Source organism: Methanofollis liminatans DSM 4140 (assembly GCF_000275865.1).
GTDB lineage: Archaea > Halobacteriota > Methanomicrobia > Methanomicrobiales > Methanofollaceae > Methanofollis > Methanofollis liminatans.
Genome location: NZ_CM001555.1, coordinates 1,567,360 through 1,623,254 on the forward strand (window position 1 = coordinate 1,567,360; position 55,895 = coordinate 1,623,254).

57 protein-coding genes and 2 tRNA genes (2 of these 59 only partly in view) are annotated in these 55,895 nt (G+C 60.8%); 40 read left to right on the forward strand and 19 right to left on the reverse strand.

Annotated features, from left to right (window positions below):
• On the reverse strand, nt 1-706 hold the 5' portion of the coding sequence (locus METLI_RS07650) for a methanogenesis marker 12 protein (protein ID WP_004039262.1). The gene continues 167 nt to the left of window position 1, outside the view; only the first 706 of its 873 coding nucleotides appear in the window; the start codon lies at nt 704-706; its stop codon lies beyond the left edge, outside the window.
• Nucleotides 707-745: 39 nt separating this feature from the next.
• Between METLI_RS07650 and METLI_RS07655 the strand changes: the two genes are divergently transcribed.
• From METLI_RS07655 to mch, 7 genes are all read left to right on the forward strand, one after another.
• Complete coding sequence (locus METLI_RS07655; protein WP_048103711.1) at nt 746-1,678, forward strand: NAD-dependent epimerase/dehydratase family protein; 933 nt, start codon at nt 746-748, stop codon at nt 1,676-1,678.
• Nucleotide 1,679: 1 nt separating this feature from the next.
• Nucleotides 1,680-2,159: a COG2426 family protein gene (locus METLI_RS07660; RefSeq protein WP_004039264.1), complete on the forward strand. Its 480-nt coding sequence runs from the start codon at nt 1,680-1,682 to the stop codon at nt 2,157-2,159.
• The gene (locus tag METLI_RS07665; protein WP_004039265.1) at nt 2,156-3,331 is read left to right on the forward strand and encodes a cofactor-independent phosphoglycerate mutase; all 1,176 of its coding nucleotides are present in this window, start codon (nt 2,156-2,158) and stop codon (nt 3,329-3,331) included. The genes METLI_RS07660 and METLI_RS07665 overlap by 4 nt, the downstream gene beginning before the upstream one ends.
• Before the next feature lie 169 nt (nt 3,332-3,500).
• Nucleotides 3,501-5,054, forward strand: coding sequence for a beta-ribofuranosylaminobenzene 5'-phosphate synthase (locus METLI_RS07670; RefSeq protein WP_004039266.1), 1,554 nt, complete (start codon nt 3,501-3,503; stop codon nt 5,052-5,054).
• 154 nt (nt 5,055-5,208) lie between these two features.
• Nucleotides 5,209-5,793: a hypothetical protein gene (locus METLI_RS07675; protein ID WP_004039267.1), complete on the forward strand. Its 585-nt coding sequence runs from the start codon at nt 5,209-5,211 to the stop codon at nt 5,791-5,793.
• A gap of 64 nt (nt 5,794-5,857) precedes the next feature.
• The gene (locus tag METLI_RS07680) at nt 5,858-6,982 is read left to right on the forward strand and encodes an ORC1-type DNA replication protein (RefSeq protein ID WP_004039268.1); all 1,125 of its coding nucleotides are present in this window, start codon (nt 5,858-5,860) and stop codon (nt 6,980-6,982) included.
• 62 nt (nt 6,983-7,044) lie between these two features.
• A complete protein-coding gene (gene mch, locus METLI_RS07685) occupies nt 7,045-7,989 on the forward strand; it encodes a methenyltetrahydromethanopterin cyclohydrolase (RefSeq protein ID WP_004039269.1) in 945 nt (314 codons plus the stop codon).
• Nucleotides 7,990-8,040: 51 nt separating this feature from the next.
• Here the strand turns inward: mch and METLI_RS07690 are convergent, their stop codons facing one another.
• Nucleotides 8,041-8,622, reverse strand: coding sequence for a nitroreductase family protein (locus tag METLI_RS07690; RefSeq protein ID WP_004039270.1), 582 nt, complete (start codon nt 8,620-8,622; stop codon nt 8,041-8,043).
• Nucleotides 8,623-8,741: 119 nt separating this feature from the next.
• On the opposite strand from METLI_RS07690, the gene METLI_RS07695 reads away from it, so the two are divergent.
• The 5 genes from METLI_RS07695 (at nt 8,742) to METLI_RS07715 (ending at nt 14,008) form a co-directional block, all read left to right on the forward strand.
• On the forward strand, nt 8,742-9,335 hold the full coding sequence (locus METLI_RS07695) for a PH domain-containing protein (RefSeq protein ID WP_004039271.1): 594 nt from the start codon (nt 8,742-8,744) through the stop codon (nt 9,333-9,335).
• Nucleotides 9,336-9,467: 132 nt separating this feature from the next.
• Nucleotides 9,468-9,541 (forward strand) — tRNA-Val (locus tag METLI_RS07700).
• A 327-nt stretch (nt 9,542-9,868) separates the two neighbouring features.
• Nucleotides 9,869-11,062, forward strand: coding sequence for a potassium channel family protein (locus METLI_RS07705; RefSeq protein WP_004039272.1), 1,194 nt, complete (start codon nt 9,869-9,871; stop codon nt 11,060-11,062).
• Between the two features lie 26 nt (nt 11,063-11,088).
• On the forward strand, nt 11,089-12,927 hold the full coding sequence (locus METLI_RS07710) for a DHH family phosphoesterase (RefSeq protein ID WP_004039273.1): 1,839 nt from the start codon (nt 11,089-11,091) through the stop codon (nt 12,925-12,927).
• Between the two features lie 85 nt (nt 12,928-13,012).
• Nucleotides 13,013-14,008 (forward strand): DUF3821 domain-containing protein, encoded by a 996-nt coding sequence (locus METLI_RS07715; protein WP_004039274.1) that lies wholly within the window; start codon nt 13,013-13,015, stop codon nt 14,006-14,008.
• A gap of 77 nt (nt 14,009-14,085) precedes the next feature.
• Here METLI_RS07715 and METLI_RS07720 read toward each other — a convergent pair whose 3' ends face one another.
• On the reverse strand, nt 14,086-14,481 hold the full coding sequence (locus METLI_RS07720) for a SpoIIAA family protein (RefSeq protein WP_004039275.1): 396 nt from the start codon (nt 14,479-14,481) through the stop codon (nt 14,086-14,088).
• 342 nt (nt 14,482-14,823) lie between these two features.
• Here METLI_RS07720 and METLI_RS07725 point away from each other — a divergent pair, with 342 nt between their 5' ends.
• The 16 genes from METLI_RS07725 (at nt 14,824) to METLI_RS07810 (ending at nt 30,857) form a co-directional block, all read left to right on the forward strand.
• Nucleotides 14,824-15,096: an ACT domain-containing protein gene (locus METLI_RS07725; RefSeq protein WP_004039276.1), complete on the forward strand. Its 273-nt coding sequence runs from the start codon at nt 14,824-14,826 to the stop codon at nt 15,094-15,096.
• A gap of 11 nt (nt 15,097-15,107) precedes the next feature.
• Nucleotides 15,108-16,472, forward strand: coding sequence for a PFL family protein (locus METLI_RS07730; RefSeq protein WP_004039277.1), 1,365 nt, complete (start codon nt 15,108-15,110; stop codon nt 16,470-16,472).
• 543 nt (nt 16,473-17,015) lie between these two features.
• A complete protein-coding gene (locus tag METLI_RS07735) occupies nt 17,016-17,267 on the forward strand; it encodes a DUF7123 family protein (protein ID WP_004039278.1) in 252 nt (83 codons plus the stop codon).
• Between the two features lie 28 nt (nt 17,268-17,295).
• Entirely contained in the window at nt 17,296-17,493 is a 198-nt protein-coding gene (locus METLI_RS07740) for a hypothetical protein (RefSeq protein ID WP_004039279.1), read from the forward strand.
• A 152-nt stretch (nt 17,494-17,645) separates the two neighbouring features.
• Nucleotides 17,646-18,128 carry a GTP-binding protein gene (locus METLI_RS07745; RefSeq protein WP_004039280.1) on the forward strand — a complete coding sequence of 161 codons (483 nt, stop codon included), beginning with the start codon at nt 17,646-17,648 and terminating at the stop codon, nt 18,126-18,128.
• 102 nt (nt 18,129-18,230) lie between these two features.
• Nucleotides 18,231-18,539: a hypothetical protein gene (locus METLI_RS07750; RefSeq protein ID WP_157203246.1), complete on the forward strand. Its 309-nt coding sequence runs from the start codon at nt 18,231-18,233 to the stop codon at nt 18,537-18,539.
• Nucleotides 18,540-18,542: 3 nt separating this feature from the next.
• The gene (ade, locus tag METLI_RS07755) at nt 18,543-20,204 is read left to right on the forward strand and encodes an adenine deaminase (protein WP_004039282.1); all 1,662 of its coding nucleotides are present in this window, start codon (nt 18,543-18,545) and stop codon (nt 20,202-20,204) included.
• Nucleotides 20,201-21,052, forward strand: a complete 852-nt coding sequence (locus METLI_RS07760; protein WP_004039283.1) for a methanogenesis marker 8 protein — start codon at nt 20,201-20,203, stop codon at nt 21,050-21,052. Before ade ends, METLI_RS07760 begins: the two co-directional genes overlap by 4 nt.
• Before the next feature lie 135 nt (nt 21,053-21,187).
• Nucleotides 21,188-22,462 (forward strand): CARDB domain-containing protein, encoded by a 1,275-nt coding sequence (locus tag METLI_RS07765; protein ID WP_004039284.1) that lies wholly within the window; start codon nt 21,188-21,190, stop codon nt 22,460-22,462.
• A gap of 10 nt (nt 22,463-22,472) precedes the next feature.
• Nucleotides 22,473-23,150 carry an ABC transporter ATP-binding protein gene (locus tag METLI_RS07770; protein WP_004039285.1) on the forward strand — a complete coding sequence of 226 codons (678 nt, stop codon included), beginning with the start codon at nt 22,473-22,475 and terminating at the stop codon, nt 23,148-23,150.
• Entirely contained in the window at nt 23,147-24,358 is a 1,212-nt protein-coding gene (locus METLI_RS07775; protein ID WP_004039286.1) for an ABC transporter permease, read from the forward strand. The genes METLI_RS07770 and METLI_RS07775 overlap by 4 nt, the downstream gene beginning before the upstream one ends.
• Before the next feature lie 77 nt (nt 24,359-24,435).
• On the forward strand, nt 24,436-25,227 hold the full coding sequence (locus METLI_RS07780; RefSeq protein ID WP_004039287.1) for an FHA domain-containing protein: 792 nt from the start codon (nt 24,436-24,438) through the stop codon (nt 25,225-25,227).
• 182 nt (nt 25,228-25,409) lie between these two features.
• Nucleotides 25,410-27,137 carry a serine/threonine-protein kinase gene (locus METLI_RS12455; protein WP_004039288.1) on the forward strand — a complete coding sequence of 576 codons (1,728 nt, stop codon included), beginning with the start codon at nt 25,410-25,412 and terminating at the stop codon, nt 27,135-27,137.
• A gap of 155 nt (nt 27,138-27,292) precedes the next feature.
• Complete coding sequence (locus tag METLI_RS07790; RefSeq protein WP_004039289.1) at nt 27,293-27,895, forward strand: hypothetical protein; 603 nt, start codon at nt 27,293-27,295, stop codon at nt 27,893-27,895.
• A gap of 1,078 nt (nt 27,896-28,973) precedes the next feature.
• A complete protein-coding gene (locus METLI_RS07800) occupies nt 28,974-29,243 on the forward strand; it encodes a DUF7123 family protein (protein WP_048104169.1) in 270 nt (89 codons plus the stop codon).
• Nucleotides 29,244-30,149: 906 nt separating this feature from the next.
• The gene (locus METLI_RS07810; RefSeq protein ID WP_052311179.1) at nt 30,150-30,857 is read left to right on the forward strand and encodes a PP2C family protein-serine/threonine phosphatase; all 708 of its coding nucleotides are present in this window, start codon (nt 30,150-30,152) and stop codon (nt 30,855-30,857) included.
• 7 nt (nt 30,858-30,864) lie between these two features.
• Here METLI_RS07810 and METLI_RS07815 read toward each other — a convergent pair whose 3' ends face one another.
• Complete coding sequence (locus tag METLI_RS07815; RefSeq protein WP_004039292.1) at nt 30,865-31,656, reverse strand: heparan-alpha-glucosaminide N-acetyltransferase; 792 nt, start codon at nt 31,654-31,656, stop codon at nt 30,865-30,867.
• Nucleotides 31,657-31,964: 308 nt separating this feature from the next.
• Between METLI_RS07815 and METLI_RS07820 the strand changes: the two genes are divergently transcribed.
• Nucleotides 31,965-33,125 (forward strand): response regulator, encoded by a 1,161-nt coding sequence (locus METLI_RS07820; RefSeq protein WP_004039293.1) that lies wholly within the window; start codon nt 31,965-31,967, stop codon nt 33,123-33,125.
• 9 nt (nt 33,126-33,134) lie between these two features.
• Here METLI_RS07820 and METLI_RS07825 read toward each other — a convergent pair whose 3' ends face one another.
• The gene (locus tag METLI_RS07825) at nt 33,135-33,689 is read right to left on the reverse strand and encodes a diacylglycerol/polyprenol kinase family protein (RefSeq protein WP_004039294.1); all 555 of its coding nucleotides are present in this window, start codon (nt 33,687-33,689) and stop codon (nt 33,135-33,137) included.
• An 86-nt stretch (nt 33,690-33,775) separates the two neighbouring features.
• On the opposite strand from METLI_RS07825, the gene METLI_RS07830 reads away from it, so the two are divergent.
• On the forward strand, nt 33,776-33,964 hold the full coding sequence (locus METLI_RS07830; RefSeq protein ID WP_048104171.1) for a hypothetical protein: 189 nt from the start codon (nt 33,776-33,778) through the stop codon (nt 33,962-33,964).
• A 3-nt stretch (nt 33,965-33,967) separates the two neighbouring features.
• Here METLI_RS07830 and METLI_RS12460 read toward each other — a convergent pair whose 3' ends face one another.
• A complete protein-coding gene (locus METLI_RS12460) occupies nt 33,968-34,720 on the reverse strand; it encodes a PEGA domain-containing protein (RefSeq protein ID WP_004039295.1) in 753 nt (250 codons plus the stop codon).
• Nucleotides 34,721-34,863: 143 nt separating this feature from the next.
• Between METLI_RS12460 and METLI_RS07840 the strand changes: the two genes are divergently transcribed.
• Nucleotides 34,864-35,247, forward strand: coding sequence for a rubredoxin (locus tag METLI_RS07840; protein WP_004039296.1), 384 nt, complete (start codon nt 34,864-34,866; stop codon nt 35,245-35,247).
• Here the strand turns inward: METLI_RS07840 and METLI_RS07845 are convergent.
• Complete coding sequence (locus tag METLI_RS07845; RefSeq protein ID WP_048103715.1) at nt 35,223-35,471, reverse strand: hypothetical protein; 249 nt, start codon at nt 35,469-35,471, stop codon at nt 35,223-35,225. The two genes, METLI_RS07840 and METLI_RS07845, sit on opposite strands and share 25 nt — an antisense overlap.
• Nucleotides 35,472-35,825: 354 nt before the next feature.
• On the opposite strand from METLI_RS07845, the gene METLI_RS13155 reads away from it, so the two are divergent.
• Nucleotides 35,826-35,978 carry a hypothetical protein gene (locus tag METLI_RS13155; protein WP_004039297.1) on the forward strand — a complete coding sequence of 51 codons (153 nt, stop codon included), beginning with the start codon at nt 35,826-35,828 and terminating at the stop codon, nt 35,976-35,978.
• 268 nt (nt 35,979-36,246) lie between these two features.
• Here the strand turns inward: METLI_RS13155 and METLI_RS12465 are convergent, their stop codons facing one another.
• Together METLI_RS12465 and METLI_RS07855 are read right to left on the reverse strand one after the other, a co-directional pair.
• Entirely contained in the window at nt 36,247-38,412 is a 2,166-nt protein-coding gene (locus METLI_RS12465; protein ID WP_004039298.1) for a PAS domain S-box protein, read from the reverse strand.
• A gap of 192 nt (nt 38,413-38,604) precedes the next feature.
• Nucleotides 38,605-38,689, reverse strand: a tRNA-Leu gene (locus METLI_RS07855).
• 182 nt (nt 38,690-38,871) lie between these two features.
• On the opposite strand from METLI_RS07855, the gene METLI_RS07860 reads away from it, so the two are divergent.
• On the forward strand, nt 38,872-39,372 hold the full coding sequence (locus METLI_RS07860) for a regulator of amino acid metabolism, contains ACT domain protein (protein ID WP_048103716.1): 501 nt from the start codon (nt 38,872-38,874) through the stop codon (nt 39,370-39,372).
• On the opposite strand, the gene METLI_RS07865 is transcribed toward METLI_RS07860, so the two are convergent.
• The 5 genes from METLI_RS07865 to METLI_RS07885 are packed head-to-tail and all read right to left on the reverse strand — an operon-like array spanning nt 39,365 to nt 42,245.
• Entirely contained in the window at nt 39,365-39,847 is a 483-nt protein-coding gene (locus METLI_RS07865; protein WP_004039300.1) for an HDIG domain-containing metalloprotein, read from the reverse strand. The genes METLI_RS07860 and METLI_RS07865 overlap by 8 nt on opposite strands.
• Nucleotides 39,840-40,358: a transcription factor gene (locus tag METLI_RS07870; protein WP_004039301.1), complete on the reverse strand. Its 519-nt coding sequence runs from the start codon at nt 40,356-40,358 to the stop codon at nt 39,840-39,842. The genes METLI_RS07865 and METLI_RS07870 overlap by 8 nt, the downstream gene beginning before the upstream one ends.
• Complete coding sequence (locus METLI_RS07875) at nt 40,358-41,431, reverse strand: ATP-grasp domain-containing protein (RefSeq protein WP_004039302.1); 1,074 nt, start codon at nt 41,429-41,431, stop codon at nt 40,358-40,360. Before METLI_RS07875 ends, METLI_RS07870 begins: the two co-directional genes overlap by 1 nt.
• A complete protein-coding gene (locus tag METLI_RS07880) occupies nt 41,428-41,955 on the reverse strand; it encodes a tRNA (cytidine(56)-2'-O)-methyltransferase (protein WP_004039303.1) in 528 nt (175 codons plus the stop codon). The genes METLI_RS07875 and METLI_RS07880 overlap by 4 nt, the downstream gene beginning before the upstream one ends.
• Nucleotides 41,952-42,245 carry a hypothetical protein gene (locus METLI_RS07885; protein WP_048103717.1) on the reverse strand — a complete coding sequence of 98 codons (294 nt, stop codon included), beginning with the start codon at nt 42,243-42,245 and terminating at the stop codon, nt 41,952-41,954. Before METLI_RS07885 ends, METLI_RS07880 begins: the two co-directional genes overlap by 4 nt.
• Nucleotides 42,246-42,306: 61 nt before the next feature.
• Between METLI_RS07885 and METLI_RS07890 the strand changes: the two genes are divergently transcribed.
• Nucleotides 42,307-42,702 (forward strand): hypothetical protein, encoded by a 396-nt coding sequence (locus tag METLI_RS07890; protein ID WP_004039305.1) that lies wholly within the window; start codon nt 42,307-42,309, stop codon nt 42,700-42,702.
• Here METLI_RS07890 and METLI_RS07895 read toward each other — a convergent pair whose 3' ends face one another.
• Genes METLI_RS07895 through METLI_RS07905 form a run of 3 tightly spaced genes read right to left on the reverse strand, consistent with a single transcriptional unit; the run spans nt 42,703 to nt 45,327 of the window.
• Nucleotides 42,703-43,413 carry a UPF0280 family protein gene (locus METLI_RS07895; RefSeq protein WP_004039306.1) on the reverse strand — a complete coding sequence of 237 codons (711 nt, stop codon included), beginning with the start codon at nt 43,411-43,413 and terminating at the stop codon, nt 42,703-42,705.
• Between the two features lie 22 nt (nt 43,414-43,435).
• Nucleotides 43,436-43,822 carry a 4Fe-4S binding protein gene (locus METLI_RS07900; protein ID WP_004039307.1) on the reverse strand — a complete coding sequence of 129 codons (387 nt, stop codon included), beginning with the start codon at nt 43,820-43,822 and terminating at the stop codon, nt 43,436-43,438.
• Entirely contained in the window at nt 43,819-45,327 is a 1,509-nt protein-coding gene (locus tag METLI_RS07905; protein WP_048103718.1) for a homocysteine biosynthesis protein, read from the reverse strand. Before METLI_RS07905 ends, METLI_RS07900 begins: the two co-directional genes overlap by 4 nt.
• Nucleotides 45,328-45,416: 89 nt before the next feature.
• Between METLI_RS07905 and METLI_RS07910 the strand changes: the two genes are divergently transcribed.
• The 5 genes from METLI_RS07910 (at nt 45,417) to METLI_RS07930 (ending at nt 51,857) form a co-directional block, all read left to right on the forward strand.
• Nucleotides 45,417-46,124 (forward strand): Nif3-like dinuclear metal center hexameric protein, encoded by a 708-nt coding sequence (locus METLI_RS07910; protein WP_004039309.1) that lies wholly within the window; start codon nt 45,417-45,419, stop codon nt 46,122-46,124.
• Complete coding sequence (locus METLI_RS07915) at nt 46,121-46,474, forward strand: SWIM zinc finger family protein (RefSeq protein ID WP_004039310.1); 354 nt, start codon at nt 46,121-46,123, stop codon at nt 46,472-46,474. Before METLI_RS07910 ends, METLI_RS07915 begins: the two co-directional genes overlap by 4 nt.
• Nucleotides 46,475-46,498: 24 nt before the next feature.
• Nucleotides 46,499-49,243 (forward strand): alanine--tRNA ligase, encoded by a 2,745-nt coding sequence (gene alaS / locus METLI_RS07920; RefSeq protein ID WP_004039311.1) that lies wholly within the window; start codon nt 46,499-46,501, stop codon nt 49,241-49,243.
• Complete coding sequence (locus tag METLI_RS07925) at nt 49,236-49,835, forward strand: ArsR/SmtB family transcription factor (RefSeq protein WP_004039312.1); 600 nt, start codon at nt 49,236-49,238, stop codon at nt 49,833-49,835. The genes alaS and METLI_RS07925 overlap by 8 nt, the downstream gene beginning before the upstream one ends.
• 228 nt (nt 49,836-50,063) lie before the next feature.
• Nucleotides 50,064-51,857, forward strand: coding sequence for a hypothetical protein (locus METLI_RS07930; protein ID WP_004039313.1), 1,794 nt, complete (start codon nt 50,064-50,066; stop codon nt 51,855-51,857).
• A gap of 48 nt (nt 51,858-51,905) precedes the next feature.
• On the opposite strand, the gene hisH is transcribed toward METLI_RS07930, so the two are convergent.
• Nucleotides 51,906-52,508, reverse strand: a complete 603-nt coding sequence (gene hisH / locus METLI_RS07935; RefSeq protein WP_004039314.1) for an imidazole glycerol phosphate synthase subunit HisH — start codon at nt 52,506-52,508, stop codon at nt 51,906-51,908.
• On the reverse strand, nt 52,486-53,895 hold the full coding sequence (locus METLI_RS07940) for a phosphoadenosine phosphosulfate reductase domain-containing protein (RefSeq protein WP_004039315.1): 1,410 nt from the start codon (nt 53,893-53,895) through the stop codon (nt 52,486-52,488). Before METLI_RS07940 ends, hisH begins: the two co-directional genes overlap by 23 nt.
• 200 nt (nt 53,896-54,095) lie before the next feature.
• Here METLI_RS07940 and METLI_RS07945 point away from each other — a divergent pair, with 200 nt between their 5' ends.
• On the forward strand, nt 54,096-55,895 hold the 5' portion of the coding sequence (locus METLI_RS07945; RefSeq protein WP_004039316.1) for an NADH-quinone oxidoreductase subunit 5 family protein. The gene runs 105 nt beyond the window's last position; only the first 1,800 of its 1,905 coding nucleotides appear in the window; the start codon lies at nt 54,096-54,098; its stop codon lies off the right edge, out of view.

Sequence of the window (55,895 nt, forward strand, 5' to 3'; positions counted from 1 at the left end):
CGACCTTCGCCCCGGGGTTCAACAGGAGCATGGCGGCGCACTCCATCGCCGCGAACAGGGCGATCGTGCGGTCCTGCTCGGCCGGCGGGAGGGTGTGGGTGACCCCGGCGTGGAGGAAGGCATCGTTCGCCGTCTGGAGGCCGGCGTCGATCCGGCGGATCGCGTCCACGTCCAGCGCCCCGTGCTGCGTGCCCGGGGCGAAGATGCAGGCGTCGAAGGCGCCCACAATTCTTCCCCCGGAGACGAGGGTCGTCACCGTGTTCGAGGAGATGTCAGAGACGACCGCGTCCGGGCCCAGGTCGTGGCAGGCCTCGTAGGCGATGCCGATCTTCTCAGGGCTGGTCTGGTGGGAGTATGCCTTGAACCTGGGATCGGTCGGCGATCCCCGGTGGATCCCCGGGATCACCACGGCGGGCAGGCCGCTCCTCGCGATCTCGTCGTAGACATGGGTGCCGCCACCGATGTGCTTGCCCGCGCCCTCCCGCGAGACGACGCCGCGGTTCGCCACCTTTCCGATACCGGTGATCGCCGCGATCCCGTCGCCCATCGAGTAGCAGACCGCAATCCCCTCGATCTCCTCGAGGGGACAGAGGCGTTCGAGGTCGCCGACAACGAACTCCCGCGCCGCCTCGCGCGAAATTTTGAAATGCCCTTCCTCAGACGAAAAGCGCATGGCCGTCGTGCCATGATCGATCCCGATGAACATACCAGTATTCCTATAGCATTGGAAGGCTATTCAATGGTAATGTTCTGCATTGTCACAGGCGGTGCCGGGTTCATCGGCTCGCATACCGTGGACGCCCTCGTCGCACGCGGCGACGAGGTGGCGGTCATCGACAACCTCAGCGCGGGAACCCCTGACAATATCGCCGCGCACCTGAAATCCGGGAAGGCGCGGCTCATTAAGGCCGACCTCCTCGACGACGGCTGGCAATCGGTCTTTGCCGGGGCCGGCCGGGTGTACCACATCGCCGCCGACCCGGACGTGCGCGGGAGCGCACAGGCGCCGGGCGCACAGGTCAAAAACAACATCGTGGCAACCCAGCGGGTGCTCGACGCCATGCGCGTTCACGGCGTGCCCGAGATCGTCTTCACCTCGACCTCCACCGTCTACGGCGAGGCGGCGACCATACCGACGCCGGAGGACTACACCCCCATGCTCCCGATCTCGGTCTACGGGGCGTCGAAACTCGCCTGCGAGGCCCTGATCTCGGCCTACGCCCACTCGTTCGGCATGACCGCCTGGATCTTCAGGTTCGCCAACATCATCGGCGAGCGCAGCGGCCACGGCGTGATCACCGACTTCATCAGGAAGTTGCATGAGAACCCGGCCGAACTCGAGATCCTGGGCGACGGGCGGCAGACGAAATCGTACCTCGACGTCAGGGCATGCGTCGCCGGTTTCGAGTACGCCGTGGCGCACTCCCGCGAGACGGTCAACACCTTCAATATCGGCTCTGAGGACTGGATCGACGTCGTCGCCATCGCCGACATCATCACGGCGGAGATGGGGCTCTCGGGCGTGAAATACCGGTTCACCGGCGGCGCGCGCGGCTGGGTCGGGGACGTCCCGCGGATGCAGCTCTCGGTCGGGCGGATGAAGGCGCTGGGCTGGACGCCGGCGATCGGCTCGGAAGAGAGCGTCAGAAAGACCGTCCGCGCCATGCTGCAGGGATGATATGGACCTGATCGCAACGATCCTCCTGGCCGTCCAGAGCGCCCTGCCGTTCTGGGAGTCGCGGTATGCGATCCCCCTCGCCATACAGGGGGGCTACCCGCCGGCGCTGGCGTTTGCCGTCGGGTTTGCGAGCAACCTCGCCGTCGTCGTCGTGCTCCTTCTCCTGCTGGAGCCGGTCTCGGGCTTCCTGAGTGCGCATTCGAAGATTTTTGAGCGGTTCTTCGACTGGCTCTTTGCCAGGACGCGCCGGCACACCGAGCGGTTCGAGCGCTGGGGGGCGCTTGCCCTCGTCCCCTTCGTCGCCGTGCCCATCCCGGTGACCGGGTCGTGGACCGCCTGCGCGGCGGCGTTCGTCTTCGGGATCCGCTTCCGCTACGCCCTCCCCGCGATCGCCGCCGGGATGATCGTTGCCATCACCATCACTACCATTACCATGCTCGGGATCACCATTATACAGGGAATACCTGGAGGATACCCATGAAATACATCGTCGTTCTCGGGGACGGGATGGCCGACGAGCCCATTGAGGAACTCGGCGGGAAAACGCCCCTTGAATATGCAGATACCCCCAATATGGACCGGGTGGCGCGGGAAGGATCCTGTGGCCTTTTGCGCACGGTAAAAGACGTCTACGAGCCTGGCAGCGACGTCGCCAACCTCTCGGTGCTCGGCTACGATCCCGGCACCTGCTATACGGGCCGGGGCCCCCTCGAAGCCGCCAGCATGGGCATCGACCTCGCCCCGACCGATTATGCGTATCGCTTCAACCTGGTCACGGTGCGCAGGGGCGTGATGGAGGACTTCAACGCCGGGCACATCACCAGCCAGGAGGGGGCCGCCCTCATTGCCTCATTGCAGGGGAAGGTGCCGGGCGTCGAGTTCCACCCGGGCATCTCGTACCGGAACCTGATGGTCGTCCACGGCGCAAAGGGGTCGGTGACCACCCCGCCCCACGATATCGTCGGGCAGGAGACGGCGCCGCACCTTCCTGACGGCCCGGACGCACCCCTGCTCTCCCGGTGCATGGAGGCGGCTACGGCGGCCTTCGCCGACCACCCGGTAAACCGGGCGCGCATCGCCGCCGGAAAACTCCCGGCTACGACGATATGGCCGTGGAGCGGAGGAAAGCGGCCGTCCATCCCCGCGTTCCATGAGCGTTGGGGGCTCTCGGGCGGGATGATCTCGGCGGTCGATCTCCTCAACGGCATCGCCCGCTACGCGGGGATGGAGGTGATCCAGGTCCCCGGCGCCACCGGTTTCCTGGACACCGACTACGCCGCAAAGGCCCGGTACGCCCTGGAGGCGATCGAGCGTCTCGACTTCGTCTACGTCCACGTCGAGGCGCCGGACGAGGCCGGGCATATGGGGAGCGTGGAGGAGAAGGTGCGGGCGATCGAGGGGGTCGACGGGATCGTCGGCACGATCCTGGACCACTTCGACGGCACGGTCGCCGTCCTCCCCGACCACCCGACCCCGATCAGGCTGAAGACCCATACCCGCGACCCGGTGCCGTTTGCGATCCGCGGCCGGGCGCGGGACGGAACCGCCGTCTATTCGGAACGGGAGGCGGCGAACGGCGCCTTCGGTCTGGTCGAGGGGCCGGATTTCCTCTCCCTCCTCTTCGGGAAGAAACCCTTCGAACAGAAGGAATAACAAAAAACTCTTTTTTGAAAAGCGGTTGCGGCATCAGCACCCTGCTTCATCACCGATCAGTGGGGGTAACTCTCATCATCTGCCGCAGTGGACCCTGTATGGTTCCAGAGAATATTATATTGGTGAGCCCCGGTAATTATTGTTCGTAACTGCCACCAGAGAGAAGACCATGGCACCATTCAGCATCGCCAGCACGATCCGGGAGATCGAAAGAGAGGTCGGCACCCTCTCGCCGATGCAGAAGATCCTGCTCGGGACAGACGGATCCGTGACCGCTATCCTGGAAAACGTGCTCGGATGCCGGGTAGAGGTCGCCACCCTCCTGCAGCGGATCGTCCCGGCAGACGAGAAGGTTGCGGCAGACCTCGACATTCCCGCAGGGGAAGAGGTCAACCACCGCATCGTGACCCTGAACAACGGCGATACCGGGGAAACGCTCATGTACGCCGTCTCGGACACGCCGCTCAGCAGGCTCGACCCGGCGTTCAGGCAGGACCTCATGCGGGCCGACATCCCGATCGGCCGGATCATGCAGATGCACCGGATCGAGGCGCGCAGAGAACTCAAGGAGGCCGGCGTCGTCGCCGCCGATACCGAACTCAGCCGGATATTCGGAATATACCGCCACGAACCCCTCCTCTCCCGGAAGTACCAGATCATCAACCGGGGAAAACCTCTCATCGCCATCAACGAGACCTTCCCGTACGGGACGTTTGCCGACGATACCCGGGTGGTCGTGGAGGCCCCGGCACGGATCCACATGACCCTGATCGATATGAACGGGAGTTCGGGGCGCGTCGACGGCGGGATCGGGATCTCTCTCGAAGAGCCGACGATCGTGCTTGAGGCGAGGCGGAGCGAGGAGATCGCGGTCCACGGCGATCAAGAGAGTGCGGAGACGGTAAAAAAGACGGCCGAGCAGGTGCTCAGGGCGATGGGCGTGAACGGCGGCGCCGATATCACCCTGCGGCACACATATCCCAGGCATGCCGGCCTCGGGAGCGGCACCCAGCTCGCCCTCGCCACCGCCCGGGCGCTTGCCGAACTCTACCGGCGGCCCGCACCCGGCGGCGCGCCCCCCTGCACAAGAGAGATTGCAGCCCTCGCCGGGCGGGGCGGCACATCAGGGATCGGGACGGCGGCCTTCGAGTCGGGCGGGTTTGTCCTTGACGGCGGGCACAGTTTCGGGGCGTCGGGAGAGAAAAACGACTTCAGGCCATCGGCGGCGTCCCGCGGGATCAGGCCGGCGCCGGTGGTGCTCAGGCACGCCTTCCCGACAGACTGGCAGATCCTCCTTGCCACCCCGAAGGTCGGCGCCGGGGTCAGCGGGCAACAGGAGAAGGACATCTTCAGGGACCACTGCCCGGTCCCCCTCGGGGAGGTGCAGGCGCTCTGCCACACGATCCTGATGCAGATGCTGCCCGGGATCGTCGATCGCGACCTCGACCTCTTCGGGTCTGCGGTGAACACGATCCAGGAGATCGGGTTCAAACGCGTCGAGCACAGCCTCCAGCCGCCCCGGACACAGGAACTGATTGCGGCGCTGAGGAGCACAGACGCCGCATGCGTGGGCCTGAGCTCCTTCGGGCCGACGGTCTATGCGATCGGCGACACCGGGATGATCGCGGCCGAGCACGCCGCAAAGGAGGCGATGGGAGGGTGTGGAGGGACGACGGTCCTCACCCGGGCGCGCAACCGCGGGGCAGAGATCAGGACGGCATAAGCGAGATTCGGGTCCGGTCGAAGACCCGGCCTGAAACACGGACCCCATTTCCCCTGAGAAACATCCCTGCAGCGTTCACCCGGATGTCCGCAATCCGGTTCCCTGAAGAGTATCCAGCGCATATTAGATATCAGACCACCATCTATCTGTGATCATGACGCCGACAAAAAAGACACTCACTCTGGGTATCACCGTCAACCTGGACAACTACGAGAATATCCGCCTTGAAATCACGGGCGAGGTCGGTTCGCCCGAGGAAGCCGACGGCCTCGCGGGCTTCCTCGACGCCACCCTTGCCCGTCTCGGGCGCGGCGACGAGGCGACGGCAGAACGTGTGGACACCTATCGAAAACGTGTGTTCTCGATGAAGGCGACGGAAAAACACCCCGAACCCGGGGTGCAGACGGTGCTGACGCCTGTTGCCGTGGAAGCGCCCCAGGAACCCGTGGCGAAGCCCGTACCGGAACCGGCCGTTGCAAAGGATCAGCCAGAGCCGGCCCGGGCAACGGCAGAACCAGAACCCACAACGACGCCCGGCCCTGCGGCGGCAATGGCAAAACCTCTCGCCCATGCACCGGAAACACCGGCGAAAAAGGCGCCTGAACCTGCTGCAGCGACACCAGACCTCTGCGAAGAGTGCAAAGCCGCCGTGACAAAGACCCAGAAGCAGATGAGCCAGCTCTTCCTGAACCGGACGCTCTGCAAGGCCTGCATGGACCGGCTGACCCACCCGCGGTGAGACAACGGCGCAGGAGACGCACGGCGTCCAATATAATATATAGGCCCGGCACGAGGGATCAATAATGAAACGGGACCTGCTCATGTGGGACGAAACGCTCTTTCGAGACCCCGAGGTGTTTGAAATCGACTACGTCCCCGAGCAGTTCGACTACCGCGAGACCCAGATGCGGGAGCTCGCCTTCCAGATCAAACCCGGCCTGCGAGGCGGCCGCCCCCTGAACACGATCTGCAGGGGGCTTCCCGGCACCGGCAAGACGACAAGCGTGCGCAAACTCTTCACCCAGATCGAGGAGGCCACCAGAAAACTCATTCCGGTGTACATCAACTGCCAGATCGACAACACCAAGTTCGCCATCTTTGCCCAGATCTATCATAAACTCTCGGGTCATCTCCCGCCGACCTCGGGCACCTCGTTCAAGCAGATCTTCGACGCCATCTGCCGGATCCTCCTGAAGGAGGAGGCAGTCCTCCTCGTCGCCCTCGACGACGCCAACTACCTCCTCTACGAAAATGAGATCAACCGGGTGCTCTACGCACTCCTCAGGGCGCACGAGTCCTATCCGGGCACCAGAATAGGGGTGATCACGATCATCTCCGATCTGAGCGTCGACCTCTCGCGTGAGGTCGACCCGAGGGTCGCCTCGGTCTTCCGGCCGACCGAGATCTATTTTCCACCCTATTCGGCAGACGAGGTCAGGCACATCCTCACCGAGCGGGTGCTCACCGGCCTCTACCCTGGCGTGCTCCCTGATACGATGCTCGACCTCGTCATCGAGCAGACCATGAAGAGCGGCGACCTGCGGGTCGGGCTTGACCTGCTGAAGAGGGCGGCTTTAAACGCCGAAAAGGATGCACGCCGGCGGATCGAGGAGGACGATGTCTGCCGCGCATACCAGATCTCGAAGTACCTCCACCTCACCTTCACCCTGCGGACCCTGAAAACCGAGGAGAAAAATCTGCTCAGGACGATCGCCACAATGAGCGTCGGCGGCAATGAGATGAACGCCGGCGAGGTCTATAAGCATGCAAAACAGGAAGCAAAACTCGGTTACACCCGTTTCCACGAGATCGTCAAGAAGCTTGACGCAATAAGGCTGATAAACCTCGATTACCGGGAGGGACGGGGCCGGACACGGGTGATCACGCTCAGGTACGAGCCGCAGCGCGTCCTCGAACTGCTGGACTGAGCGATCGATTGGCAAGTCTTATCTATTCTCTTTGCGTTGTTTATGTGAACGGTGATATTTCCATGCTGAGCGTGAACGAACAGGCCCTTGATATATTTAACGACATCTTCGAATATCCTGAAGACTACAATGCCGCCGCCCACGAACTGGACAACGGTGCGCGGATCGTCGATGCGGGCGTAAGCGTAGAAGGTGGATACCGGGCAGGACGCGTCTTCACGGACATCTGCCTCGGCGGTCTCGCCGAGATCAACTTCACCATGGGACAGATCAAGGGGATCCCGATGCCCTTCATCGAGGTCTCCACCGATTTCCCGGCGATCGCCTGCCTCGGCGCCCAGAAAGCAGGATGGACCGTCAAGGTCGGCAACTACTTTGCGATGGGATCGGGACCGGCACGCGCCCTCTCCCTCAAGCCGAAGCACACCTATGAGGTGATCGGCTACGAGGACGAGTGCGATACGGCCGTGATCTGCCTGGAGAGCGACCACCTCCCCAACGGCGAGGTCATGCAGAAGATCGCCGAGTCCTGCAAGGTTGACGTCGCCAACACCTGCGCCATCGTCGCCCCGACCTCCTCGATCGTCGGGTCCATCCAGGTCGCCGGCCGCTGTGTCGAGACCGCCGTCTACAAGCTGAACGAACTCGGGTTCGACACCAGAAAGATCATCTCCGGCTTCGGCACCGCACCGATTCCGCCGGTCCGCGGCCCCAAGCTCGCGATGGGTGTCACCAACGACGCCACCATCTACCACGGCCAGATCTCCCTGACGATGAAGGCGCCCGAGATCAAGGACTACCTCGAGAAGATTCCGTCCTGCACGTCGCAGGGCTACGGCAAGCCTTTCAACGAGATCTTCAAGGAGGCGGGCTACGACTTCTACAAGATCGACACCTCGCTCTTCTCGCCGGCAGAAGTGATCATCAACGAGCTCTCCGAGGGCGTCATCTACCGCGTCGGCGGCGTGAACCCCGAAGTGACCCTGAAGTCCTTCGGGCTTCAGTGAATACGTTTTTTTTAGAGAATTGAGAGGGGGAGGAAATGATCCTCCCCGCGATTATCTGACCCAGTCGATCTCGGGTTCGCGCCGCGGCGGTTTTTCAGGAATCTCCTTCGGGTAGCCCAGGACGATCGGCGCCACGATCATCCAGCCTTCTGGCACCTTCAGGGCCTTCATCAGGTCGGGGTTGTCGGCGACCGGGCCCGCAGCCCCGATCCAGCAGCTCCCGACCCCGAGCGCATGGGCGGCAAGCATCATGGTCCCGGCGCAGAGCGTGCAGTCATAGGTGCTGAAACGGTTTTTTTCGTCCCCGAGAACGAGGACCAGGACCGCCGCACCATAGAAGATGTTGAACTCCTTTGAAGCGAGCAGTTTTTTCTGCTCCACGGCTTCGGGAGCGGTCATATCCTTCAGGCTGAGGAGGAGGATTGGTTTGCAGTAGTCGGAGATCCTCTTCATCAGGTCGTGGTCGCGGACGACGACAAAACGCCACGGCTGGAGGCCGAGCGTTGTCGGGGCATGGATCCCCGCATGGATGATCGAGAGCACGGTCTCGTCGTCAAGGTAGCGGCCCTCATAGGCGCGGATGCTCCGCCTCCCCATGATGGCGTCCATGACTTCTTCGGTATGTGGTGGCATAGGAACGCCTTCTTGCATACCGGCATAATAAAGGTTCGTTGGGGTTCAGGGCAGGGGGCACCCGGCACATGGATTGATGAGGTTCGGCGTCGATTAACGGGTACAGAGGTTGAAGCGTCATGTCTGAAGAAATCACTATTGGAAAGGAGTTCAAACCGGCCCCCCGGTTCAGGGCCTATTACTTCCTTTCTCTGATCATCGTTATCGTTTTTCTGGTCGCCTTTGCGATCCTCCCGGCCATTTTCGCCGGCGCCCCCCTCCCGGTGATACTCGGGATCGCCCTCGTGATCTCGGCGATCGCCGTCTTTGTCGGCGCATGGATCCCGATGTACTACCAGAGCATCCTCTACCACCTGACGCCGACCGAGATGACCTGGCGGCGGGGCGTCTGGTTCAGGCAGACCGGGATCGTGCCCTACAACCGGATCACAAACGTCGATATCATCCAGGGGCCGGTGATGCGCTATTTCGGCATCTCTGACCTCCGCATCCAGACCGCCGGATACTCGGCGCAGCAGCAGGCCGAGATCAAACTGATGGGCATCGAGGAGCCCGAGCCCCTCAGGGAACTGATCATGGCGCAGGTGAGGGGACGAGCGCCGGTGGCGGCGGCGACCGGCGGTGCAGAGACGTCCGGGGAGGAAGGCGACGTGATCGCGGAACTGCGGGCGATCAGGCGCCTGCTCGAAGGGATGGCCGGGGAAAAACGCTAGCGGCACCGGGTGATCGCCGCCCCCTCCCCTCCTGCGGGGCGGTGCAATCGGAGTGTTCCAGCCCTGCCAGAGAGAGAACCGGGAGGGCAACAGAGATATATGATCCAAGGTGCAACAATAAACGGTATTTCGGGGCTTGTGGTCTAGTCGGTTATGACGTCGCCCTTACACGGCGAAGATCCCCGGTTCGAGTCCGGGCAGGCCCATGGGTTTTTTTGATAAACTGCGAATAAAACAGGGCAGATTCTAGTTTTAGAAATCAAAAGTAGCAAATCGATGAACCGAGAAGCATTCGGGACCGATTCCCGTAAGAATTCATCCGCCTCACGCGAGAGCGCGATGTGTCTGGCAACCATTTTTCGCACGTAATTCTTTCCTTTTGCCATTTTACCATCGTCTCTATCCAATTACCTCCTGTAGCCACAGATGGCCATCAGAGGTCACGCTTCACATTCAAAACGGCCGCAGCCTGCACAAAACTACCGGTTAATATACTCCCGATACCATACGTACATGAGAGACGGTACACAGAGATGATGGAAGTCGAGTATCAGCCGACCAGCCTCAAGGATGTCCTCATCGAGATGAAGGACATCTCCGAGCTGATGGTTGACCTTGCCTATTCTGCGATCCTCTTCGAGAGCCGGGAGATCGCCGGCGAAATCGAGAACCTCGAAGAGATCATGAACCGCCACACCTACCAGGCGCGCATCTCCGGGATGCTCGGTGCCAGAAGGGTCGAAGAGGCGGAATCGATGAGCGGGCTCCTGCAGATCGCCGAGTCGGCTGAACGGATCGCCAACTCGGCCACCGAGATCGCACGGATCATCAGGAGAGGGGCAAAGTTCCCGCAAAAACTGCGCGAAGCCCTTCCCGAGGCCGAAGAGGTGACCGTGCGGGTCGAGGTCGCCCCCCACGCCCTGCTCGACGGAACGACCCTCGGCGAGGTGAAACTCCAGAGCCGTTCAGGGATGCGGGTGATCGCCATCAGGCGCGGAAACGGCTGGATCTACGATCCCGACAAACGCTCCGTGATCAGAGGCGGGGACATCCTCCTTGCAAAGGGGATCGGTGCCGGCGTGGCGCCGCTCCATACGATGGCCGGAGCCACCCCCGAGCCCCACCGCGAATGGGCGCGGGCCGGGTGCGTCGACGATCTCGACCGGGCCGTCGCCCTGATGATCGAGATGAAAAACCTCTCGGAACTCGCCGTTGGTCTCGCCTACACCGCCCTCCTCTTCACCAACGAAGACCTCGCACGTGAGGTCAGAGCCCTTGAAGGGCGGATGGAGGATATGCGCTACCAGTTCGACCTCTGGGTGCTGGAAGCAGCGAAACGCATCGAGAACGTGGAGTACCTCAGGGGCCTCCTCCACCTCTCCTCATTCGCAGAGACGATCGCAGAAGCGGCGTCTGCAATCGCCGACGTTCTCCTCCGCGATATCGAGATCCCCCCGGTGTTCAGGATGATCGTTCGGGAGTCCGACGAGATCATCACCCGTTTCGAGGTGGAAGAAGGATCAGCGCTTGCGAACCGAAGCCTGAAAGAGATGTCCCTCGCTACCGTCACCGGCATGGTCGTGCTTGCGATCAGGCGCGGCGGAGAGCGCTGGACATACAGGCCGGGCAGAGACGAGCGCCTCTTCGCCGGCGACCTCATCGTCGCGAAGGGGCGGCGGGACGGCGAAGAGCAACTCGCAACCCTCTGCTCGGGTAAAAATACATAAGCATTATCATTCAAGAGAGTACGAAGATGGCGAATCAAGAAGATACGATAATCTATTCCCTCGGCCCGAACTGCGGGATCGGGGAGATCGAAGAAGGGAAAACCTATGCAGGGACCGTTCAGGGCTTTGCAAACTTCGGAACCTTCGTCCAGTTGAACGCCCGGCTCAAGGGACTGATCCACAAGAGCAACATGGTCCAGGAGCACCAGGAGCGCGAGCAGATCTTTGTAAAGGTCATCAATATCAGGAACAACGGGAACATTGACCTTGCAGAGGTCCTGCCCCGGGTGTACCGGCTCGAGACCGTCACCAGGCAGGTTCGTGTGACAAAAATGGGCGATCTCTCATCGCAGGTCGGCAGGAGCGTCACCCTCGAAGCCTCGGTCGCCCAGATCAAGCAGACGAGCGGGCCGACGATCTTCACCCTCGTCGACGAGTCCGGGAGCGGCAACGCCGCCGCCTTCATCGAGGCCGGCGTCCGGGCATATCCAGAGATCGAACTCGGAAGCACCGTGATGGTCAGCGGAGAGGTGATGCGCCGGCAGAACCAGCTCCAGATCGAGGTCAGCTCCATGGAGGCGCTCACCGGCGAGGACGCACAGAGGGTGCACGACCGGATCGAGGCAGCCCTCGACGCCCGCGCCGAACCCGCAGATATCCCCCTCCTGATCGAGAGCGACGTCCTCGAACGCCTGCGCCCCGCGATGCGGACGGTTGCAAAGATGATCAGGCGGGCCGTCTTCGAGGCGCAGCCGATCATCCTCCGCCACCATGCAGACGCCGACGGCATCTCGGCCGCCGTCGCCGTCGAGCAGGCGGTGATCGCCCTGATGCGCGAGGAAGGCGACGACCTGGACACCGCCTACTATCTCTTCAAGCGCTCCCCCTCAAAAGCGCCTTTCTATGAGATCGAGGACATCACCCGCGACCTCGACTTCGCCCTGAAGGACCACGAGCGGTTCGGGCAGAAGATGCCGCTGATCGTCCTGATGGACAACGGCTCCACCGAAGAGGACCTCCCCTCGATGAAGATGGCCAGGATCTACAGCCTCCCAATGATCGTCGTCGACCACCACCACCCTGACGCAATCGTCGACGAGTATGTGATCGCCCATGTCAACCCCTACCACGTCGGCGGGGATTTCGGGGTCACGGCCGGCATGCTCGGGACCGAGGTGGCGCGGCTGATCAACCCGAAGGTCAGCGACGCAATCAGGCACCTTCCGGCCGTCGCAGGCGTCGGCGACCGGAGCGAAGCGCCGGAACGGCAGCGCTACCTTGACCTGATCGCAGAGGATTATTCCGAGCAGGAGTGCAAGGACATTGCCCTCGCCCTGGACTACGAGCAGTTCTGGCTCAGGTTCAACGACGGCAGGGAACTGATCAAGGATATCCTCAACCTCAAGGGGAACCGCGACCTCCATAAGAACCTCATCGGTCTCCTGGTCGAATCGGCGAACGCGGCAATCGAAGAGCAGATGGCGGCGTCCATGCCCCATGTGGTCGAGGAGCGGCTCCCGAACGGGGCATATCTCTTCAGGATCGACGTGGAGATCTTCGCCCACCGCTTCACCTTCCCCCCGCCGGGCAAGACCTCGGGCGAGATCCACGACCGGCTCTGCCGGCAGCACCCGGGCGAACCGGTGGTCACCCTCGGTTTCGGTCCGGACTTTGCAGTGCTCCGCTCCCGCGGCGTGCTCATGAACATCCCGCGGATGGTCCGCGAGCTCCACGACGAGATCACCGGCGGCGGGATCAGCGGCGGCGGTCACCTGGTCGTCGGCTCGATCAAGTTCGTCGAGGGGATGCGCGAAGCCTCCCTGAACGGCCTTATCGAGAAGATCGGGCAGGCCCCGGTCGAATAAGGCGCCCGGAATCCATATCCTGCATCTCTTTTTCTCCGATTTTGCGAAAGGCATAAGTTTTCCAAACCGCATGGGTAGGATCATTATGGAGGATCATACAGGGACAGGCATATGCGTGCTCTGCTGCCTTGCACTGCTGCTCCTTGCGGCACTTGCTGCTCCGGTTTCGGCACGGGGCGCCACCATTTCCGATATCCTGCCGGGCGACACGATATTTGTCTACGAGGAGGGGCTCGATATCACCGCCCTGCAGAAGACCGCGACCGGCAACCCGGTCACGGCCCTCAGGCGTTTCACCGACGACGACGTCACAAAAGGGATCGTCAACGAGATCCCGGTGGCGGACGATACGAACCTTGACGTGCTGGACGCTTCGGTCAGGGGGTACACCGGGCTGTATTATGCCTACAGCCAGGCGGACGGCCTGACGACAAAGAGCGTCAACGTGCGTTATCCAGAAGTGAGCATCGAGGCGGTGCTCGCAAACCCGTATCATGCCGAGAGGATCGAAGGGATTACGATACCTGTCGGAACGTCGATCGCGATCAAGGTCGTCTCGCCGTTCGTGGGCACCGATTATGTCGCCGGAGCGACTCATGCCTCCGTCGACATCGTCGTCACGACGCCGGGCGGCGCCGAGATGACCGCCTTCGGCGGGGCGAACCTTGCAAACCTTCCGGTCACGGCCCAGCAGTTCTACACCGACGACCTCGCCGCCCCGATCCTCCTCGACCGTCTTGAAGAGGGCACATACAGGGTTCAGGCGCGGTGGCGTTCTCCGCAGAGTTTTGCCGACTCCGCAGAGGACTCGAATGTGATCACGTTCTCTGTGGGCGACCGGATAGGAGTGGACGTTACGGTGACGCCGGCGACGACGGAGACCACAGTGCCGCCGACGACGACACCTCCTGCACCGACGGCCACGACACCGCCGGTGACGACCGCGACCACGGCCCTGCCGACCGCCACGGAGACCACAGAACCGCCGACGACGGCGCCGACGACGCAGGCGGCCGGAACAGCGCTCCTGCCCCTGATCGGTGCGGCGGCTGCACTCTTCCTGGTGTTGCGGCGGAAATAACACCTTTTTCAGAGCAAACCTGCCGGAACCCTCCCTGCACCCTGTGTCGCCGATAAGCCAGAAATCAGTTTTCCCCTTCAGCGCGACTCAGGCCCGGACGCACACATCCCCTCCTCGATCCATCTCCATGCCTCCTGGCGGTGTTCGGGCCTGAAGAACCTGACATCGGTGCTGGAGAAGAGGAAGAACGCCGGCTGAACAGAGAGCAGACGGGTCTCCCACTCCTCCCCACCGACGATCGCCTCACGCTCGACCGAGGAAACCTTGATGTCCTGAATGAGGTCGTCGGCCATCGCTCCGAAGTCTTCCCCCTTGAAATCGACGATATCGACCAGCACGCGGACAGTGCCGTAGCGTTCGATCGCCAGGTCGATCGCCGGCATGAACACCTGCATGTAGTCCTCATCGGTCACGTCGCCGCTGATCAAAAACCCGATGACGCCTCCCGTGCTTTCCGGCAGTATCTCTATCATCTTCCCCACCCCGTGCCTGTCCTTCCAGACAGATGACTGAGGATAAGGGGATCGTACTGATAAATAGGTTGCCGGTTCCTGCCAGCGTCCACCGTCACGGACCCGGAGAGCACGACCGCGAAGACGGGGAGCACCGGCATCACCGGAATGATGGTCAGGGACGGAAGATCTCCGGATGGAGCGCCGCACAGATCCCGGCACCGAAGATGAATCCTGCAGATAAGCGTGGCGCCGACTGAAAAGGGCTTGATGCGAAAGCCCGCAACGCCCCGCTCCAACCCGCACGCCCCCGCGAGTTAATCCCCAAAGAATGCCAATGGTACGCTGAGGGTGCGACAGAGCATGAAAAAAACCATCATCACCGTCGTAGGCAAAGATGCAGTCGGGATCATTGCGAAGGTTTGCACATACCTGGCAGACAATCAGGTCAATGTTGAAGATATTTCCCAGACTATCGTGCAGGGCTATTTTAACATGATGATGATCGTCGATACCAGCGGGTCTTCCAGACCTTTTGGCGAGATGGTACGTGAACTGGAGAATCTCGGCGACGAAATCGGCGTAAAAATCAGATGCCAGCATGAAGACATTTTTACGAAAATGCACCGTATCTGAGAGGAATTCCGATGGTCACCCTATTTGAGGTAAATGAAACAAACAAGATGATCGAGCAGGAAAAACTCGATGTCCGTACGATTACTATGGGCATCAGCCTTCTTGACTGCTGCGACGCTGATCTGGATATCTTGAACCAGAACATCTATGATAAAATCACCTGTGTAGCAAAGGATCTGGTCTCCACCGGCAGGGACATTGAACGTGAATATGGCATTCCCATCGTCAACAAACGCATCTCCGTCACCCCGATCGCACTGGTGGGTGGAAGGGCCTGCACGTGCCCCGAGGACTTTGTGACGATTGCCAGGACCCTGGATAAGGCTGCCAGAGCGACGCAGGTGAATTTTCTCGGAGGTTACTCCGCCCTCGTTTCCAAAGGCATGACCAGGACCGATGAAAATCTCATCCGCTCCATTCCCCTGGCCCTCTCTTCCACGGAACGGGTATGTAGTTCCGTAAATATCGGCTCCACCAGGACCGGGATCAACATGGACGCCGTCAAATTGATGGGAGAGATTGTCAGGGAAACGGCGGAAGCGACAAAAGAGCACAACTCCCTGGGCTGTGCAAAACTGGTCGTATTCTGCAACGCTCCCGACGACAATCCATTCATGGCCGGTGCCTTTCACGGCGTGACCGAAGCAGATGCCGTGATCAACGTGGGCGTCAGCGGTCCGGGAGTTGTGAAGCATGCCCTTGAGGGGGTCAGGGGCGCGAACTTTGAAGTCCTCTGCGAGACCGTGAAGAAAACGGCCTTTAAGGTCACCCGGGTCGGGCAGCTGGTGGCCCAGGAAGCCTCGGAGAGGCTCGGGGTTCCTTTCGGGATCGTCGATCTCTCTCTGGCGCCGACGCCCTCGGTGGGCGACAGTGTGGCAGAAATTTTAGAGGAAATGGGCCTGGAATCTGCAGGCGCTCCGGGAACCACCGCCGCCCTTGCCCTGTTGAACGACCAGGTAAAGAAAGGGGGCGTCATGGCAAGTTCCTTCGTCGGCGGACTCAGCGGCGCCTTTATCCCGGTCAGCGAGGACCAGGGCATGATCGATGCCGTCAACCGCGGGGCCCTGACGCTTGAAAAACTTGAGGCGATGACCTGCGTATGCTCGGTCGGCCTGGATATGATCGCCATCCCCGGAAACACGTCCGCCGCCACGATCTCCGGCATCATCGCCGACGAAGCGGCGATCGGCATGGTGAACCAGAAGACAACCGCCGTCCGCCTGATCCCGGTAATAGGAAAAGACGTCGGCGATACGGTGGAGTTCGGAGGGCTGTTAGGGCATGCACCGGTTCAGCGGGTAAACACATTTGGCTGTGAAGATTTCATCAACCGTGGCGGCAGGATACCTGCACCGATTCATAGTTTCAGGAACTGAGAATCAAGGGGGTTTGGCCAGATGACGGCTGAAACCCTCATACCGAGTTTGATGTCTCTCCTGTAATCGCAGGGAGGGAGCGCGGATCCCCTGCCTTCCCCCTCCTGCCTTGCCGGGGGTTTCACCCCCGGACTCCCCATTGCGATGGGGCCCGGGAAGAGCGAACAGGACATCCGGGGGGGGTAGTGCCGTATCCCCACCTATCCTGAGCAGGGGTCCGGGGGCAGCATTCCCCCGGCGCAGGAACGCCAGAATAAGATTTAAACAGAGCTAAGGCGCGGATATCTTCCGACCGGCCCGGAAGATCTCCCGCCACCCCTTTTCCGTTATCCCCGACGGGATCGAATGCCCCGTAATGACGGAGCAAGGGTGTCCGCGTCCAAGAGATACTATTTTGGCTTCACGAACGCCCCTCAATCACCCTTTCCCCATCGAACCGACTGGGCACTGGCATACCCGAGCACTCGCACAGACAAACCGGCCGTCAAAACAAAGACTATATATAATAATCGACTATTACATCTAACACGCCGAGGATTCGAGATGGTCGATAAAAAAAGTATCCGGGATAAGTACAACGATACCCAGAGCCGGATTGTATATTATCTCAAAAACGGCATACAGCGAGGCAAACACTATTTCAAATCGAAATATATTGCCAACGATCTCGGCCTGTCGTCAAAGGAGGTCGGGACGAACCTCGCCATACTCGCTGAAATCTGCGAGGAGCTCGAGATCACCCGCTGGAGTTATTCGAACTCCACCACCTGGCTGGTCAGCCCGCGAGCAGCATAATTATTATATCACCCTTCGATTTTTAAGTATGGAAAAGATCATATCGTTCGATTCTGAGATCGAGTTCGTCGCCAGGATCAATGAGGTCAAGGACTGCCTCATGCAGCAGGGGCCGGAAGGTTCGAGCAACGAAGACCCCGGGAAGCTCTGGTTCAATATCGATGTGCCAAAGGGCCACGGCTTCAGGGCCGGCGATCGGGTACGGATCACCATCGAAAAGATCTGAAAGGTACGATCCTTTCGCTCCCTCTTTTGCGCATCAACCGATCGGTCCATCCCCCTAAAAGATAGCAACAGAAACATATTCACGATTGCTCCACCCTGATCTAAAAAATCATAGAGAAACTATGAAATAGGGCGGTATCACACTATCTGATAATGGGAGAGGGGAAACTCAAACTCTGTGTCTTCGGCACCTTCAACGCCGGCAAATCCAGTTTCGTCCAGGCGCTCGATCCCCACACGCGGCATATCGAAGCGAACTGCCCGGGCGGAACCACGACGGTCGCCCTTGATTTCGGCAGGGTGCGGATCGGAGAGCGGATGGTCTACCTCTTCGGGACCCCGGGCCAGGAACGCTACGAATTCGTCCGCCAGATCCTTGCGCGTGGGATGGACGGTGCGATCATCATCGTGGATTCAACGGCCGCCCCCGACGATATGACCAGAAAACTCCTTGCCTGGCTGAAAGACCAGGGCGTGCCGGTGGTCCTGATGCTGAACAAATGCGACCTTCCCGGCTCCTCGCCCTCCCGTTTTGCGCATGAGATCGGGGATGCCGCCGTCCACCTCATTTCAGCAAAGAACGGCGAGAACGTGCACGAAGCGCTCTCGTCATTCGTGGGCACCATTGTCGGGTGAAAACCCGGCGAAAACCAAATACTATATCTTTTCTGAGACGTCACCATTGATTTGATGGCGACCAAAGGGACTGCAGTTTTTCCCACGATTCTCTGCCTCTGTATGCTGGCCTGTACCGGCGGCTGCACGGGCATCGGTTTTGGAGAGGTGACCTATAGCGGGGGGCAACTTGAGGTCATGGTGGACAACCCCGGCGAACCCGAGGAGGCGACGCTGCAGGTGACCGTCTTCAGGACGGACAATTTCACCCAGACCGGGGTGGCGAACTTTGCAGAGGTGGTGACCTTCCAGCGGGGGTCAAACACGTTCACCTTCCCGGTTGACCTCGAACCCGGCACCTATAAGCTCTACCTCTATATCTCGAAGGGGAGTGCCAGGACCGTTTCGGTGATCAGGGACATCACGGTGTAGACGATGGAGAGAATGATAGAGGCGGCGCGGGGGCGCATCCCGGCCGACACCACATACACCGGAGGAGTCCTCTTCAACCCCTTCACCTGTTCGTGGGAGGAGACCGCATTTGCCGTCAGGGACGGGATCGTTGTCGGCCTGGGGGAATACGAAGCAGAAAAAACGGTCGACCTCGGCGGCGCCAGGGTCGTCCCCGGCCTCATCGACGCCCACGTCCATATCGAAAGCTCGCTCCTCACCCCATGCGAGTATGCGCGCTGCGTCGTTCCGCACGGGACGACGACGGTGATCGCCGATCCCCACGAGATCGCCAACGTCTCGGGAAAGGAGGGGGTCGAGTTCATCCTCGCCGAAGGGAGCAGATCAGGCATGTCCATCCTCGTCACCCTCCCCTCATGCGTCCCGGCCACGCCGCCTGACATGGGGGGTGCCGTCCTCTCTGCAGACGACCTCATCTCCTTCGCAGGGAGAAAAGGGGTCGTCGGCCTCGGCGAGATGATGAACGTCCCCGGCGTCCTGGGCGGCGACCCTGAGGTCTGGAAAAAGCTCGGCATCTTCCCGGTCAGGGACGGGCACGCCCCGCTCCTCACCGGAAAAGACCTCAACGCATACGTGCTTTCAGGGCTGCAGAGCGATCATGAATGCACCTCGTACGCCGAAGCCGCGGAGAAACTGCGCCTCGGCATGTACATCATGATGCGGGAGGGCTCGACCGAGCGGAACCTTGCGGCCCTCGCCCCCCTGCTCACGCCGTGCACGGCGTCGCGCTGCTGCCTTGCCACCGACGACCGGCACGCCGATACGCTTGCCCGCGAGGGGCATATCGACGGCTGCATCAGGAAACTGGTGGGATACGGCGTCCCGCTCGAACTCGCCCTGCGTGCGGCGACCCTGACGGCTGCAGAGCGCTTCCGTCTGGCGGACAGGGGAGCGATCGCCCCGGGAAGAAGGGCCGATTTCTGCGTGCTTGCAGAAGGCGACGAGTTCAGGGTGAAGGAGACCTATATCCTCGGCCGCCGCTACACGGACCCGGGCTACCGGGAAGCCTCCTGCCCGAAACCGCAGATCACCTGCCGTCTGCCCGGGCCCGAAGACCTCGCCCTGCACGGGACGGGGACGGCCCGGGTGATCGGGCTGGTGGAAGGCCAGATCGTCACCGAAACGATCGCCCTTCCTGTGGACGCGGCTGCGATCCCTGACCTAGAGAGGGACATCCTCAAGGTGACGGTCTGCGACCGCTACCGCGGCGAGGGGGCAGGTGTCGGACTGGTCCATGGGTTCGGCCTGAAAGAAGGAGCCCTTGCCGCAAGCGTCTCCCACGACGCCCACAACATTGTGGCGATCGGCGTCTCGGACGCGGCGATCATCGCCGCCGTCGGCGCGGTGATCAGGAACAAGGGGGCGATGGTGGCGGTATCACAGGCCGGGACGACCGTTCTTCCCCTGCCATGCGGCGGGCTGATGGCGACGGCGCCGTATGGAGAGGTCGTCGCCGCTCTCGACCGCCTTGCAGAGCAGACACGTTCGATGGGGGCGATCGAGAACCCGTTCATGTACCTCTCGTTCCTGGCCCTCACCGTGATCCCGCACCTGCGCATCACGCCCCGCGGCGTCTTTGACGGCGACGCCTTTGCCGACGTCCCCCTCTTTCAGGAGGAGCCATGAACGACGAGCATATCATCGAGGCGATAGGAAGGACGCGGGTCGTCGTGCGGGACGGGCAGGTCGTGGAGGTCGGCGACCCCCTGATCCGCGCCTGCCCCCTGGCCGAGCGCTTCGGCAGACCGGTGCGTGAGATGACGAAAGAGGCGATCCGGGAGAACATCGAGGAGCGGATCCGCTCGTTCGGGATGTGCACCCCTGACCGCCAGGTGCTCGCTGGCCCGGATTTCGTCCTTTTCGGGGCTTCTGAACTCATATCCTGCGCCATGCGCAGGGCTCTGCTCGACTGTGCCGTCATCGCCTGCGACGGTGCAGGCACGCTGGTCGCACAGAACCCCGCGCTCGTCCAGGGCATCGGCGGGAGAATGTCCGGTCTGGTGAAGACCTCACCGATCCTGGCGGTGATCAGGCGGATCGAGGAGAACGGCGGCCGCGTCCTCGACCCGGCGACGGCGGCGATCGACCAGGTGGGAGGCGCGGCCTTCGCCCGTGAACTCGGGTGCAGAAAGGCGGCGGTCACGGTCGCTGGCGCCGGCGATGCAGAGAGGATCCGCCGCCTCTTCCCGGAAACCCTGATCGTCGGCGTCCACACCACCGGGCTCTCAGCAGAGGAGGCCGAACGCCTTGTCGCCGCCGCCGATATCGTCACCGTCTGCGCATCGCGGCACCTCCGCGAAGCGGCCGGAAAGGTGGCGCTCCTCCAGGGCGGGGCCGCGATCCCGGTCTTCGCCCTGACGCCGCGGGGTAAGGACGTCATTCTCGAGAAGATCCGGGAGACCGACGTCCCGGTGTTTATCAAAGCGGAGCGGCTCCCGGTCGCCGGGAAACGCGAACCCGAACCCCTCATCTGATCTTTTTTGAGTTGAACCGGCGGGTTCAGGGAATGCCCCCCGGAGTTCCAGGGCTGATCTCAGCCGATTTGGGCAATATATCTGCTGATGCGCCCGAACATTTACCGGAACAGTATAACCCATCGGGGGTCATGCATGAAAAAGATAGTTTCGATTGTTTTGATGATGTTCTGCCTGCTCACCGGCTCAGCCGCTGCGGCAGAAACGAGCAGTTACGATGCCGCAGCCATGGTGGCGGTTACCGATGTGCAGATCAGCCCTGACGTGCTGATGAACGGCGACACCGCCACGGTCGCCGTCACGGTAAAGAACACCGGGAGCGCAAGTGTCTCCATATCCCGGGCAACATTCTTCGGCACCGGGATCTCGGTCCAGAACACCCAGACCTACGACGCCGTCGGCGACCTGGGCCCCGGGACCACGAAGACGTTCACCTTCACCATCAAGGCCGACGGTTCGGAGACCGTCTATTACCCGACGTTCTACCTGGACTTCAGGGACGCCGGAAGCCTCCGCTACCCGGTCGCCGTGAAGGTGCAGGACGAAGAGGTGCAGATATCGGTCCAGGAGATGCCCGATGTCTTCGCCGCCGACAAGAAAGAAACAGTCACGCTCCTGATAGGAAACCCGCGCGAGAACGCCGTCAGCGGCGTGACCGTCGCCCCCGCGGGCGAGGCGATCCAGAGCACCCAGTCGAGTTCCTTCATCGGCAACCTCGATCCCGACGGATCGGCGACTGTCTCATTTGACATTGCGGCATCGCACTCCACCGACCTCACCTTCACGGTCACCTACCGCAACGGCATGAACACGCACACCTCTACCATCACCGTCCCGATAGAGGTGGGGACGTCCAAAACGGCCCCGATCATGGTGGTCAACAACCTGGCCCTGAGCAGTTCAGGCAGTTCATACGAGATCAGCGGCGACCTGAGCAATGCCGGCCTCGAGGACGCCTATTCGGTGATCGTCACCGTCGGCAGCCCGGCCCAGGGGGCGGACCCGTACCCCTCCTACGTGATCGGCTCCCTGGATTCAGATGATTTCTCGAGTTTCGAGGTGACGTTCACCGGCCAGGGCCTCACATCGGTGCCGGTCATCGTCCAGTACAAGGATGAAGACGGCAACGATTACACGACGGCCTATACCATGAAAATGAACGGCGCCACCGCCGCCACCGGCGATACGAGTGCGTCAGCATCTGGTTCAGGGCGCATGAGCGCCGCACCCGGCGGCGGGGGCCCCGGCGGCATGGGGATGTTCGGCATGTCGGGCGGCGGCCTCGGGACCATACCGTTCACCCAGATCGGCATCCTCCTCGTCGTCCTGGTCGTCGGCCTTGTCGGATGGCGCAAGGGCTACCTCGGGCGCGCCCGCACGGCCCTGAAGAACCGGATGAAGAAGGAGTGAGTGGAGAGAGATGAGCAGCGTTCCGGTCATCAGCCTGAAGAACGTCGTCAAGGTGTATCCCCTGCCTGCAGGGGACGTGACGGCGCTCAGGGGGATCTCGCTCGACATCATGGAGGGGGAGTTCGTGGCGATCATGGGGCCGTCGGGGTCAGGAAAGTCCACCCTGCTCAACCAGATCGGCAGCCTGGACGTCCCGACCTCCGGCGACCTCTTCATCGCCGGGAGGAACATCAGGGAGATGAACGACGACGAACTCACCGATATGCGGCGGGACACGATCGGCTACATCTTCCAGAAGTTCAACCTCATCCCCCTCCTCACCCTCTACGAGAACGTGGAATACCCGCTGATCCTGAAATACGGGAAGCGGGACACGACCGGGAGACCGATCGAACTGCTGCGGATGGTCGGACTGGAGGGGTCGATGATCGAGCACAAACCCACCGAGATCTCGGGCGGGCAGCAGCAGCGGGTGGCGATCGCCCGAGCGCTTGCCAACGACCCGAAGATCCTCCTCTGCGACGAACCCACCGGAAACCTCGATTCAAAGACGAGCGAGCAGATCATGGATCTCCTCACCGATCTGAACCGGCAGGGGCGCACGATCATCATGGTCACCCATAACCCGGAGACGGCAGAATACGCCCACCGCACGATCGTCATCAGGGACGGGAGGATCGCCCTATGACCGGGAACGTGATCTTCGATCTCTCGGTCAGGAACGTGAGGCGGCACTTTCTCCGCTCGTTCCTCGCCGCCATCGGGATCGTCATCGGGGTCATCGCCATCACCTCCCTCGGGATCATGGGGGCGAACCTGACCCTCTCGGTCACGGCGACGCTCTCGGAGAACAGCGACATCATCAAGGTCTCGCCGGGCGGAGGGCCGGGAGGCGGCGGCGGACCCGGGTTCGGCGGCGGAGGAGGAAGTGACGAGGAGGAATATATCGACGAGAGCCAGTTCAAGGATATCAAACAGGCCGCAAGTCCGAACACCGTGATACCGGTGTATTCGGAGTCGGATACGATAACGGTCGGTGACCTGGAAGGCCGGGCGACGGTCTACGGTCTTGACCCGGACGATATCGCCACCCTGCTCACCGTGGCGAACGGCACCTTCCTGAAGAGCACGTCGACGGCGCTGGTGGGCCCCACCCTGGCCGAGCGCTACGAACTCAAGATCGGGAGCCGGATCACGATCGGCGACGAAGACAGCGACGAGGGCACGAGCACGGTCAGGGTCGCAGGGATTCTCGAAGAGCGCGGCATGACCTACGATATCTCCACCGACAACGCGATCGTCGTTTCCGATCGCTGGTTCACCGGGTTCTACGGCGGCGAGGGGGAATACAGCGAGGTCATCGTAAAACTCGACGATATCAACGATGTCGATGCGGTCGAAGAGGCGATCGACGACCAGTTGAACCGTAAAGAGGACGAGGTCACGATCTCGGACGCATCGCGGATGATGGACTCGATCACCTCGTCGATCTCGACGATCATCTCTATGATGATGGGCATCGGGGCGATATCGCTTCTTGTCGCCTCGGTGAGCATCTTCAACGTGATGATGATGTCGGTGACCGAACGGATCAAGGAGATCGGGATCCTGCGGAGCATCGGCACCCGCCGGAGCGTGGTGCGCCGGATGTTCCTGTACGAGGCGTTCATCCTGGGGATGCTCGGGGCGGTCGTCGGCGGGATCCTGAGCATGATCATCGGGTATCTCGTCGTCCTCGTCATGATCGGGACGACGGATTACTTCTTCACGTTCGACAGTCTGATCTATATCCCGTACGGCATAGCGGTCGGGATCGTCGTCTGCGTGCTCTCCGGGGTGTACCCGGCGTGGAGTGCGGCGAACCTCGATCCGATCGAGGCGCTGGCGACCGAGTAGGGGGAGGGGGAAACGACCCCATTTTTTATTGTGGCATGGTGCAATGACTACATTGATCAGGTAGAGGGAGGATGAGCATGGAGCAGGAAGAAGGGCAGCATACCCTCGTGATGGAGAAGGACCAGGACTTTCTCGACGAACTCTCGGATTATCTCGATGTCCTCGGGAACGCCACGCGGCTGCGGATCCTGAAGTCCATCGAGCGGACGCCCAAGGACATGAGGACGATCTCGCGGGAGATCGAGACGAGTTACGAGAACACGAAAAAACATATCGACAAACTCCTCCTTGCCGGTGTGATCAGGAAAGAAGCCGGAATGAGCGCTCCAACCTCGAAAGGGATCCACCCGGTCTGGAAGTATTCGGTGATCCCGGGCGGGCTTGAGGCGATCATCCAGAACCTCGGGCTGTTCTCGAATCTTCAGGTCAGTTTCGGGGATCTCGGCCTCTCCAGACGGATCGAGGATGTTCTCGGGCAGGTATCGGAAAAACTCGGGACGGCGGCACCGGTCGTCGTGCTCCTCGGCGGCCCGGATGACGGAAAGATCTTTGCGCTTGGAGCGGAGATCATCAGCATCGGGAGGGAGGACGCGGCGGCCGTGCCATCTGATCCGGAGCGGGAGATCGTCCTCTCAGAGGAGTATGCAGCGGTCACGCGGGTCTCCCGGCCGCACTGCCGTCTCATTCATTCGTCGGGGCTGTGGCAGATCGAGGACTGCGGCAGCACCGGCGGGACGTTCGTGAACAATACCCGTCTGGCCGTCCATACAAGGACAGCGATCCGCGACGGCGATATCATCGATCTTGGAAAAGGTGTCAGGGGGGCCAGGCTTGTCTTCAGGGTTCCAAAAGAGGAGGAAAAAGCCTGAAACCATCAATTTTTCTGATCCCTGCTTCATGCACGCCTGCATGTGAACTCCACCGCGCCTGTGGGGCGTGGCTTCCCGCTCCGCCTGAACGCCCCCGCAAGATAAATAGTGAGCAGAAAAATAGTACCGACTGAAGCGGGACATGCCGGGGATGCAGGCCCACGGACAGCGGAGAACAACGTATGAAGATGCATAAAAGAGGAGCAGCAGTATGGATTCTTGTTCTCCTCACCCTCTTCTGCAGCGTTTGTGGATCTGCTGCCGGGGACGGGAGTGCGGGCGCTTCCAACGAGACAGTCCAGAGCGATCAGTATCCGCATTTCCGCCCGGACACCAGCCTGAGGGAAGATGGATCCTCCGTGATCAGGAGCGTGCTGCAGTCGCTCACCCAGAGATCGCTCTACCTGCCCGATCCTCCGGTACTCGATACGATCGATGCCAATGCCACGATCACTCCTTTCCCTGACCGGATGCCCGAGCGAATGGAGAATGAGACAGAACGGGATCGATCATTCGGCCCGATCCCGGCGCTGGAAATCACGGGGGCGTACGTGATATTTTTGCTCACCTTCGGGCTCTCGGCGCTGCTGCTCATCCTGCTCTCAAGGGCAGGGAGGCGGATATCGGCAGGCTACGTCCTTGACTGTCCGCGATCGGTCTCCATCGCTCTTGCAGGGGGTTATCTCATCCTCGGGCTCACCGCGGGATTTTTGTCCATACCTGTGCTCTCTTTGTTCAGCGCATCCGTTCTGATGGGGAACCAGATCTGGGCCACCGGCGCGGCGGCGTTTCTGCTGGTCTACCTCCTCCTCGCATCGCTTCTTCTCTCGTATGCCGTATTCAACCGGAAGTCTTTTGTGCTCGTCCAGGCCGCCCACCCGATCCCGGCCATCGCTCTCCTCGTGACGCTCTGGATCGTCACAGAGCCCCTGTCCGGCGTGAACAGCCCGGTGCTGCTCCCGGGGTTCATGATCGCTTCGGCGCTCCTGCCCGGGATCCACGGGTATTGCATGAGGAAAGGGACCGCTCCTGTCCCGAATGCCGGCGGATCTTCCTCGGCGCCGACGATGGTCAGCGGCGGCATCTCTGCGCCGGTGAGAACCGGGAACGGATTCCCTCCCGAGCTGGACGACCGGTACATGGATGCCGAACTGGTGGGCAGGGGCGGGATGGCGCTGGTGTTCAGGGCGCAACGACGCGAGGACGGCGCAACGGTGGCGGTCAAGGTGCCGACGCGCTATGACGAGATGACCGGCCACTGCTTCATGAAGGAGATGCAGATCTGGAAGGGGCTCTCGCATAAAAATATCGTCGAGGTCTACGCCTACAACATCCTCCCGGTTCCGTACGTGGAGATGGAGTACGTCGGCCCGTCTCTTGCCGATATGAATAAGCCCATCCCGCCGGATGAAGCGGTCAGGATCATCAGGGGTGTCGCGGAAGGGCTTGCCTGCGCCCATGCGGCCGGGCTGATCCACCGGGATATCAAGCCCGGCAACATCCTGATCGCCCCTGACGGGACACCCAGGATCACGGACTGGGGGCTCGGCAAGGAGGTAGCCGACCGCAAGGAAACCCGTTTCATTGCATTTTCCCTGGATTATGCCGCTCCCGAACAGATCTCGCCCGGGACCTACGGGCGCGGGGACGCACGGACCGACATCTTCCAGCTCGGGGTGGTATTCTACGAACTGCTGACCGGGAGACTGCCCTTTGCCGGGGAAGGCGTGGGAGAGGTGAGCGTCGGGATCCTCACCGCCGAACCGGTCCCGCCCTCGGGGATCATAGACACGCTCGGTGCTTTTGACGGCATCGTCCTCAGATGCCTCGAGAAAAAACCTGACCGGCGGTATCAGTCCATCCAGGATCTTCTTTTCGACCTCGATGACGTCGAGGACAGGTCATTCTGAAGTCAGGAAGACCCACTACAACCACCCGGTTCAACCATGGCCCTGAGCCGTATCACACCTTAAATGGATGTATTCTGGGAATAGATATACTGAAAGGCCGATTTTTGATCAGGGTACACGGAAAGGCTACCGGTACCACCAGAGAGGTATGAGACATGACAACGAAAACACGCATCGCGGGGATCACGGCAATGCTCTGCATCTGTGCCCTGATCGCCGTCCCGGTAAGCGCCGCTCTGACCACCGGTCAGGGTGCGGGCGCTGGCCCCATGAAGGGCCATGGAGGCAACGGTCCGGGCACCGGGCTCCTTGACGCCCTTGCAGAACAGGGTTATGACACCACGGCACTCCAGGCGCTCCTCGACACCGCAAAGAGCGCACGGGAGAATGGAGACACCGAAGCCGCACAGGCGGCAATGGAGGAGTTCAGGGAGGCAGTGAAGAACGCAGTCGAGGAGACCGGCATTCAGGTCAGACCAATGGACAGGGAAGGACACGGCGCCGGGATCCTTGACGCCCTTGCAGAACAGGGTTATGACACCACGGCACTCCAGGCGCTCCTCGACACCGCAAAGACCGCCCATGAGAGCGGTGACACCGAAGCTGCACAGGCGGCAATGGAGGAGTTCAGGGAGGCGGTGAAGACCGCAGTCGAGGAGACCGGCATTCAGGTCGGACCCATGAACGGAGAAGACCGCGGCCAGCACCGAGCAGGCATGGGGCCGGGGGAACGGCAGAACCAGATGGAATCAGCCTGAGCATCGGCATTGGATAGAGCAGCATCGTGATGGAGAAAAGGGAGGGGAAAGACACCTGACACCAAGGATCACTCTCTTCCCCACCTCCTGGACGCTGTCCAGGACCGAGATCAGGAACGCAGGATACCACAAGAGTGGGTGCTCGGCACGATCATTTACAAACGTTTGACCGGAAGACTGCCTTTTGCCGGAGAATGCGTGGGCTAAATGAGCGTTTCGATCCTCTCCGCCGAACCTGCCCCTCCGTCCAGCATTACAGAAACACTCAAACATCTTTGATGGGACTGTCCTGAGATGCCTTGAAAAAACCGGACCGGCGGTATAACATCAGGAAACAGAAATCCCGCCGTCTGGTCACGCTCCCGTTCATTTCAGTTCGTGCAGGCAACGACGGCAGTGTCCCACGCTCAAACCGATCGGTTCAACGATCATCCTGAACCGTCCCTCGCATGAAGCCCGGGTATTTTAGAAATATATATGCTCGCCGGGAGATTTTTGATCAGGGTTCCCGAAAGGGGCCCGATACGATTTAGGGAGGTCATCAGAACCGTCGCCAATGAGACAGGGATTGAAATAGAGATGAAGAACGGTGAAACGCTTCTGTCAACAACAAGGATCCGGCATGGGGGCCAGGATCGACAAGCAGACCCAGACGCATAAACCAGAACACCAGAGTAGCATCATGGTGGAACAGGGAGGACAATGTTACCCGTGTCAGGGGGGTTCCTGTCTTCCCGTCCTTTACACCTGAGTTTTGACAGCATTCCCGATCTATCGATACACCTGACGTTCAGGGTGAAAACACCTATGGAAAAAAATCAGGACTCCGACCCGTTAACATCCCGGCGATCAGAAAAAGATCCGCAAACCCGGGAAAAAGAAGAGACGTTCTCCCTCTCCCGCTATCTGATCTCAATACTCGAGAAGCGGCGGTGACAACTCACATTCCTCTCGTCCGGGGCATCAGGATGAGAGCGACCGCGAGACGACCATCATGAAGAGCGAAATGCCTGAGGCATGCAGGTGCGGACCCATGCCATGCGAGACCGCCCACACACACCGGAGGTACGGTGAGACCATGATCCAGGACGGACAATTCCGGAGGCAGTACACGACCACCCAGCAAAAAGTGCTGACCTATCTCAAAAACGGCATAAAAAAAGGCGATCGCTATTTCAAGTCCAGGTATATTGCAAAAGACCTCGGGCTGTCATCCAAGGAGGTCGGGATGAACCTTGCGATTCTTGCAGAGACCTGCGAGGAGCTCGAGATCATCCGCTGGAGTTATTCGAACTCGACCACATGGATGATCCGCCAGCAGGCGAACGCACCGGATGGTGTCGGGTAAGAGCATGTCCGATCGCCAGTGAGAGGGCTTTCCCTGGGGAAAAAGCAACCATTTCTTCAAAAAAATCGTTCCTCATCAGGCAGGACAGTGCCGGTTCAGCACCAGAGGTGCAATTTCTCTTCGATGATCTCCGACCGCACCGGGCCTGGTACATCTGCGAAAAACCATTGATGCCCGATCCCTTCCTGGTGCCGCCCACCAGAGGATAGAACAGAATGGTTCAACCCATTTCCTGTCGTGTTTAATCAATAGAGCAAAGGCATTATGGAAATATATAACCTCAGAGGTCCATTTTTTCTTCGGGTGCTGGAAACGGCATCCACACACGAATCGGAGGGATCACCTGAAGAAAACGAGAAAGTGTCCTCAGGAGAGCGCCGCACGATACTCAAAACAGGTGGGCCTGATCTGAAGGCAGGTCCCTGAACTGCTACGAGTATAAAAGCTGCCTCCTCAACAACGGGAGGAGAAGGGAAGGAAGGATACCGCCTCATTCACCCTCCTCCCCACCAGGCGTCGGGGACCTGCGGGCCTGATCGTACGCACCGCCAGAGGTCAGGTGCAAAGGACATCCTGATAATGCCGTCGCAGGCCTGTTTCAGAGGATATGCCTACCTTTCGATTTTTAATCCCTATTCCCAACGAATTTAATAGACAACCCGGAGAAAAGAGGAACACACCGTGCAAAAACTGAAAGAAGAATTCTCACGATCACGGACCGCCTTTTTCGAGGAGGTGCGCACCCTCCATGAAGCATACGTACTGTCGCAGCCGGCACCCTCCGCAGGTGAGGAGGCACCGGCCGATTCAATCCTCGCTGCACTGGCGTCGGTGCTGGGGTATACCTGCCGGTCCTGCGAAGAGACCTCTGCATCCGGCTAAAAAAAGAGGAAGAGAGGGGTGAGAGTGGTCAGGTACGATATCTGCGGCATGACGCACGCCGGCCAGAAAGGCCGGAATGAAGATGCGTACGCCGTGATAGAGATCGCCGACGCATCCCTTCTCGCCGTTGCCGACGGGGTGGGCGGGGAGGTGCACGGCGACCGGGCGGCGCAGATCGCGATCGAGAGTGTCACCGCTGCCTTCACCGGGACATACCGGCGGGGGATGGAAAGGGGAGAGATCAAGGATCTTCTGGCGTCCGCCTTTGCCGAAGCGGACCTGCGGATCAGGGAGACGGCGAAGAGCGAGGGAAGAATGGGAACGACCCTTGTCGCCGCCATCATCACAAACCGCTGCGTCGTGATCGCAAACTGCGGAGACAGCCGGGCGTTTGTCACCGGGACCGGCATGAGATTCAGGACGCGGGAACACACGTTGGTACAGATGCTGCTCGAACAGGGGTCCATCGACGCCGCGGAGGCGAGGCATCACCCCCTCAGGAACGTGATCGTCCATGCGCTCGGCATCACGATGACGGTTGACCTCTATGAAGAGGATCTCCGGCCAGGAGAGATCCTGGTCCTCTGCAGCGACGGCCTTCCAGACGAAGCGGCCCGGGAGATCCTCTCTTCAGGGGCTGAAAGGGGGAGCGAGGAGATCGCGCGGGAACTCCTGCAGGGGGGCATCGCCAGATCAGACGACGACGTGACTGTTGTCGTCTTGAAAGAATAGGTCTATTTTATGCGATCAGCGCCAGCCAGGCGAGGAGCAGGGCGACGATCACCGGCTGGTGGATGAGATAGATCAGGAGCGAGTTTCGTCCCATTGCGCAGACGATCTCAGACCCGGCCAGATTGAACGCAGGCAGAAAAAACCGTCTTTTACCGCCGGGATAGAGGAGGAACCCGGCGCCCATCCCGATCAGCGCAACCCCGAGCCAGGGGATCAGCGGCACATAGTCCACGCTGTAAAAGACAGCCGGATGGATGCCGAGGGGCACGAGCCAGTACGGTCCGGTCACCCTGTCGAGGGGGAGGGCCGCAAGCACGATCCCTGCCCCCATGAGAAGGTTCCACCTCCCGAACCTGAGGAAGAAGGGGGCGAGGATGATCGCGGTCCCGATGAGGTGGAGGATGCCGAAGACGATGAACCCGTCGCCGATGAAGAGCCAGGTGGCAATGGTGGCGAGCAGCCCGAACGCGAAGATCTTTGCGCCCCTCCGCCCATAGTCCAGCCAGAGAGAGAGGCCGGTTTCCCGGTCTTTTCGTCTGGCATAGCTGATCGGCAGGGACAGACCGGCAAGGGCGATGAAGAGGGTGGCGGTGGCAAGGGCAAATGAGCGCCAGAACCCGCCCAGCACATCGATCGCCGCGACGCCGAAGAAGGCGAGATCGAAGAGGAGATGGTAGACGACCATCATGATGATGGCGACGCCCCGCAGGAAGTCGATCTCCCGGAACCGACGGGGGGAGGTGTGGGTGGAGATTAGGCCCAGCACCCGTGCTGAAAGGGTGGGGAGGTGCTGGATCATCGGATCTCTTCCCCCTTCATGCCCCTATCCCGCCAAGCCATCGTTTGCGCACCGTTCCAGGTACTCTTTGGAGAGGGGGGGCATCAACATATCTCACCCGGACGCCATATCCAGGCCCTGCCGGAGAGAACGCTCCCTGACGCTTTCCGCGCCGCACGGCTCCCTTGGCCGGGGGGGCGGGAACAATCGGAGACGATCGCTCCGTCCGGATAAATACAGATATTAGATATCTTATCGTGGATCAATGTTATCGAAATGAATCGTTTCGAAGAGACGGGATCCAACCGGCAGACGGTGAGGAGCCGGCGATGATCCGCCTGCTTCTTGTGGACGACGATCCCTCCTTGCTCGATATCGGGAAACTATTCCTCAAAAAATCGGGAGCGTTCAGTATAGAAACGGCAGAATCTGCCGTAACGGCGCTGGAGATGCTGGCAGTGCACCCGTTCGACGCCGTCATATCGGACTACGAGATGCCGGTGACGGACGGCATCGCATTTCTCAGGGAGGTCAGGCGGCGATACCGGGACCTTCCGTTCATTCTCTTCACCGGCCGAGGGCGTGAAGAAGTGGTGATCGAGGCGCTGAACAGCGGTGCGGATTTTTATGTCCAGAAAGGAGGGGACCCGGTTTCGCAGTTCGCCGACCTGACGCACAAGATCATGCAGGCCACAGAAAAGAAAAAAACAACGGACGCACTTGAAAGAGCGGAAGAACGTTACCGCCTCATCATGGAAGGCATCTTCGACGGCATCACCACCGCGAGCCCGGACGGCATCATCACGTACGCCTCGCCATCAATGACGCGGATCACCGGTTACCCCACCGAAGAGATCGTCGGACACTCCTTTCTGGAGTTTGTCTCGGCAGGGGACAGGGAACGGCTGATGAGCCATTTCGTCCGCACACTGGCAGGAGAAACTGCAGAGGGGCTTCAGATCGCTCTTTGCCAAAAGAGCGGAGATATCGCCCACGTTGAAATGAACGGAGGCCCTTTGATCCGCAAAGGGAACGTAGTCGGCGCCCAGAGCGCCATGCGCGATATCACCAGCCAGAAAAAAGCAGAAATGTCCCTGAAGGAAGAAAAAAAGCGGCTCGAATGCATTATCAATGGGGCGGGGCTTGCGATCTGGAACTGGAACCTGGAGACGGGGGAAGTCTATTACAACGATTATTATCTGGAGATGCTCGGTTACGCGCCCGGAGACGCTCCGTCAGGGGATCTGGAATGGATTATGCTCGTCCACCCCGACGACCGGACAGAGATGGCGAGGGGCATGAGCGAACACCTCGAGGGAAAGACCCCCTATTATTCCTGCGAGTTCAGGCTCAGGGGAAAAGACAACTCCTGGATACGGGTGCACAGCGCGGGAAGAGTGGTGGCGGAGGACAGTGCCGGCCGACCGCTGCGCGTGAGCGGCGTCCACCAGGTGATCAGGAAACCCGGCACGAACAGCACCTCATCCTGACGGCGAGGATCAGGCAACCGGAATAAGGGTGAGGGCGGCGCCGACGACCAGCGGGACGACAAGGTTGTCGTCTATCGGGGAGATCAGTTCGGCGACGGCGGCGACGGCGGAGGCGGTCAGGGCGGCGACCGGCCCGGTGAACGTCAGGAGGACCGCACACAGGACGGCAAAACCGGAGAGCGATCCTTCAAGCGTCCTGCCGTTCACAATCCGGTGCCTGCCGAAGCGGATGCCTGCAACGGTGGCGACAGCGTCGAGGATGGCAAGAGAGAGGACGGCGACGAACGCCACGTCTGGCCTGAATACGATCGAGCAGAAAAGCGCACTCGCCACAAAATAAAACGAACCTTTTCCCGGGAAGGCGCCGTCTCTCTCGAAGGCGCCGACCAGTTCGGCGATGACCGGGACATACCATCCTTTCAGGTGTGCTTCAAGACAGACGAGACCGCCGAGGAGACCGGCGGCGTAGATCATCGAGGCCATCCGGGGATCAGGGATGAGGAGGACGGCTGCAATGGCGGTGCCGAAGATGAGATGGACGGCCTGGCGCCCGTATTCATCCATGCGTGCTGATGGTATGCGATAGGATAATAGCCCTGCGGTTTTCCCTCTTCGAAGGATTAATCCATCTGCTGACGAAAATGAAGGGCATGGACAGTGAGATCTACGAGGAAGTCGTCTGCAGGCATTGCGACGGTGCCGGATGCACCTATTGCGATAAATCGGGCCGGGTGTCTGCCAGAAAGCCCGCCTGTCTCTGCAAGAGGTGCGGCGGCGTCGGCTGCATCTATTGCGGATATACCGGATGGGCAGACGTCAAAGGAAAATATGAGCAGTGATCCTCATCTCTTTCTGAGGGCGAGGAGTATCAGGGGAATAAAGGCGGCAGGGAGGGGGGAGGCCGCCGCCGGCGTGTTCGCCGGGGTGGTGGGAACCGTTGTCTCTACAGTCGTCAACGGGATCAGGTCGGCGCTGATCTCCGTCGTCCCGTTCTCATTCACCACCGCCACTCCAGACCAGGGTTCATAACCGCTTGCGTTGACGCCGACCCGATATTCGCCCGGCCCAAGCCCCTTCAGGGTCAGAGGGGCGGCGCCGATCTCTTCTCCGTTCACGGCAACCCGGGCACCGTCCACCGATGCGCCGATTGCCAGCGTTCCCCCGGTGTCAAGGGTGAGACCGGGGCTGCGAAGACTGATCCCGACCGTGCCGTACACGGCATTGCGTGCGCCGAGGTCTCCCCTCGCCGCCGGCGTGTCTGAGGCGTACAGCGTGTACACGCCAGGGTCAAGGGCGAGTCCGGCTGTCTTCCAGCGGTAGTTCCAGCGGTTGTCGTCACCGGTGGAGACGACGGTGAAGGACGATTTCGACCCGGTCGCGACCGGAGCGAGGCGGTCAAGGCTGACGCCGCCGGCGGCGAGGTTCGGCCCGGTGAGGAAGAGATATACGTCGCCGCCCCCGGTCGAGGTCCCTGAAAGTGGGATGTCTTCACCGAGTACGGCCTCGATCGTCGCTGCGGAGACTGCCGGAGTCCCGAGGAGAAAGAGGGCGACGATCGTCCATACCGTGCACCTGAACAGAGGACACCATCTCATGTCCTGAGATTATATGCCGATACCGTGATAAAGCCCCGGTTTTTTGTTCCCGGAGGGATCGCTCGGCCCTGCACACCGGGGGGTAACCGGATCCAGACAGCATTATATAGTACGCGGTACGCATCCACCTCTGGAGAACACCTATGCAGAAAGCACGGCGATACATCTGCAAGTACTGCGGGTATATCTACTCGCCCCTGCGGGGTGAGCCGCACCGCGGTATACCGGCCGGAACAGAGTTTGAAGATCTACCCGAAGATTATATCTGCCCGGTCTGCGGCGCCACAGGAAAAGGGCCCATCGGAACCTGGGGGTTCGAGTTATGGGAGCCGACCCGTTTTGTCTGCAAGATCTGCGGCTACGTGTATGACGAAAAACGGGGAGAACCTCACCGCGGCATACCGCCGGGAACAAAATTCGACGACCTTGCCGAGGATTACACCTGCCCGGTCTGCGGCCTGGACCCAAAGATCACCGAGCATTATGGAAAAGTGGGGAAGAGTCAGTTCGAACCACTGGAGTACTGACTTCTATTCAGGTTTGTGAAGACGACTCTGTCGATGATCTCCACAAACCTCCTCGATTCGGTATCACCCATTCCCACATCGCCATTTTCTTCGATTCTCAGGTCCACATCGCCATCGGCAAACTCCGCAATGACAAGGAGGCGACCGGCGACCGGTTCCCCAAAAATATTTCTCAACTCCTCGTTTTTATTCAGATCCTCGATGATCTGTGCAAGGGCGTCCATTCTGATGCCCACCCGCTTCACGCTCCCCCCCTGTCAACGCACTCACGTGGTGACCTGACGGCATATTGTAATACTGATATATAAAATAGGAGGGGACCGCAGGTACCTTTTCTCTGCCGACCATCCCTCAGGCCTCCTGCGGCCTGAATAAGAGGGGATGAGACCATATCCCGGGAAAAAGCCGAGATATTCTCAAAGCCAATCCGAAACAGACGGAATATCCCATAGGAGCCACCAGGACGAAAAAGCCGAAATTCATGCAATATTATGAGTTTTTTAACAAAAAACATTGAAAATCCGTAAAATAAATATCAGTAAGAATATATGCCACAAGATCCTACCGGAGATCGGCACATGAAAATAAAAATGATGATGTATCAGGATTCGATGGACGACTGGTACAACGGAGAGTTCAGGGAGTGTGTACGCAATGTCAATCTCTACCGCGCCGTCGCACTGAAACTGAACGCGGTTCAAAAAACCCATCTCGAAATCAGGGATCTCTGAAGGAAGGAAATCCCGCGCCGCCAGTACTCTTTTTTGCCGTTCCCCCCTGAAGAGGGCACACCTGTTTTCAACCCGATCGGCAAAGAGTTTCTGGCCCCCTCGATCGTCACGGTGGTGATCGGATCTTTTGCCGGGAGCACATACCAGGAGATCGAACGCTCGGTCCGGGTTCCACGACAGGAGAGTACAGGGAAAGGGCAAACGGCAACGGTAGGGCATGACCGCACAGGACGAACCCATTCATCGTGAACCCGGCCGAAAAAAAGATTCACCGGGTTCGGTCCGCTCTGACACACGATTCAACCGAACAAAGGTATCGCCCGGGGGGGACCAGGATCTCAAACCGCGCCCCTTTTCCTGACGTCCCGGTCTCCCGAATGCTGATCTCGGTGATCCCGAGGATCTCCCGCGCCAGAAAAAGGCCGTAGCCGGTGTTTTTTCCAACGCCCTTCAGGAAGATCCGCTCCTTCATATCCTCAGACAGACCGACGCCATCGTCCTCGACGCTCCAGATCAGTCCATCGGGAGTGAGCCTGAAAGAGGCGGTAATCGAGGTGACCGCGCCGCCGTGTCTGAGAGCGTTGTCGATGAGATTGGAGATCACCTTTCCGAGCATGGGATCGGCGTACACGGCAACGCCTTCGAGGTCTGCATGCAATGTCACATTCCCCGAGGCTATGAACTGCCATGCCTGCTCCAGAAGTTTTTGCGGTTCCTGCCACTCCGGAGCATGCACCCCGAGGTCCTGATAATCACGGGTGAAATCGATCTCAGACCTGATCTTTTTGACCTGTTCAATGGCCTTCCCGATAAAAACCGTCTTTTCTCCCTCGTCGCCGGACGTGGACGCGAGATCAAGGTAGCCATAGAGCACATGAAGCGAGTTCAGGATGTCATGGCGGGTAATCGAGGAGAGCAGATTGAGTTTTCTGTTGGCCTGCGAGAGGGCGGTTTCTGTCCTCTTGAGCTCGGTAACGTCGTTCACCATCAGGACGACTCCGGCCACCCTCCCGTCGGAGCCGGTTATCGGAGTGTATGAACCGATATCGTACTTCGGCCCTTTTACCCAGTCAGGACTTTCATCGGCGAAGTGGACGGTCTCACCGTTAAGACAGGCCTCTACCAGCGGCATGTGACGTTCGAGGATATGCGGCGGAAGAAGATCCCTGCCGTCCATTCCCACGATTTCAGAAGTTGTCAGGTTGAATGTCTCGCAAAAATTGCGGTTTGCAAGCAGGTACCTGCCATCGCGATCGACACAGGCGATCCACGCCGGGTTGTTGTCGATGATCGCCCTGAGCAACTGACGACCTTTTATCAACTCCTCCTCGGCCTTCTTTTTTTCCGTGATATCGCGGGCGATGATGACAAGTCCGGAGCGGCTACCGTCGTCTTTAAAAATGGGCGTCCTGATAATGTCAAAGGTACGCTCGCAGCCGTCAGGCCCGACAAATGTCTGGTCTTCCCTCAGGCCGCCGGCCGACTGCCATGCACGGGAGTCGCTTTCCCCTGACTGGACCAGGATCTTGCGGTAAAAAGAACTGTATTCCGCAATTTCGTCGTCGGTCAGGCCCTTGTAATCGAGGCCTTCGATCCGGAGGAACGTCAGACTACGTTCGTTCGTCTCAATCCAGCGGCCCTCGCCATCCTTGAAGCAGAACAGATCGGGCATTGAGTGGATCAATGTCCTGAGAAGCGCTTCATTCTCCATCTGGACGGTCAGATCAACGATCAAACCCCTGATACAGATCGTATTTCCGTCCTGCAGCACCGGGTTCACATACAGGGTGCCGGGAAAAGAAGACCCATCTTTGCGTTGAAAGATATAATTGGACTGTGAATGAGGCAGATCACGGGATATAACCGTTTCGATATCCCTGCAGGCGCGCACCCGTTCCCGAGGAAGGATCAGCTGCAGGTGGTGAACGCCCCGTTCGATATCCTCTCGAGAGTACAGGAAAGCCTCATGAGCGGCCCTGTTCATGCGCAGGATATTTCCCTTTATATCGATCTCAAAAAAAGGAAGAGGGAGGGAGTTTTCAAGGTCTTCATGACCACCGCGCCGCCGCACCGCCTGCCTGATCCTGAGAGAAAGAGTTGAAAAACACTCTTCCTGGTCTCCCTCTTTCAGGAGGTAAAACTGTGCTCCACTGTTGAACGCCTCGATGACTGCTTCTTCCCGGCTTCGCTCGGCAAAAAGTATGAAAGGTATTTCATTCCCGGCAGCCCGGATTTGTTTCAGGAATGCAATCCCATCGGTGCCCGACATCTGATAATCAGAGACGATGACGTCGAACCTCTGATCGACAAGAAGAACGTGTGCACCATCCGCTGAGTCTGCGGTCAGAACCGAGACCTCACCGCCAGCCTCAAGGAAGAATTTGACACGTCCACGGGTATCTGGATCGTCGTCAACATAAAGCACCGAAATCATAACGATGATGAGATGGTTCGATGGGAAACGATATTTATCAATCGATCTGCTCCCTTTTTCCGGCGAAGATCACGATAGAGGTCGGGAGGAGCGAGCCCGCAATGCGAGTTTAAAGGGTGGAGGAAAACGCAGAAACGTGCGATGGCAGAATATCGGAGCGAAAATACACGAGAAAGAGACCCATAAAAGAAGTGCGAGGGAGGCGATTCGAACGCCCGAACACCTGCGTGACAAGGCCCTCAACCTTGCGCCTTTGACCTAGCTCGGCAACCCTCGCCTGTTACCCTATAAACAATGATATACTGGTTAAATAATCTATCGCTCGATCCGGCCCCAGGATGCCCCTCGTCCAGGATCAGAGAGGAAAAACCCCGGAATATGGGCATATTTCAGACGCCAGAGCGCACACGGATAGGACCCCAGGATTAATATGCACCACAGATGTACATTCTGGCAGATATGTGGGCAACACTCATGCGGGAGTTCTCCGATTCGCCCGCTCAGAGCAGAGTAGTTCGTTTTCTCCTTGAAAACGGTTTCGGGGTCTCGGCTGAAGGCAAAATCACCTGCAACGGCATCGAAATACCGGCCACCCATATCGCCCGCGCCATCGGCATCGACCGCAGGGTCGTGGACGCCACAGCACGGCGGATCACGTCCATGGGGGAGACGGGCGACATCTTCGCGCGCATGAGGGCCACCCCCGACCTCTCTGAGGTGGCCGGATACCTCAACCTCACGGTCATCACCATTATCCCGACCGATGCCCAGCAGAAAGGGATCGTCGGAGCGGCGGTCAGGGTGCTCTCCAGGCACGACCTTGCCATCAGGCAGATCTTCGTCACCGACCCCTACTTCGCCGAGGAGCCCAGACTGGTCATCATCCTGGACGAGGCACTGCCCACCGGCGTGCTCGAAGAGCTGCGGGCCCTCCCGCAGGTAAAACAGTTGATCATCTGAGGTGGCGGAGAGGTTCGAGGTCGAGACCGAGCCTGAACGCCCGCACCAGATATTTTCTTCCAAGGGCGACCGAGCGGTCCCACCGCTCTTCGGCGGTGATCTCCCGCGTCCCTTTCACCAGATTGTCGGCATGAGCGACAATCCGCTCCTCAAGGCGTTCCGGCATGGCGTCGACCGGCAGAAGGCCAAGAAGCGCTGATTCCTCAAGGGTCAGGCCGGCGCCGAGGTGCCGGCCGACGATGCGGACCACCCCGTCGGGACATCCCATCGCCGCCGCCAGATCGGCCCCGACCCCGGCATGGTCGAGTGCATGCGTCTCTGAACGCCCGAGATCGTGGAGCATCGCCCCTGCCTCGAGGAGAGGCCGGTCAACGACCGATGAACGCGCATACGCCCGGGTCGCCCCGGCCACGGTCAGGCAATGGGCGATCACTCCCGGATCGCAGCCTGCTTTTTTGAGAAAACGCTCATACATGCCCGGTAGATTTCCGTATCGCCTCGATCCTCCGCTTGAGTGCGCCGAGAAGCATCTCATTATCGAAGTGCTTCAGGGGCTCTCCGCACTGGGGACAGGCGAAATCGGTGGCGAACACGTCATTGAAGGTGAAGATGCCGCACTCGTCGCAGATGAAGAAATCGTTCTCCTCCTCGTATTTCTCCCTCTTCACCAGGAGTTCGAGGACGTGCTCAAGCTCCTCTTTCAGCACCGGATATACCTGGTCTGTCCTCAGCATCCAGAGATAGGTCAGCCATCCAGTGTCGGGATCTTTGATACGCCGGTATTCGGCAAGCCTCCTCTCGTAAAGCGTATATAACGTATGCCGAACAGAGTTGAGGTTGATGCCGGTTTTTTCCGCAAGTTCCTCATCGGAAAACTCCCCATCGGGCGGGAACCGTTCCATGAGGTTGATTCCCTCGTTCCCGATCAGACGGAGAAGATAGGCCCGGATCGCCGGGTCTGCCAGCATCTCGTCTTTGCCAACCATCACGAGATATATGTACGGACGCGTGTTATAATTCTATCCAGCATGGCGCAGGCGGCGGCGCGGTCCGGGCCCTGCCCGTAGACGCTGACCACGGCGCCCCCTTCTTCTATCTCGGTCCCGGGCCAGGGAATATCGGCGCAGACATCAGAGAGGCGCGAAAGATCTGCATGCACGGTGAGATCGCGGTCTGCAAAGAGTATTGCCCGTGCGCACACCTGCCCGGCCCGAGGCCTGGCGGCGGGAAGCACGCCCGTGCAGGCGTCGACGTGCAGGCCGAATATGCTCTGCCCGGTTGCCGCCTCCACAGTGTCGAGGGTGCCCTGAAACCGCGGGTTGATCTCGATCGCCCATGCATCGTCGCCGGCGACAAAGTCCACCCCGACCGAACCGACACAGCCGCTGAGGGCCACCGCACGCTCGGCGATATCGGCCATGCGTGCCGAGAGGGGGTGGTTGAAGGGGGTGATCGAGCCGGAGAAACCATATGCCCGATCACCCTCCCCGCCCCGCAGGATCTGCTCGTTGACGGCGACGGCCACCGCCCGGCGCCCGTCTGCGATGCAGGAGACGCTTGCAGGTGTGCCGGTGACGCATTCCTGCACCAGATAGGGGACGTCGGGCCACTCCTCTTCCCATGCCCGCAGGTCGCCCTCCGACGACGCCACCCGGTTCCGCCAGCCGCCGGCGCCGCGGCGCGGCTTGACCATCGCCGGGTAGGCCCCGGCCCGGCACGCCGGCACCGGGATCGCATTTTCCTCGAAGAACCGCTGGATCTCGTATTTGTCCAGGAACCTGGCCGAGACCTCAGGCGGCGTGCCGGCCCTGCGGAACGGGACGGTCATGCCCTCGGCCCCTGATGTGGCGACAAACCAGTCGATGCTGCGGCCGGCAGAGATCTCCTCGACCAGATCGGGGATCTCGTCGAGTTCGTCAAAACGGCGGTGCACGCGTGCGTCCCGGCAGAGGTCCTGGTCACAGAAATGGTCGACAGCGTAGACCTCATAGCCGGCCCTTTTTGCAGAACTGACCACATGCCTGGTCGCAAAACCCGCGACAAGCACCCGACCCTTCACAGCTCGATCACCCGCTTCCCGACCTTACAGGGCTCGACACGGATCTTCGCGTCGGGGAAGTCCTGCTCGATCTCCCTGCCCATGAACAGGCGGTCGAGAAATACGGCCAGGCTCGAGATCTCGGAGTGGGGCTGGTTTGTGACCGAAACATTGTAGTCGACCATGCCGTAGACGTCGCCGGGGACCTTCTCGGCGCCGACGATGATGAGCAGGTCTTCGGGGCGCTCCCGCACCGCGGCGACGACCTCGCCGACCTCAAGCCCGTACATCGTAAGGTGGGCGACGATCCCGCCGCGCTCTTTCCACTCCCTGATGCACTTCTTCCATTTCACATCGTTTTCAACAAAGAAGTTCCCGCCCCAGCGTTCCACGACGTCGCCGATGGATGTGACGATGCCGATGTCGTTTGCGGCCAGGTACATACCGTTCGCACCCAGTGCCCGAGCCGTGAGCCCGACATGGGTGGTGACCCGCTGATCCCGCTCAGGCCGGTGGCCGAGTCTGAGGATACATACTTTCCTCATCTGTTCTCTCCCTTCCGTGCATAGTCAGGTATTTTTATGACGCCGTTCTCGATCTCCAGGGGGGTGCCGCTGCCGTGCCTGATCTGGCACGTGAGAAGCGACTCCTCGATCGAGAGGGTGCGGAGATCGTCTCCTCTCTGTTCGATCAGAAGATATGAAGTGAGTCTCCGAACAGAAGATTCGACTGCCGCCGCATCGCCGCCCATATAGTCGATCAGGGCGGGAAGGGTCGCAGCCCTGTTCCAGGCGATCGCATGATAGACCGCCCAGTCGAATTCTTCGGTTTTCACACCCAGATCTGTGCCGGGAGCCACAATATACTTTTGTACCCGGAGAGAGCATCATGTTTCAATGACCGATTATGAGCACCTTGCGGCGATAGCGGACGATCTTCTTGAGCGGGCCGATGAAGACGATACGCGCCTCGCCCGCCTCCTTGACGGCATCGACCCGGAGGTGAAGGCAGAACTCCTCACGTCCGACCTCCTCAACGCCTATCAGGTCTATTACTACTATTTCAGGGAAGATCCCGGGGAACTCCCCGCGGAACGGCTCATGCTCACGCCCGCCTCAGAGACCCTCAGAGGGGTTCTCCTGGACGAGGTCGAACTCTTCAGCCTCGTCTTCCTCTGTGAAAAGGGCAGGGCCGAGATCGTCGTCACCGACGGGGAGCAGGAGTACAGGCGGTTCGCCGGGAAAAATGCCAGGACCGCGGCGGAAAACTACGTCCTCGAAGAACTGGCATGATCAGGGGTCGCCGCGCGTGATCAGGGAGGGGTCGACGCTCGCCCCGGCGATCGGCGGGAGGTCGCCCCACGTCATGACCGCTTCCCCGATGATCGCGAGCGCTCCCCTAACGCCGGTGCCCTCAAGGGCGGTGAAAGGCTCCTCCTCACCGGGCAGGAGGGTGTTGCAGAGGGCGGTCGCCCATGCGTCGGCGAGCGAGACGTCGCGGGAGAAGATGCAGACGGCGTCTGCAACCCCGAAGGAGATGGAGGGGCCGACCGTCGCCGACGAGGTGCAGATGCCCAGGATCTCCTCCTGCGGCCGGACGAGAAAGGCAAGTCGGTCCGAGAACGGCGAGGCCCCGGCATGGATCCCGACCCGTACCTCCCGGTCCGAGAAGAGGGCGATGTCCCCGCCGTTGTCCACGACCCCGAACGAGGCCCCGGCCTCCTGCATCGCCTCGGCTCCGGCCCACGCAATCGTCCCGGCGACGGCCGCCATCGGCCCGACGCCGGCGGAGACCGACGCCGCCCCCATCCTCCGCACCGTCCGGCTCTCAGCCGGCGGGTCGTAGGGCTCGAAGGTAACGCCGAAGTAGGGGTCTTTAAGGAGGAAGGCTTCGAGATCATGACGGGCGGCGAGCATGCCCGCCTTTGCCGCCTCGATATGGGCCTGTTCGTCGGCCAGGATCGTCGTGATCGTCTGTTTGTGCTCGAAATGCTCGCGGATCATTCCTGGCTCCGGCAAAAAAGAGTTATTTCTGGAGGGAGAGCGCCCCGTGCGGGCAGGCCTGAATGCACCTGCCGCAGAGGACGCAGCGCGGCTTGTCGAGGCTGAGTTTCCAGTCTTCGTCGAAGGAGAAGACGTCCTGCGGGCAGATCGATATACAGGCGCCGCAGTCCACGCACTCGTTCTCGTCATGGATGATCGCATCCTTCAGAACGCTGACCGTCGCCCCGAGGTCACGCATCTTCATGCAGACAATGCGCGCGCTCTCGTCAGGGACGTCGATGAGGACGTCGCCCTCGCTCGGTTCGATCCGCGCCCGTTCGACGTTGATCAGCACCCCGGTGTCCATCACCACCCGGGCGATGATCGGTTCCCTGACCTTTTTGCGCGAGAACGAGACCATCAGTTTCATGCCTTCCACCTCCCACCGAGGAGTTTACCGAGATTGAGGGCCGTAAGCATCCCGATGACCCGGTTCTGCGGGTCGACCACCGGCAGGGCGCTGATGTTGTGACGCTCCAGTTTCTGGGCGGCGATATCCACCGCCTCCTCGGGGGTCGTGCGCACGACCTTCCTGGTCATGATGTCCCGCACGCAGAGGCGGTCGCCAGGCCGCGCCACCGCCTTGGTGACGTCGTAGGTGGTCACGATCCCGACCAGGCGGTGGTCGCCGTCCAGGATCGGGAGATGGTTGGTCTCTCCCCTGAGCAATTTCAGGGCCGCCTCGGTGATCGGTTCGTCCTCGGTGATGCAGACGACCTTCGTCTCCATCACCTCCCGCACCCGCGGCACGAGTTTGGTCTCGCGCATCGGGCGCGTCCGCCTGGTGGCGTCCACCCGGCGGGTCGGGAGAGAGAGTGCGATCGATCCCATCTCCACCCAGCCCTTCAGGGCCTCGGCGACCTGCCGGGCCTTCCGGTAACTCGAAAGCGAGGACGTCCTCACCTCCTCGCCGTTGATTTCGATCCTGCCGCTCTTCAGCTCAGCGTAGGTGACGCGCCTGAGCGTCGGGCGGTCGCGGGAGGGTACGCCGTAGTCGACGACGCCGGTCGTCAGGTCCTCGTCCCGCACGGCCGTGCTCCGCACGACCGTCAGATCGGTCACCGGCAGGGGGACGCCGAGGCCGACGTACATCGTCACGCCGTAGCCCTGGAAGGTTGCGGCCCTGATATAGTCAGGGCTCATGTGCGTGAGGTCTCCGGTCGTCATCAAGGTGGCAAACCCGGTGGCAGGGGACGATTGCGTCCCTTCGCCGACGACCATCCCCTGCGCCCCGCCAAGAAAGATCGGGACGCCGCTGCCTATCACATGGTAGGTCGGATCGTTTGCAAGCGGCGATAAGGCCCCGGCGCCCGAATACGAGACGTTCCCGCAGTTCGGGAGGAGGGTGCCCATATAGGTGTGGAGGACGCGGTCGGTGGAGTTGGCCGCCGCATTGTAGCACTGGTATGCGTTTCTGGGATTCAGCATCGTAGCGGTGTTGAAGTCTTCAAGGAGGAGGTTCGTGGTGACCGTCCGCAACGGGTAGCAGTCGGTGCCTCGCGACATCGCCCGCAGTTCCACCGAACGGCCGGAAATGAGATCCTCGATCACATGCGCACCGCCATAGCGGTCGCCCTGTGTCGTCGACTGCTGGGTTGCGCCAAGATAGGCGTCGACCGCCGCAACGCCGGCATAGGCCTCGACGTCGTTGAGCCAGACCCTCTCCATCCGTATCGGCGGGTCTGCATGACCGAAGTTAAAAAAGGCGCCTGAGGAGCACATGGCGCCGAAGGTCCCGGTGGTGACGACGTCCACCTCTCTCAGCGCCGCCTCCTCGCCCAGTTCGGCGACGATGTCAGGCATCTCCTCGGCCGTGACAACGCGCGCATTGCCATCGCGTATTCTTATATTGATCTCGTCTATGGATTTCTCCATAGTGGTGTATTTATCCCGCATATTTATAGGTCTTTCTTATTACTAATAGTAATACGTGCCTTCATTAGCGGAGAGCGAGACCTGTGAATATGCACATTGCAGACCTGATCGCCCACCTCGAGGAGATCGCCCCCCCTGAACTCGCCGAAGACTATGACACCGGCAGGATCGGACGCATCATCGAAGGACGGGATGAGGTCGAGACCGTCTGTTGCGCCCTCGACGCCACACCGGCCGTTGCCGCGGCCGCCGCCAGTATGGGGGCCGGACTCCTTATCGTCCACCACACCCCCCTCTGGGAGCCGCTGACCGCGATCACCGGCCGCACCGCCGCGGTCCTCCGCCCACTCTTTGCCGGGGAGGTCAATCTCTATGTGATGCACACGAACTTCGACCGCGCCCCGGGCGGAGTGAACGACACCCTTGCCGATATCCTCGGCCTCGCCGATCCGGTGCCGATGACGATCGGGCTTGTCGGCAGGTGCACCGCAGGACTCGACGAGATGGCGGCACGGATCGGCGGCAACGTGCGGGTCTGGGGAGAGATCAACGACCCCGACCGTCTTGCCGTCGTCGGCGGGAGCGGGTTCGACCCCGCCCTGATCGCAGAGGCAGTCGCCCTCGGTGCCGACGCCTTCCTCTCGGCAGAACTGAAGCACCATGTGGCCCGGACATCCCCGCTCCCCTGCATCGAGTCGACGCACTACGCCCTCGAAGCCCCGGCGATGCGGGCGCTCGCCGAACGGTCAGGGTGGGAGTACCTCGAAGACCGGCCGGCAGTCCGCACGATCGCATGAAAGAACTGTTTGACCGGATCAGAAGTGAGGACCTTACCGCGGCCCTCAGGGAGGAGGTCGTCAGGACGTACCGCGACCGGGGGCGAAAAGCCCTGGCCGCCGTGGACGCCGGGGCGGTGAGGCGGTACCTCGATTTTTTCGTGGTCAGCGGGCGGACGGCGGAGTACGTCGTCGAGGACGATTTCTGCACCTGCAAGGACTTCACCTACCGCGGGGGGTGCTGCTGGCATATCCTCGCCGTCAGGATCGCTCTTGCATCAGACTGCTTTGAACGGCGGGAGGAGTGGTATATCGATCATCTGCAGGGAGACGGTATCACAACAAACAATATAATGAACAATTCCGAATAATAGATTATTAAGACGTGGTTTTGAATGCTCGAAGAAGAGTATCAACTTGAATATTTCAAATCCCAGGGACTGGTTCGGAAGGTCTGCAGCAAGTGCGGGGCGGCGTACTGGACACGCGACCCGTCCAGAGAGACCTGCGGGGACGCACCCTGCGAGCCGTACTCCTTTATTGCAAACCCGGTCTTCGCACCGCACTCCCTGGATGAGATGAGGGAGGCCTATCTTTCGTTTTTCGAGCGGCACGGCCACACGCGGATCGAACGCTACCCGGTCGTCGCACGCTGGCGCGACGATATCTACCTGACCATCGCCTCGATCGCCGATTTCCAGCCCTTCGTGACGAACGGCCTTGTGCCGCCGCCGGCAAACCCCCTGACCATCTCGCAGCCCTGCATCAGGCTCAACGACCTCGACTCGGTGGGACGGTCCGGCCGGCACCTGACCCTCTTCGAGATGATGGCCCATCACGCCTTCAACTCGCCGGGTGAGGATATCTACTGGAAAGACCGGACCGTCGAACTCTGCGACGAGTTCCTCAGTTCGATCGGGGCCGACCTGAAACGGGTCACCTACAAGGAGCACCCCTGGATGGGCGGCGGCAACGCCGGCCCGTCGGTCGAAGTCCTGATCGGGGGCCTCGAGGTGGCGACCCTCGTCTTCATGAGCCTGACCAGGGTGCCAAACGACCAGGAACCGGTCGAACTCGAAGGCGTGCTCTACTATCCGATGAAGATGCGGATCGTCGACACCGGTTACGGGCTGGAGAGGCTCACCTGGGCCTCAAAAGGCTCTCCGACCGTTTACGACGCCGTGTTTCCCGAGATGGTCAGCCGCCTGATGCACGCCGCGGGCCTCGAACATCTCCTGGACAACAAGGAGTTCACGAAGATCCTGGGGCTCAACGCCAGGTTCGCCGGTCTCATGGACATCAGCGGCCCCAACCTCTTCCAGCTCCGCCGGAAGGTGGCGGCGGCGATCGACGTCCCGCAGGAGAAGCTCGACAAACTGATCACTCCGATCGAGAAGATCTACGCCATCGCCGACCACACCCGCTGCCTTGCCTATATGCTCGGCGACTGCGTCGTGCCCTCCAACGTGCGGGAAGGATACCTCGCCCGCCTCGTTCTGCGCCGAACCCTGCGGATGATGGCCGACCTCGACCTCAAGGACAACCTTGCCGACCTGGTCGAGATGCAGATCCGGATCATCGGCACCGACTCCTTCGAGCAGAGCATCGCCGGCGTGCGCGAGATCATCGACCGCGAGGTGGAGAAGTACGCCGCAACCCTCGCCCGCGGGGCGCGGATCGTCCAGCGGATCGCCCGCACCTACAAGAAGAAGAGCGAGCGCATCCCCCTGCAGGAAGTCGTCACCCTGTACGACTCCCACGGCATCCCGCCCGAGATGGTGAAGGACATCGCCGCACAGGAAGGGGCGGTCGTCGAGATCCCGGACAACTTCTACTCGCAGATCGCCGACCTTCACTCCGAGAACCTCCCGGAGAAGGCGGCCGAAGACCCGCTCGCAAAGTACCGCGAGCGGATCGCCGGCCTCCCGCCCACGAAGAAGGCCTACTACGATCAGCCGGCCGAAGTGGAGTTCGAGGCGATGGTCATCGACTACTTCGACGGCTGCGCCGTCCTCGACCAGACGCTCTTCTACCCTGAGGGCGGCGGTCAGCCGGCCGACACCGGCACGCTCGTCACCACCGAGACGATGGTCAGGGTCGAGGACACGATCAAGCTCGGCGAGGTGATCCTCCACCGCGTGAAAGGGGGCACCCTGAAGCGGGGCGACCGGGTGAAGGGGATCGTCGACGAAGAGCGGCGCTGGTCCTTAATGCGCCACCACACGGCGACGCACCTGATCCTCCGCGCCGCAAAGGAGGTGCTCGGCGCCCATATCCACCAGGCCGGCGCCCAGAAGGGGAGCGAGAGCGCCCGTATCGATATCAGGCACTTCAAGCACATCACCCCTGAGGAGATGAAGCGGATCGAGATCCGGGCGAACCAGATGGTGATGGAGAACGCCCCGGTCTATGTCTCCTGGGAGAACCGCACAAAGGCCGAGCAGAAGTACGGCTTCGGGCTCTACCAGGGAGGCGTCCCGCCGGGCCGGCAGATTCGGATCGTGCAGGTCGCAGGCGATATCGAGGCCTGCGCCGGCACCCACTGCCGCTCCACCGGCGAGATAGGCCCGATTGCCCTGCTCAAAGTCGAGCATATCCAGGACGGGATCGAGCGCCTTGAGTTCTCGGCCGGGATCGCGGCGATCACCGCGATACAGCACCTCAAGGATCTCATCGCCGTATCGGCCGAGACCCTTTCGGTCCAGCAGGAGAACCTCCCCGCGAGCGTGAACCGGTTCTTCACCGAGTGGAAGGAGCAGAGGAAAGAGATCGAGCGCCTCCAGCAGAAGGTCGTCGACCTCGAAGTCCAGCAGCTGGTCGCCGAGGAGATCGGCGGCTTTGGCGTCGTGATCAGGGAGGTCGACCTCCCGCCGCAGGAACTCGTCGCCCTCGCCTCGCGGATCTCGGAGGGCGGCGATATCGCGCTGCTCGCCGGGGGCAGAGAGCGCGTCCACGCCGTGATGGCCTCGCCGGTCGAGAGCCTGAACGCCGTCGAGGTGATCAGGGAGGTCTGTGAAGTCCTCGGCGGGAAAGGTGGCGGAAAACCACAGATTGCACAGGGCGGCGGCCCTGAGGTCGGGCGGATCGGAGAAGCCCTCGCCCGCGGCCGCGCCCTTATCGAGTCGAACCTGAATGGCTGAAGAGATCGTGGTGATGGAGCCCGGCGACGAGCGGGCGCAGCGGATCGCAAAGGCGATGGCGAGTCAGACGGCAAGCGATATCCTGTCTGCCCTCAGGGACGCACCCCTGAGCGCGGCCGAGATCGCCGACCGCCTCGCGATCCCCCTCACCACCCTGAAGTATCATGTCGAGAACCTGGCCGACGCCGGCCTGATCGAGGTCGTCAGGACGCGGTGGAGTTCGAAGGGGCGGGAGGTGAAGGTCTACGGCCTCACCTCACGGCTGATCATCGTCACGCCACCGGTGAAGGATATCAGGGCGATCCTGCTCAAGTATGCATCGCTCTTTGCGGTGGTCATCTTTGCGAGCATCGTCGTCGCCATGCTCATGCCCCTTCTGGGGGGCGGCGCCCCGGCGCAGGAGCCGCGGCTGATGGCCTTCGATGCAAAGGAGGCCATGGCCCCGACCGCTGGCGCCGGTGCTGTCCCGTCGGTCGCCCTCGATGCGGTCACCGCCTTCTTCCTGGGCGGGAGCACCGTGGTGCTGGCGCTGATGGTCTACGAGGTCTATCTCTATTTCACCTATTACCGGCGGAGAAGAGCGAGGGACTGATGCGGGGGAGATGACTCTTTTCTCCTGCTTTCTATTCTCATAGAAAACCCGAATTCTGCTTTTTTTCTCTTTGCCCTTTCACGCGGGTGATCCCCGGGGAGTCGTGCATACCCGACATAATCGTGACAGGGTGAATCATACAAAACCAAAAATAATCGGCGAGCCATAATAAGATTACAGGAGTAAAACGCCGGGGCAAAACCAGATCGCCGTGTGGGGGGGACGCACATGATGGAAAAGAGCAGATGGACCAGAGATCAGCCGTCAGATCATGGCCACAACAGAACCGGCGGCACAGAAAGCCTGATCTTCAGGTATCGGGGGATCATTCTGGCATGTGCAGTGCTATGTGCCGGAGCGTTTCTGACCCTGACTGTTCAGGCCGGAACCATCGCAGGCAACCGTGAGATCGCTCTTCATGATGAACCCCTCCTCAAAACGCCCGATTTCCCGGGCAACAGACAGCATCTGATCGGCCCCGTACATGCCGGGGCAGCAGGTGAACCGATCTCCCGGGATCTCCCTGCAGTATCAGACGCCGTCTTTGAGGGGCAGGATCAGGACGGTCCCGTTTCGATCGCCTGGCAGCGGTGTCTCGGGGGTTCGGACGATGAGCGGGCAAAATCCGTCCTTCAGACGGACGACGGCGGATATATCCTCATCGGAGAGACGGGGTCCACCGACGGCGATGTGAGCGGCAACCATGGCGGCTCTGATGTATGGGTGGTGAAACTGGATGCCACCGGAGCGATAGAGTGGGAGAGATGCCTCGGGGGAAGCGACCAGGACACCGCCTCCAGCATACAGCAGACCGACGACCGGGGGTACATCATTGCGGCGACCACCAGGTCCACTGACGGCGATGTGATCGGGCATCACGGCGGCACCAGTCCGGGAGGTATCATCGAGCGTGACGGATGGGTGATAAAACTCAACACCACAGGTGCGATAGAATGGCAGAGATGTCTCGGCGGGACCGGCGACGACAGAGCCGAATATGTACAACAGACGGCTGACGGAGGATATATTATTGCAGGATACGCAGCGTCATCTGATGGGGATCTGACCGGATCGTCGTCTGATACCTGCTGGGTGCTGAAGATTGGCCCTGAAGGGAAGATAGAGTGGCAGAAGCTCTTTGGCACCCTCATGTTCAACACGTGCGTACAGCAGACCGAGAACGGCGGGTATGTCGTATGCGGGTGGACGGCACTCGGGACACAGGGTATATTCGACGGATACGTGCTGAACCTCACTAGCACCGGTGCCGCCCGGTGGCAATCCGATATCGGGGGGATCCGCAGAGACTATGCCTACAGCATCAGGCAGACCGGCGATGGCGGATATATTGCTGCAGGGTCCACCACATCTGAGGACCTGGAGGGATATCACGGGAGCCCTGAACTCGACTCTCTGCCTGACGGGATGGCGGTCAAACTCAGTGCCGCCGGTACGGTAGATTGGCTGAGATGCCTCGGAGGGTCTGGCGATGACGGGTGTTCCAGCGTGGAGCAGACCGACGAAGGCGGATATATCCTCGCCGGGAGCACCGCATCGGACGACGGCGACGTGAGCGGCAACCACGGCGGCTATGATCTTTGGGTGGTGAAGGCGGATGCCGACGGCGGGATCGAATGGCAGCGGTGCCTGGGAGGATCGGCGGATGAGCGTGCCGGCAGCGCAGAGCAAACTGCGGACGGCGGATATATCCTCGCCGGGAGCACGGCATCGGACGACGGCGATGTGAGCGGCAACCACGGCGGCCATGACATCTGGGTGGTGAAACTGGAGAGCGCCGGCCCGCTGGCCTTTCCAGGGCAGAGAGATCCCCCCACCGACCCGGACGGCGACGGGCTGTACGAGGACGTCGACGGAAACGGCCTGATCGAATTCAATGACGTCATCGTCTACTACGAAAACATGGCGTTCATCAGGGAACACCAGCCCGTTGCAGCCTTCGATTACGACGGCAACAGGATGATCGGCTACAATGACGTGGTCACGCTGTACCAGATGGTGTGAGGACCATGAGTGTCAGGCCCATGCCAGAGCGCAAAAAAAAGATGAGGTTCAGACCAGATCGATATAATTTTTCAGCAGGCGCAGCCCCACCGCACCGCTCTTTTCCGGGTGGAACTGCACCCCATAGACCGACCCGTTCCGCACCGACGAGGCGAAGGGGCAGATGTATTCTGTCGTGGTCATCGTATGCGCCGGCGCCGCCGAAGCATAGTACGAGTGGACGAAATAGACGTACGAGCCGTCCGCAATCCCCTCGAAGAGCGGTTCGCCCTCCCGGACCTCGAGGGTGTTCCAGCCCATGTGCGGGACCTTCATCCCGGGCACCCGCGGGAACCGCCGGACATCGCCCGGGATCAGGCCGAGACCGGCCTGGAGCCCGCCCTCGTCAGAACTCTCCATGAGCATCTGCATCCCGAGACAGATCCCGAGCACCGGGACCTCCCGCGCCGCCGCCCGCACCGTGCCTTCGAGGGGGCCGAGCATCCCCATGCCGTCGCGAAAGGCCCCCACGCCCGGAAGGACCAGGGCGTCTGCCGCGGCGATCGCGGAGGTGTCGGCCGAGACCACCGCGCGGGCGCCGGCCTTTTCCAGGCCGCGCAGCACGCTGCGGAGGTTTCCAAGCCCGTAATCAATTATAACTATCGTCTTCATCTGATCCCGATCCTCTTCTTCTCCAGCCGTCGTCACTGACCCATGTCCCGGGAAGGCCGTGCTCCCCCTGCCATGAGCGCAGCTTCTCTTCCCAATCCTTCCAGAGGTCAGGATATGCCGCCCGGATCCGTTTCAGCACCGCGCGGTCGCTGGACGGACACATAAAGCATCCGATCCGATCGAGCCCTTCTGTGTAGAGACAGTTATAGGGGGCTCCCTCCCTGAAGATGTAGAGCCAGACGTGCAGGGCCGTCCAGTGCTGGATCGGGGCGGCCGAGATCTGGTTGCCGACGACCCGGTTCCGCCATATCCGCGGGCTGTTTTTTCTGGAGAGCGACTCGTACTTCCGCTGGCCGATGAAGGAGAGCGATTCGCCCCACCGTTCGGCAATGATCTTACTGACCGGCAGGAGCTTTGCGACGCTACAGCACCAGCGCGCGTCCACCGCCGGAGGGCCTTCTTTTCTGAAGTGCTCCCAGAACGTGTCTCCGGTCTCGGCCCGCACCACCTCGAGGCCGTAGCGCGCCGCCACCTCCCTCACGTTCGCATCGGTCTCCGGGAACTCAAGGCCGGTATCGGCGTAGAGGATCGGGACCGGCCCCATCTCCCTGAGCACCAGCAGGAGCGTCGCCAGACTGTCCTTGCCCCCGGAGTACGAGACGTTTATCGGGAGATGGGTGTGGCTCGCCCGGACGTTCCTGATGAAATCGAGCGATGCGCCCTCATACGTGTCCAGGATCTGTCTGTTGGCGGCGACGGCGTCGTCCCAGGATGCAGGCCCGGGACTGGCGTCGGCCGGTGCGGCTTTACGCGTCCTGACGATGGCCCCCCGTGTCATCGTCCTCGCCTCTGCAGCGTCCACCTTCGCCCTGCCGACGCCGATGCATTCTCCGCTCTTCGAGAGGATGAACACCTCGTCGCCGGCCCGGACGGCGTCTTCGATCTCGACGAGGCCGGGGGCGAGGAGGCTTGAACCCTCCCTGATTGAGGCTACGGCGCCGTCATCGGCGACGACATACCGCTTTGTCGGGACAAGATAGCGGGCGGCGGCCGGCCGCGGCAGGGGCTCCCATTCGCCTTTTTCCGGGAGATACCGGATCGCCGCAACAATGGCGCCGCCGAGAACGATCTCCTCCATCCTGTCGATCTCGGGCACCTTGTTCAGGACGGCGAGATGCCCTTCGGGGATGAGGGGGGCGCCGAAGTGGTCGGTGAAGATCTCGTTGACGAGATCGATGTCCGCCCTGAACGCTGGGCGTGCGTCGCCCGGCGGGGTGATGGCGACCGGACGTGTCTCTGATCCGCAGGCGCAGGTTGTGCCGAGAACGGGAGTGTGGCAGGTATCGCACCAGTTCAGATGTATTTTTCCCAGATATGACGGACGCATTGGCAGTACTGTTTGACGGATCAGGTCAAAAAGATCGGGGTATGTATAGACGGTGCGTACGAAAAGAAAGGATTACGACGCCGGCAGGATCGGCCTTCGGGCGAGCGATGCAAAATCCGCCCTGCTGCCGGTCATGGTGGGCGCCGCTTTCGCATGGTTAATAAACCAATAATTATCATGGATCATCATGAGGGATTTGGGTGAATGAACTAATATTCCTGATAGCGTTTCCAACGATAATCGCATTCATCCTGTTATTGTTGTCGAATAACCGGATTAGATATGCAATCGTTGCACTCGCCGCACTGGTCATCTCTGCGGCGTCCATCTATCTTCTCGCAACCTCATATGCGCGGGGTACGGTCTATTACACCGTTCCCTTTGAGCCAGCGAGTCAGATGATGTTCGCCATCGAGATGGGGATCGCACTCCTGCTTCTCTGGCTCGGGATCAGGTTCAAACAATATATTGCCGTTCTCCTGGTGCTTGCACAGTCGGCCCTGATGGTCTACTACGAGTTTGCGATGAGCCATGGAATGGACCCGGTCAAAAACCTCTTTTTCGACCAGTTCTCCATCATCATGGCGATGATCATCGGGATCATCGGCAGTCTCATCGCCGTCTACGCCGTCAGCTACATGCAGACCTACCACGGCCATCACCCCGAAGTTCGGGACCGGCGGCGGTTCTTCTTCTTCGTGACGTTCATCTTCCTTGCGGCGATGTTCGGCCTTGTCTTCTCGAACAACCTCCTATGGGTCTTTTTCTTCTGGGAGCTCACGACGCTGGCGTCGTTCCTTCTCATCGGCTACGCCGAGAGCGAGGAAGCGACGAACAACGCCTTCCTTGCCCTGAAGATGAACCTGCTCGGAGGGATCGCCTTTGCCGGTGCCATCATATATCTCGCCTCGGCCGATCCTGCCGGCGGTCTGCTCGAACTCGATACCCTCATCGCTTCGGGCCAGGCAGTGGCAATCGTCCCTGCCGTGCTGATCAGCTTTGCGGGGCTGACGAAAGCCGCACAGATGCCCTTTTCCGGATGGCTTGTCGGGGCGATGGTCGCCCCGACGCCGGTCTCGGCCCTCCTGCACTCGAGCACGATGGTCAAGGCCGGTGTGTATATCATCGTCCGTTTCGCTCCTGTGCTCGCCGGCAGTCTCGCCGGGGTCTCGATCGCCATGGTCGGCGCCGTCACGTTCCTTGTGGCGTCCGGGATCGCAATCTCCCAGAGCAATGCAAAGAAAGTGCTGGCATACTCGACGATTGCAAACCTCGGGCTGATCGTCGCCTGCGCGGGCGTCGGCACCTACAAACTCGTCTGGGCCGCGATCCTCCTGATCATCTTCCACGCCATCGCAAAATCCCTCCTCTTCCTCTGCGTCGGGACGGTGGAGCACCGCACCGGCAGCCGGGACATCGAGGACATGGACGGACTCATCGTCCGCATGCCGCGGCTCGCCGCCATGATGTTCGTCGGCATCGCCGGCATGTTCCTCGCCCCGTTCGGCATGCTCATATCGAAGTGGGCGGCGATCGAGGGGTTCATCGATGCACCCTTCGGCCTGATCTTCGTCACCATCCTCGCCTTCGGCGGTGCCGTGACGGTCTTCTTCTGGTCGAAGTGGATGGGCAAGATCATCTCGGTCACGCCGTACGGCGAGAATATCGAGGGGACGATCTCGCGCCAGAAGTGGGTCGTGCTCACCACCCTCACGGCGCTGACCGTGCTCGCCGCACTCTTCTTCCCGCTCATCTCGTCAGGGCTTATCGAGCCCTATCTCCTCGGGACATTCGGCGAGACGGCGCGGCTTGCGCAGGACAACATCATCATCATGGCCCTGATGATCTCGCTCCTGCTGATACTGCCGTTCTCCCTCCCGTTTTACGCAAAGGGAGGAAAAAAGATGCCCGCATACATGTGTGGACGGCCGGTGACGACCGACCTGAAATTTGCCGGTTCTGCCGGCATTGAGCGGACGATGACAACGCGCAACTACTAC

Coding starts and splice junctions, on each gene's coding strand:
- METLI_RS07675 (WP_004039267.1), top strand. CDS start 5,209: ATGACGCCGACAAAAAAGACACTCACTCTGGGTATCACCGTCAACCTG.
- METLI_RS07825 (WP_004039294.1), bottom strand. CDS start 33,689: ATGGATGAATACGGGCGCCAGGCCGTCCATCTCATCTTCGGCACCGCC.
- METLI_RS07840 (WP_004039296.1), top strand. CDS start 34,864: ATGCAGAAAGCACGGCGATACATCTGCAAGTACTGCGGGTATATCTAC.
- METLI_RS07940 (WP_004039315.1), bottom strand. CDS start 53,895: ATGCGTCCGTCATATCTGGGAAAAATACATCTGAACTGGTGCGATACC.
- METLI_RS07745 (WP_004039280.1), top strand. CDS start 17,646: ATGGGAGAGGGGAAACTCAAACTCTGTGTCTTCGGCACCTTCAACGCC.
- METLI_RS07680 (WP_004039268.1), top strand. CDS start 5,858: ATGAAACGGGACCTGCTCATGTGGGACGAAACGCTCTTTCGAGACCCC.
- METLI_RS07910 (WP_004039309.1), top strand. CDS start 45,417: ATGCACATTGCAGACCTGATCGCCCACCTCGAGGAGATCGCCCCCCCT.
- METLI_RS07765 (WP_004039284.1), top strand. CDS start 21,188: ATGAAAAAGATAGTTTCGATTGTTTTGATGATGTTCTGCCTGCTCACC.
- METLI_RS07845 (WP_048103715.1), bottom strand. CDS start 35,471: ATGGACGCCCTTGCACAGATCATCGAGGATCTGAATAAAAACGAGGAG.
- METLI_RS07670 (WP_004039266.1), top strand. CDS start 3,501: ATGGCACCATTCAGCATCGCCAGCACGATCCGGGAGATCGAAAGAGAG.
- METLI_RS07760 (WP_004039283.1), top strand. CDS start 20,201: ATGAACGACGAGCATATCATCGAGGCGATAGGAAGGACGCGGGTCGTC.
- METLI_RS07860 (WP_048103716.1), top strand. CDS start 38,872: ATGTGGGCAACACTCATGCGGGAGTTCTCCGATTCGCCCGCTCAGAGC.
- METLI_RS07895 (WP_004039306.1), bottom strand. CDS start 43,413: ATGATCCGCGAGCATTTCGAGCACAAACAGACGATCACGACGATCCTG.
- METLI_RS07725 (WP_004039276.1), top strand. CDS start 14,824: ATGAAAAAAACCATCATCACCGTCGTAGGCAAAGATGCAGTCGGGATC.
- METLI_RS07715 (WP_004039274.1), top strand. CDS start 13,013: ATGGAGGATCATACAGGGACAGGCATATGCGTGCTCTGCTGCCTTGCA.
- METLI_RS07865 (WP_004039300.1), bottom strand. CDS start 39,847: ATGTATGAGCGTTTTCTCAAAAAAGCAGGCTGCGATCCGGGAGTGATC.
- METLI_RS07890 (WP_004039305.1), top strand. CDS start 42,307: ATGACCGATTATGAGCACCTTGCGGCGATAGCGGACGATCTTCTTGAG.
- METLI_RS07800 (WP_048104169.1), top strand. CDS start 28,974: ATGATCCAGGACGGACAATTCCGGAGGCAGTACACGACCACCCAGCAA.
- METLI_RS07665 (WP_004039265.1), top strand. CDS start 2,156: ATGAAATACATCGTCGTTCTCGGGGACGGGATGGCCGACGAGCCCATT.
- METLI_RS07930 (WP_004039313.1), top strand. CDS start 50,064: ATGATGGAAAAGAGCAGATGGACCAGAGATCAGCCGTCAGATCATGGC.
- METLI_RS07790 (WP_004039289.1), top strand. CDS start 27,293: ATGACAACGAAAACACGCATCGCGGGGATCACGGCAATGCTCTGCATC.
- METLI_RS07900 (WP_004039307.1), bottom strand. CDS start 43,822: ATGAAACTGATGGTCTCGTTCTCGCGCAAAAAGGTCAGGGAACCGATC.
- METLI_RS07870 (WP_004039301.1), bottom strand. CDS start 40,358: ATGGTTGGCAAAGACGAGATGCTGGCAGACCCGGCGATCCGGGCCTAT.
- METLI_RS07915 (WP_004039310.1), top strand. CDS start 46,121: ATGAAAGAACTGTTTGACCGGATCAGAAGTGAGGACCTTACCGCGGCC.
- METLI_RS07740 (WP_004039279.1), top strand. CDS start 17,296: ATGGAAAAGATCATATCGTTCGATTCTGAGATCGAGTTCGTCGCCAGG.
- ade (WP_004039282.1), top strand. CDS start 18,543: ATGGAGAGAATGATAGAGGCGGCGCGGGGGCGCATCCCGGCCGACACC.
- METLI_RS07730 (WP_004039277.1), top strand. CDS start 15,108: ATGGTCACCCTATTTGAGGTAAATGAAACAAACAAGATGATCGAGCAG.
- METLI_RS12465 (WP_004039298.1), bottom strand. CDS start 38,412: ATGATTTCGGTGCTTTATGTTGACGACGATCCAGATACCCGTGGACGT.
- METLI_RS07735 (WP_004039278.1), top strand. CDS start 17,016: ATGGTCGATAAAAAAAGTATCCGGGATAAGTACAACGATACCCAGAGC.
- METLI_RS07655 (WP_048103711.1), top strand. CDS start 746: ATGTTCTGCATTGTCACAGGCGGTGCCGGGTTCATCGGCTCGCATACC.
- METLI_RS07690 (WP_004039270.1), bottom strand. CDS start 8,622: ATGCCACCACATACCGAAGAAGTCATGGACGCCATCATGGGGAGGCGG.
- mch (WP_004039269.1), top strand. CDS start 7,045: ATGCTGAGCGTGAACGAACAGGCCCTTGATATATTTAACGACATCTTC.
- METLI_RS07820 (WP_004039293.1), top strand. CDS start 31,965: ATGATCCGCCTGCTTCTTGTGGACGACGATCCCTCCTTGCTCGATATC.
- METLI_RS07660 (WP_004039264.1), top strand. CDS start 1,680: ATGGACCTGATCGCAACGATCCTCCTGGCCGTCCAGAGCGCCCTGCCG.
- METLI_RS07905 (WP_048103718.1), bottom strand. CDS start 45,327: ATGGAGAAATCCATAGACGAGATCAATATAAGAATACGCGATGGCAAT.
- METLI_RS07705 (WP_004039272.1), top strand. CDS start 9,869: ATGATGGAAGTCGAGTATCAGCCGACCAGCCTCAAGGATGTCCTCATC.
- METLI_RS07925 (WP_004039312.1), top strand. CDS start 49,236: ATGGCTGAAGAGATCGTGGTGATGGAGCCCGGCGACGAGCGGGCGCAG.
- METLI_RS07750 (WP_157203246.1), top strand. CDS start 18,231: ATGCTGGCCTGTACCGGCGGCTGCACGGGCATCGGTTTTGGAGAGGTG.
- METLI_RS07780 (WP_004039287.1), top strand. CDS start 24,436: ATGGAGCAGGAAGAAGGGCAGCATACCCTCGTGATGGAGAAGGACCAG.
- METLI_RS07830 (WP_048104171.1), top strand. CDS start 33,776: ATGGACAGTGAGATCTACGAGGAAGTCGTCTGCAGGCATTGCGACGGT.
- METLI_RS13155 (WP_004039297.1), top strand. CDS start 35,826: ATGAAAATAAAAATGATGATGTATCAGGATTCGATGGACGACTGGTAC.
- alaS (WP_004039311.1), top strand. CDS start 46,499: ATGCTCGAAGAAGAGTATCAACTTGAATATTTCAAATCCCAGGGACTG.
- METLI_RS07710 (WP_004039273.1), top strand. CDS start 11,089: ATGGCGAATCAAGAAGATACGATAATCTATTCCCTCGGCCCGAACTGC.
- METLI_RS07770 (WP_004039285.1), top strand. CDS start 22,473: ATGAGCAGCGTTCCGGTCATCAGCCTGAAGAACGTCGTCAAGGTGTAT.
- METLI_RS07775 (WP_004039286.1), top strand. CDS start 23,147: ATGACCGGGAACGTGATCTTCGATCTCTCGGTCAGGAACGTGAGGCGG.
- METLI_RS07815 (WP_004039292.1), bottom strand. CDS start 31,656: ATGATCCAGCACCTCCCCACCCTTTCAGCACGGGTGCTGGGCCTAATC.
- hisH (WP_004039314.1), bottom strand. CDS start 52,508: ATGAAGACGATAGTTATAATTGATTACGGGCTTGGAAACCTCCGCAGC.
- METLI_RS12460 (WP_004039295.1), bottom strand. CDS start 34,720: ATGAGATGGTGTCCTCTGTTCAGGTGCACGGTATGGACGATCGTCGCC.
- METLI_RS12455 (WP_004039288.1), top strand. CDS start 25,410: ATGAAGATGCATAAAAGAGGAGCAGCAGTATGGATTCTTGTTCTCCTC.
- METLI_RS07695 (WP_004039271.1), top strand. CDS start 8,742: ATGTCTGAAGAAATCACTATTGGAAAGGAGTTCAAACCGGCCCCCCGG.
- METLI_RS07880 (WP_004039303.1), bottom strand. CDS start 41,955: ATGAGGAAAGTATGTATCCTCAGACTCGGCCACCGGCCTGAGCGGGAT.
- METLI_RS07720 (WP_004039275.1), bottom strand. CDS start 14,481: ATGATAGAGATACTGCCGGAAAGCACGGGAGGCGTCATCGGGTTTTTG.